This is a genomic window from Pseudomonas sp. S2_H10, from assembly GCF_054668285.1.
Map to the genome: position 1 here is coordinate 5,176,936 of NZ_CP162754.1, position 54,085 is coordinate 5,231,020.

59 protein-coding genes, 1 tRNA gene and 1 riboswitch (1 of these 61 cut by a window edge) are annotated in these 54,085 nt (G+C 61.4%); of the genes, 29 read left to right on the forward strand and 31 right to left on the reverse strand.

Annotated features, from left to right (window positions below):
• Positions 1–740 carry the start of a beta-glucosidase BglX gene (bglX, locus tag AB4O16_RS23175; RefSeq protein WP_460155899.1) on the reverse strand. The gene continues 1,552 nt to the left of window position 1, outside the view, so the window shows 740 of its 2,292 coding nt (coding positions 1–740); its start codon is at positions 738–740; the stop codon falls past the left edge of the window.
• A gap of 262 nt (positions 741–1,002) precedes the next feature.
• On the opposite strand from bglX, the gene AB4O16_RS23180 reads away from it, so the two are divergent.
• From AB4O16_RS23180 to AB4O16_RS23200, 5 genes are all read left to right on the forward strand, one after another.
• Positions 1,003–1,608 (forward strand): LemA family protein, encoded by a 606-nt coding sequence (locus AB4O16_RS23180; protein WP_460155900.1) that lies wholly within the window; start codon positions 1,003–1,005, stop codon positions 1,606–1,608.
• A 37-nt stretch (positions 1,609–1,645) separates the two neighbouring features.
• Positions 1,646–2,401, forward strand: a complete 756-nt coding sequence (locus AB4O16_RS23185; RefSeq protein WP_460155901.1) for a TPM domain-containing protein — start codon at positions 1,646–1,648, stop codon at positions 2,399–2,401.
• Between the two features lie 28 nt (positions 2,402–2,429).
• Positions 2,430–3,047 (forward strand): TPM domain-containing protein, encoded by a 618-nt coding sequence (locus AB4O16_RS23190; protein WP_160389091.1) that lies wholly within the window; start codon positions 2,430–2,432, stop codon positions 3,045–3,047.
• Between the two features lie 130 nt (positions 3,048–3,177).
• Positions 3,178–3,480 carry a helix-turn-helix domain-containing protein gene (locus AB4O16_RS23195; RefSeq protein WP_160389092.1) on the forward strand — a complete coding sequence of 101 codons (303 nt, stop codon included), beginning with the start codon at positions 3,178–3,180 and terminating at the stop codon, positions 3,478–3,480.
• Positions 3,467–3,823, forward strand: coding sequence for a putative holin (locus tag AB4O16_RS23200; protein WP_160389093.1), 357 nt, complete (start codon positions 3,467–3,469; stop codon positions 3,821–3,823). Before AB4O16_RS23195 ends, AB4O16_RS23200 begins: the two co-directional genes overlap by 14 nt.
• Positions 3,824–3,846: 23 nt before the next feature.
• Here AB4O16_RS23200 and AB4O16_RS23205 read toward each other — a convergent pair whose 3' ends face one another.
• The gene (locus AB4O16_RS23205; protein ID WP_460155902.1) at positions 3,847–4,269 is read right to left on the reverse strand and encodes a helix-turn-helix domain-containing protein; all 423 of its coding nucleotides are present in this window, start codon (positions 4,267–4,269) and stop codon (positions 3,847–3,849) included.
• 288 nt (positions 4,270–4,557) lie between these two features.
• On the opposite strand from AB4O16_RS23205, the gene AB4O16_RS23210 reads away from it, so the two are divergent.
• The 3 genes from AB4O16_RS23210 to AB4O16_RS23220 all read left to right on the forward strand — a co-directional run bounded on the left by AB4O16_RS23210 (position 4,558) and on the right by AB4O16_RS23220 (position 6,548).
• Positions 4,558–4,836: an Ogr/Delta-like zinc finger protein gene (locus AB4O16_RS23210; RefSeq protein ID WP_460155903.1), complete on the forward strand. Its 279-nt coding sequence runs from the start codon at positions 4,558–4,560 to the stop codon at positions 4,834–4,836.
• Between the two features lie 2 nt (positions 4,837–4,838).
• The gene (locus AB4O16_RS23215) at positions 4,839–5,201 is read left to right on the forward strand and encodes a hypothetical protein (protein ID WP_160389096.1); all 363 of its coding nucleotides are present in this window, start codon (positions 4,839–4,841) and stop codon (positions 5,199–5,201) included.
• Positions 5,202–5,333: 132 nt separating this feature from the next.
• A complete protein-coding gene (locus AB4O16_RS23220; protein WP_460155904.1) occupies positions 5,334–6,548 on the forward strand; it encodes a class I SAM-dependent methyltransferase in 1,215 nt (404 codons plus the stop codon).
• Between the two features lie 75 nt (positions 6,549–6,623).
• On the opposite strand, the gene AB4O16_RS23225 is transcribed toward AB4O16_RS23220, so the two are convergent.
• Positions 6,624–7,514, reverse strand: coding sequence for a DMT family transporter (locus AB4O16_RS23225; RefSeq protein WP_460155905.1), 891 nt, complete (start codon positions 7,512–7,514; stop codon positions 6,624–6,626).
• Positions 7,515–7,746: 232 nt separating this feature from the next.
• Here AB4O16_RS23225 and AB4O16_RS23230 point away from each other — a divergent pair, with 232 nt between their 5' ends.
• The 3 genes from AB4O16_RS23230 to AB4O16_RS23240 all read left to right on the forward strand — a co-directional run bounded on the left by AB4O16_RS23230 (position 7,747) and on the right by AB4O16_RS23240 (position 9,158).
• Positions 7,747–8,328, forward strand: a complete 582-nt coding sequence (locus AB4O16_RS23230) for a DJ-1/PfpI family protein (protein WP_160389099.1) — start codon at positions 7,747–7,749, stop codon at positions 8,326–8,328.
• 14 nt (positions 8,329–8,342) lie between these two features.
• A complete protein-coding gene (locus AB4O16_RS23235) occupies positions 8,343–8,648 on the forward strand; it encodes a ribbon-helix-helix domain-containing protein (protein WP_008051823.1) in 306 nt (101 codons plus the stop codon).
• Between the two features lie 165 nt (positions 8,649–8,813).
• On the forward strand, positions 8,814–9,158 hold the full coding sequence (locus tag AB4O16_RS23240; protein ID WP_160389100.1) for a YegP family protein: 345 nt from the start codon (positions 8,814–8,816) through the stop codon (positions 9,156–9,158).
• Positions 9,159–9,288: 130 nt separating this feature from the next.
• On the opposite strand, the gene AB4O16_RS23245 is transcribed toward AB4O16_RS23240, so the two are convergent.
• Both AB4O16_RS23245 and AB4O16_RS23250 read right to left on the reverse strand, forming a co-directional pair.
• Positions 9,289–10,176, reverse strand: a complete 888-nt coding sequence (locus AB4O16_RS23245; RefSeq protein ID WP_460155906.1) for a dihydrodipicolinate synthase family protein — start codon at positions 10,174–10,176, stop codon at positions 9,289–9,291.
• A 26-nt stretch (positions 10,177–10,202) separates the two neighbouring features.
• Positions 10,203–10,985 (reverse strand): aldolase, encoded by a 783-nt coding sequence (locus AB4O16_RS23250; RefSeq protein ID WP_460155907.1) that lies wholly within the window; start codon positions 10,983–10,985, stop codon positions 10,203–10,205.
• Positions 10,986–11,138: 153 nt separating this feature from the next.
• Here AB4O16_RS23250 and AB4O16_RS23255 point away from each other — a divergent pair, with 153 nt between their 5' ends.
• The gene (locus AB4O16_RS23255; protein WP_460155908.1) at positions 11,139–11,681 is read left to right on the forward strand and encodes a helix-turn-helix domain-containing protein; all 543 of its coding nucleotides are present in this window, start codon (positions 11,139–11,141) and stop codon (positions 11,679–11,681) included.
• Between the two features lie 113 nt (positions 11,682–11,794).
• On the opposite strand, the gene AB4O16_RS23260 is transcribed toward AB4O16_RS23255, so the two are convergent.
• Entirely contained in the window at positions 11,795–12,814 is a 1,020-nt protein-coding gene (locus AB4O16_RS23260; protein ID WP_460155909.1) for a DUF4917 family protein, read from the reverse strand.
• A gap of 131 nt (positions 12,815–12,945) precedes the next feature.
• Between AB4O16_RS23260 and AB4O16_RS23265 the strand changes: the two genes are divergently transcribed.
• The 4 genes from AB4O16_RS23265 to AB4O16_RS23280 all read left to right on the forward strand — a co-directional run bounded on the left by AB4O16_RS23265 (position 12,946) and on the right by AB4O16_RS23280 (position 17,740).
• Entirely contained in the window at positions 12,946–13,854 is a 909-nt protein-coding gene (locus AB4O16_RS23265; protein WP_160389172.1) for a LysR family transcriptional regulator, read from the forward strand.
• A 251-nt stretch (positions 13,855–14,105) separates the two neighbouring features.
• Complete coding sequence (locus AB4O16_RS23270; protein WP_460155910.1) at positions 14,106–15,299, forward strand: CaiB/BaiF CoA transferase family protein; 1,194 nt, start codon at positions 14,106–14,108, stop codon at positions 15,297–15,299.
• Positions 15,296–16,222, forward strand: a complete 927-nt coding sequence (locus AB4O16_RS23275; protein ID WP_460155911.1) for a hydroxymethylglutaryl-CoA lyase — start codon at positions 15,296–15,298, stop codon at positions 16,220–16,222. The genes AB4O16_RS23270 and AB4O16_RS23275 overlap by 4 nt, the downstream gene beginning before the upstream one ends.
• 186 nt (positions 16,223–16,408) lie before the next feature.
• Positions 16,409–17,740 carry an MFS transporter gene (locus AB4O16_RS23280; RefSeq protein ID WP_160389107.1) on the forward strand — a complete coding sequence of 444 codons (1,332 nt, stop codon included), beginning with the start codon at positions 16,409–16,411 and terminating at the stop codon, positions 17,738–17,740.
• Between the two features lie 140 nt (positions 17,741–17,880).
• On the opposite strand, the gene AB4O16_RS23285 is transcribed toward AB4O16_RS23280, so the two are convergent.
• Positions 17,881–18,369 (reverse strand): DMT family transporter, encoded by a 489-nt coding sequence (locus tag AB4O16_RS23285; RefSeq protein WP_460155912.1) that lies wholly within the window; start codon positions 18,367–18,369, stop codon positions 17,881–17,883.
• Positions 18,370–18,446: 77 nt separating this feature from the next.
• On the opposite strand from AB4O16_RS23285, the gene AB4O16_RS23290 reads away from it, so the two are divergent.
• The 5 genes from AB4O16_RS23290 (at position 18,447) to AB4O16_RS23310 (ending at position 22,360) form a co-directional block, all read left to right on the forward strand.
• Positions 18,447–19,355 (forward strand): LysR family transcriptional regulator, encoded by a 909-nt coding sequence (locus tag AB4O16_RS23290; RefSeq protein ID WP_160389109.1) that lies wholly within the window; start codon positions 18,447–18,449, stop codon positions 19,353–19,355.
• Positions 19,356–19,442: 87 nt separating this feature from the next.
• Positions 19,443–20,081, forward strand: a complete 639-nt coding sequence (locus tag AB4O16_RS23295) for a LysE family translocator (protein ID WP_160389110.1) — start codon at positions 19,443–19,445, stop codon at positions 20,079–20,081.
• Positions 20,082–20,160: 79 nt separating this feature from the next.
• The gene (locus tag AB4O16_RS23300; RefSeq protein WP_460155913.1) at positions 20,161–21,507 is read left to right on the forward strand and encodes a sensor domain-containing protein; all 1,347 of its coding nucleotides are present in this window, start codon (positions 20,161–20,163) and stop codon (positions 21,505–21,507) included.
• 117 nt (positions 21,508–21,624) lie between these two features.
• Entirely contained in the window at positions 21,625–21,783 is a 159-nt protein-coding gene (locus AB4O16_RS23305) for a KGG domain-containing protein (RefSeq protein WP_111280024.1), read from the forward strand.
• A 73-nt stretch (positions 21,784–21,856) separates the two neighbouring features.
• Positions 21,857–22,360 (forward strand): DUF4142 domain-containing protein, encoded by a 504-nt coding sequence (locus AB4O16_RS23310; RefSeq protein WP_160389112.1) that lies wholly within the window; start codon positions 21,857–21,859, stop codon positions 22,358–22,360.
• Between the two features lie 3 nt (positions 22,361–22,363).
• On the opposite strand, the gene AB4O16_RS23315 is transcribed toward AB4O16_RS23310, so the two are convergent.
• Positions 22,364–22,774 carry a low affinity iron permease family protein gene (locus tag AB4O16_RS23315; protein ID WP_160389113.1) on the reverse strand — a complete coding sequence of 137 codons (411 nt, stop codon included), beginning with the start codon at positions 22,772–22,774 and terminating at the stop codon, positions 22,364–22,366.
• Positions 22,775–22,928: 154 nt separating this feature from the next.
• On the opposite strand from AB4O16_RS23315, the gene tam reads away from it, so the two are divergent.
• The gene (gene tam, locus AB4O16_RS23320; RefSeq protein WP_460155914.1) at positions 22,929–23,699 is read left to right on the forward strand and encodes a trans-aconitate 2-methyltransferase; all 771 of its coding nucleotides are present in this window, start codon (positions 22,929–22,931) and stop codon (positions 23,697–23,699) included.
• A gap of 446 nt (positions 23,700–24,145) precedes the next feature.
• Here tam and AB4O16_RS23325 read toward each other — a convergent pair whose 3' ends face one another.
• From AB4O16_RS23325 to AB4O16_RS23395, 15 genes are all read right to left on the reverse strand, one after another.
• On the reverse strand, positions 24,146–24,415 hold the full coding sequence (locus tag AB4O16_RS23325; protein ID WP_160389115.1) for a short-chain dehydrogenase: 270 nt from the start codon (positions 24,413–24,415) through the stop codon (positions 24,146–24,148).
• Positions 24,416–24,625: 210 nt separating this feature from the next.
• On the reverse strand, positions 24,626–24,985 hold the full coding sequence (locus AB4O16_RS23330; protein WP_160389116.1) for a helix-turn-helix domain-containing protein: 360 nt from the start codon (positions 24,983–24,985) through the stop codon (positions 24,626–24,628).
• A complete protein-coding gene (locus tag AB4O16_RS23335) occupies positions 24,985–25,287 on the reverse strand; it encodes a type II toxin-antitoxin system HigB family toxin (protein ID WP_160389117.1) in 303 nt (100 codons plus the stop codon). Before AB4O16_RS23335 ends, AB4O16_RS23330 begins: the two co-directional genes overlap by 1 nt.
• A gap of 253 nt (positions 25,288–25,540) precedes the next feature.
• A tRNA-Gly gene (locus AB4O16_RS23340) sits at positions 25,541–25,614 on the reverse strand.
• A gap of 181 nt (positions 25,615–25,795) precedes the next feature.
• A complete protein-coding gene (locus AB4O16_RS23345; protein WP_160389118.1) occupies positions 25,796–26,680 on the reverse strand; it encodes an alpha/beta fold hydrolase in 885 nt (294 codons plus the stop codon).
• Positions 26,681–26,992: 312 nt separating this feature from the next.
• Positions 26,993–27,685, reverse strand: a complete 693-nt coding sequence (locus AB4O16_RS23350; protein ID WP_160389119.1) for a pseudouridine synthase — start codon at positions 27,683–27,685, stop codon at positions 26,993–26,995.
• 34 nt (positions 27,686–27,719) lie between these two features.
• Positions 27,720–27,938: a cysteine-rich CWC family protein gene (locus tag AB4O16_RS23355; RefSeq protein WP_460155915.1), complete on the reverse strand. Its 219-nt coding sequence runs from the start codon at positions 27,936–27,938 to the stop codon at positions 27,720–27,722.
• Positions 27,925–29,418, reverse strand: coding sequence for a sensor domain-containing diguanylate cyclase (locus AB4O16_RS23360; RefSeq protein ID WP_160389120.1), 1,494 nt, complete (start codon positions 29,416–29,418; stop codon positions 27,925–27,927). Before AB4O16_RS23360 ends, AB4O16_RS23355 begins: the two co-directional genes overlap by 14 nt.
• Before the next feature lie 220 nt (positions 29,419–29,638).
• Complete coding sequence (gene atzF, locus AB4O16_RS23365; RefSeq protein WP_460155916.1) at positions 29,639–31,417, reverse strand: allophanate hydrolase; 1,779 nt, start codon at positions 31,415–31,417, stop codon at positions 29,639–29,641.
• Between the two features lie 25 nt (positions 31,418–31,442).
• Entirely contained in the window at positions 31,443–35,075 is a 3,633-nt protein-coding gene (uca, locus tag AB4O16_RS23370; RefSeq protein ID WP_460155917.1) for an urea carboxylase, read from the reverse strand.
• Positions 35,076–35,356: 281 nt separating this feature from the next.
• Positions 35,357–35,998: an urea amidolyase associated protein UAAP2 gene (locus AB4O16_RS23375; RefSeq protein ID WP_460155918.1), complete on the reverse strand. Its 642-nt coding sequence runs from the start codon at positions 35,996–35,998 to the stop codon at positions 35,357–35,359.
• A gap of 11 nt (positions 35,999–36,009) precedes the next feature.
• Complete coding sequence (locus AB4O16_RS23380; RefSeq protein ID WP_160389124.1) at positions 36,010–36,735, reverse strand: urea amidolyase associated protein UAAP1; 726 nt, start codon at positions 36,733–36,735, stop codon at positions 36,010–36,012.
• Between the two features lie 13 nt (positions 36,736–36,748).
• On the reverse strand, positions 36,749–37,537 hold the full coding sequence (locus AB4O16_RS23385; protein ID WP_460155919.1) for an ABC transporter ATP-binding protein: 789 nt from the start codon (positions 37,535–37,537) through the stop codon (positions 36,749–36,751).
• On the reverse strand, positions 37,534–38,349 hold the full coding sequence (locus AB4O16_RS23390) for an ABC transporter permease (protein ID WP_460155920.1): 816 nt from the start codon (positions 38,347–38,349) through the stop codon (positions 37,534–37,536). Before AB4O16_RS23390 ends, AB4O16_RS23385 begins: the two co-directional genes overlap by 4 nt.
• A gap of 15 nt (positions 38,350–38,364) precedes the next feature.
• Positions 38,365–39,432 (reverse strand): putative urea ABC transporter substrate-binding protein, encoded by a 1,068-nt coding sequence (locus AB4O16_RS23395; RefSeq protein ID WP_460155921.1) that lies wholly within the window; start codon positions 39,430–39,432, stop codon positions 38,365–38,367.
• A 60-nt stretch (positions 39,433–39,492) separates the two neighbouring features.
• Positions 39,493–39,593: riboswitch (guanidine-I (ykkC/yxkD leader) on the reverse strand.
• Between the two features lie 283 nt (positions 39,594–39,876).
• Here AB4O16_RS23395 and AB4O16_RS23400 point away from each other — a divergent pair.
• The gene (locus AB4O16_RS23400; RefSeq protein WP_460155922.1) at positions 39,877–40,152 is read left to right on the forward strand and encodes a hypothetical protein; all 276 of its coding nucleotides are present in this window, start codon (positions 39,877–39,879) and stop codon (positions 40,150–40,152) included.
• A 167-nt stretch (positions 40,153–40,319) separates the two neighbouring features.
• Complete coding sequence (locus AB4O16_RS23405) at positions 40,320–40,775, forward strand: hypothetical protein (protein ID WP_460155923.1); 456 nt, start codon at positions 40,320–40,322, stop codon at positions 40,773–40,775.
• Positions 40,776–40,832: 57 nt separating this feature from the next.
• Here the strand turns inward: AB4O16_RS23405 and AB4O16_RS23410 are convergent, their stop codons facing one another.
• Positions 40,833–41,945, reverse strand: coding sequence for an enoyl-CoA hydratase/isomerase family protein (locus AB4O16_RS23410; protein WP_160389130.1), 1,113 nt, complete (start codon positions 41,943–41,945; stop codon positions 40,833–40,835).
• A 132-nt stretch (positions 41,946–42,077) separates the two neighbouring features.
• Here AB4O16_RS23410 and ung point away from each other — a divergent pair, with 132 nt between their 5' ends.
• Positions 42,078–42,770, forward strand: coding sequence for a uracil-DNA glycosylase (ung, locus tag AB4O16_RS23415; protein WP_103394563.1), 693 nt, complete (start codon positions 42,078–42,080; stop codon positions 42,768–42,770).
• Between the two features lie 131 nt (positions 42,771–42,901).
• Here ung and AB4O16_RS23420 read toward each other — a convergent pair whose 3' ends face one another.
• Genes AB4O16_RS23420 through AB4O16_RS23435 form a run of 4 tightly spaced genes read right to left on the reverse strand, consistent with a single transcriptional unit; the run spans position 42,902 to position 46,945 of the window.
• Positions 42,902–43,942: an AbrB family transcriptional regulator gene (locus tag AB4O16_RS23420; RefSeq protein WP_160389131.1), complete on the reverse strand. Its 1,041-nt coding sequence runs from the start codon at positions 43,940–43,942 to the stop codon at positions 42,902–42,904.
• On the reverse strand, positions 43,935–45,449 hold the full coding sequence (locus AB4O16_RS23425; RefSeq protein ID WP_075947502.1) for a tripartite tricarboxylate transporter permease: 1,515 nt from the start codon (positions 45,447–45,449) through the stop codon (positions 43,935–43,937). Before AB4O16_RS23425 ends, AB4O16_RS23420 begins: the two co-directional genes overlap by 8 nt.
• Before the next feature lies 1 nt (position 45,450).
• Complete coding sequence (locus tag AB4O16_RS23430; protein ID WP_150757380.1) at positions 45,451–45,909, reverse strand: tripartite tricarboxylate transporter TctB family protein; 459 nt, start codon at positions 45,907–45,909, stop codon at positions 45,451–45,453.
• A gap of 58 nt (positions 45,910–45,967) precedes the next feature.
• Positions 45,968–46,945, reverse strand: coding sequence for a Bug family tripartite tricarboxylate transporter substrate binding protein (locus tag AB4O16_RS23435; protein ID WP_150727537.1), 978 nt, complete (start codon positions 46,943–46,945; stop codon positions 45,968–45,970).
• 442 nt (positions 46,946–47,387) lie between these two features.
• Here AB4O16_RS23435 and AB4O16_RS23440 point away from each other — a divergent pair, with 442 nt between their 5' ends.
• Both AB4O16_RS23440 and AB4O16_RS23445 read left to right on the forward strand, forming a co-directional pair.
• Positions 47,388–48,059, forward strand: coding sequence for a response regulator (locus tag AB4O16_RS23440; protein ID WP_150717781.1), 672 nt, complete (start codon positions 47,388–47,390; stop codon positions 48,057–48,059).
• Positions 48,052–49,440 (forward strand): sensor histidine kinase N-terminal domain-containing protein, encoded by a 1,389-nt coding sequence (locus AB4O16_RS23445; RefSeq protein ID WP_460155924.1) that lies wholly within the window; start codon positions 48,052–48,054, stop codon positions 49,438–49,440. The genes AB4O16_RS23440 and AB4O16_RS23445 overlap by 8 nt, the downstream gene beginning before the upstream one ends.
• 44 nt (positions 49,441–49,484) lie before the next feature.
• Here the strand turns inward: AB4O16_RS23445 and AB4O16_RS23450 are convergent, their stop codons facing one another.
• A complete protein-coding gene (locus AB4O16_RS23450; protein ID WP_460155925.1) occupies positions 49,485–50,306 on the reverse strand; it encodes an HDOD domain-containing protein in 822 nt (273 codons plus the stop codon).
• 34 nt (positions 50,307–50,340) lie between these two features.
• Positions 50,341–51,282, reverse strand: coding sequence for a CAF17-like 4Fe-4S cluster assembly/insertion protein YgfZ (gene ygfZ, locus AB4O16_RS23455; protein ID WP_460155926.1), 942 nt, complete (start codon positions 51,280–51,282; stop codon positions 50,341–50,343).
• A 149-nt stretch (positions 51,283–51,431) separates the two neighbouring features.
• Here ygfZ and AB4O16_RS23460 point away from each other — a divergent pair, with 149 nt between their 5' ends.
• Entirely contained in the window at positions 51,432–51,686 is a 255-nt protein-coding gene (locus AB4O16_RS23460) for an FAD assembly factor SdhE (protein ID WP_150717785.1), read from the forward strand.
• The gene (locus AB4O16_RS23465) at positions 51,670–52,122 is read left to right on the forward strand and encodes a protein YgfX (protein ID WP_460155927.1); all 453 of its coding nucleotides are present in this window, start codon (positions 51,670–51,672) and stop codon (positions 52,120–52,122) included. Before AB4O16_RS23460 ends, AB4O16_RS23465 begins: the two co-directional genes overlap by 17 nt.
• On the opposite strand, the gene nadB is transcribed toward AB4O16_RS23465, so the two are convergent.
• Entirely contained in the window at positions 52,091–53,707 is a 1,617-nt protein-coding gene (gene nadB, locus AB4O16_RS23470; protein WP_460155928.1) for an L-aspartate oxidase, read from the reverse strand. The genes AB4O16_RS23465 and nadB overlap by 32 nt on opposite strands.
• Positions 53,708–54,085 lie beyond the last annotated feature (378 nt).

Sequence of the window (54,085 nt, forward strand, 5' to 3'; positions counted from 1 at the left end):
ATCACGCCGCCCGCGCCGGCCTCGATCGCCGCGTGGTAGGGCGGCAGGTAATCCTGGTACATCTTGACCGGGCTCATGTCGACCACGTTGTAGTCGCGGCCACCCTCGACCGCGCCGTACAGGGCGAAGTGCTTGACGCTGGCCATGATGCTGTCGGCCGCGTTGGCGCCCGTGCCCTGGAACGCCTTGACCATCACACCGGCAATGCGCGACACCAGGTAGGTGTCTTCGCCGAAGCCTTCGGAGGTGCGGCCCCAGCGTGGGTCGCGGGAGATATCGACCATCGGCGCGAAGGTGATGTCGAGGCTGTCGGCCGCGGCTTCCTTGGCGGCGATGCGCCCGGACAGGCCGATGGCGTCCATGTCCCAGCTCGAGGCCAGGGCCAGCGGAATCGGGAAAATGGTGCGGTGGCCGTGGATCACGTCGTAGGCGAAGAACATCGGGATCTTCAGGCGGCTGCGCATGGCCGCGTCCTGCATCGGCCGGTTTTCCGGGCGGGTGATCGAGTTGAACGTACCGCCGATGTTGCCCGCGGCGATTTCCTTGCGGATCATTTCGCGAGGCATTTCCGGGCCGATGCTGATCAGGCGCAACTGGCCGATCTTTTCATCGAGGGTCATTTGCTTCATCAGGTTGCTGACGAAGGCGTCCTTGTTCTCCAGGGGTGCGGGCGTCGTGGCGGCCAATACGTTATGACTGGCCAGGCTGACGAACAGGCCCAGCAAACACAGCTTCTTCATGAATAGTTTTCTCAAGGGCCCAAACGGCGATGTACACGCCGGCCAGCCAAAATTTAGGGAGCGTCTATTGTTGTTCGGGTGCCGGCTCAAAAAACCAGAGCCAAAAACGACAGCCAGAGGGCGGATGCGTTTTTGCGCAGGGCCTCTTTTTAGCCCATCGGCCCGTTGCAATCCAGAGGCGCGGGCGATTATGCCCCAAGAGCCGGCCCAGAAGGTTTCACGGTCGGTTTTTTCATGAAATGCACAAGGGAGCATCATCCTGATGAATGTAAGTCCAACCTACCGTTCGCGCCTGCAGGTCGCCACGCTGCTGATGCTGGCCACGTTGCTGACCGCTTGCGGCATCAACAACATCCCGACCCTCGACGAACAGGCCAAGGCCGCCTGGGGCCAGGTGCAGAACCAGTATCAGCGGCGCGCCGACCTGATTCCCAACCTGGTGGAAACCGTCAAGGGCTACGCCAAGCATGAAGAACAGACCCTGACGGCGGTCATCGAGGCCCGGGCCAAGGCCACGTCGATCCAGGTGGATGCCTCGACCCTCGACAACCCGGAAAAACTCAAGCAGTACCAACAGGCCCAGGACCAGCTCAGCGGCGCCTTGAGCCGTTTGATGGTGGTGTCCGAGCGGTATCCGGACCTGAAGGCCAACCAGAACTTCCTCGCCTTGCAGTCGCAACTGGAAGGCACCGAGAACCGGATCAGCGTGGCCCGGCGTGATTTCATCCTCGCGGTGCAGAAATACAACACCGAGATCCGCACGTTCCCCGGTCGCCTGTGGCACACCGTGATGTACAGCGATCTGCCGGTGCGCGAGACCTTCGAAGCCACACCGGGGTCGGAAAAGGCCCCCGAGGTCAAATTCTGAAAAGCGCTGATCGGCGTCACTACGCAAGAGGTTGCCAATGCGCGTGTTGAAAGCGGGCCTGATGCTGTTGCTGTGGGCGGTAGTGATCACCGCCCGGGCCGAACTGAGTTTTCCGGCGCTGACCGGGCGCGTGGTCGATGGCGCGCAGTTGATCGAGCCTGCGGTGCGCGAGCAGCTCAATCAGCAGCTTCAGGCCCATGAACAGGCCACCGGCGAGCAGCTTGTGGTGGTGACGTTGCCGGACTTGCAGGGCACCGACATCGCCGACTTCGGTTACCAGCTCGGCCGCCACTGGGGCATCGGGCAGAAGGACAAGAACAACGGCGCCTTGCTGATCATCGCCCGGGACGAGCGCCGACTGCGTATCGAAGTCGGTTACGGCCTGGAGGATCGCCTGACCGATGCCCAGAGTTCGGTGATCATCAACCAGGTCATCACCCCGGCGTTCAAGACCGGCAACTTCAGCAAAGGCATCAGCGACGGTGTGGCGGCAATGCTGGTGGTGCTGGGTGGCAACCCCTTGGACGAACCCTCCACGGCGTACGAATCCAGAGGCGATCCGGGGGACGATTTCATCGCGCGCCATCCCGGGGTGTTCGTGTTTTTGGTGATGCTGTTCATCCTGACTGTTTTTGTGTGTCAGATGCTCGGTATCCTTCCCGCCGGCCGGGGCGGCTCCGGTGGATCCGGGGGCGGTTTTGGCGGTGGTGGTTTTGGCGGCGGCGGTGGAGGCGGGGGCTTCAGCGGCGGCGGGGGCAGTTTCGGCGGGGGCGGTTCGTCCGGCGGCTGGTGATAATAATAATGAGCAGGCGATTCACGACATGGCATTACTGACTGAACACGAACAACGCAAAGTGGCCGAGGCAATCGCCCGGGTCGAGCGCGACACCGACGCAGAACTGGTGACCGTGCTCGCGGCCCGCGCCGACGACTATGCGTACATCCCGTTGCTGTGGGCCAGCCTGCTGGCGCTGCTGGTGCCGGGCATCGTGCATTACCTCACCGGCTGGCTGACCATGCACAGCCTGCTGATGGTGCAATGGGCCCTCTTCATCGTGCTGTGCCTGGTGTTCCGCCTGCCGAAAGTCACCACCCATCTGGTCCCGCGCTCGGTGCGCCACTGGCGCGCCTCGAACCTGGCGCGCCGGCAGTTCCTGGAGCAGAACCTGCACCACACCGAAGGCAGCACCGGCGTGCTGATCTTTGTATCCGAGGCCGAGCGTTATGTGGAAATCCTCGTGGATGAAGGGATTTCCAGCCGCCTGGACAACAAGAACTGGGACGCCATCGTCGCCACGTTCACCCGGCAAGTGAAGCAGGGGCAGACGCTGCAAGGGTTTGTCAGCTGCGTCGAAGCCTGTGGCGAGCTGCTCAAGGTGCATGTGCCGGTGACCCATGTGCGCAACGAATTGCCGAACAGGCTGGTGGTGCTCGGCTAAGTCTTGTCTTGGTGTTGTGTAGCGCTCGCCGCTACAACTCCCGTCAATTGTCCGGGTTTGGCCTTGTCGTCAGTATTTCTCTCTAACAGTGGACACCCAGTGACGGGTGTACTCGCGAAGAGGGATTCTTATGACAGCCCGACAATCAAATGACTCTTTGGCAGGGGCAGCTCGTGGTGGAGAGGGAAGTACGCCCAAGGCGAAACTGACGGCCAAGGAAACACAAATCCTGATGTGGTGTTTCAAGGGCAAGACTTCCTGGGAAATCGCCAGGATCGAGAATTGCACGGAATCCACCGTCAATTTTCACTTCGCCAATATTCGCCGAAAGTTCGATGTCAGCTCGCGCACCTGCGCATTGCTCAGGGCGATCGAGTCGGGTGCGATCGTCGTGGACTCGGTCGTAGCGCGAGGTGCCCATGAGCCTGACTGATTCGACCTACAACGGCATCAATGGGCTCATGTTGGGGATGGGGATTGCGACACTGCCAGTTATTAATGGTGAGGTACTGTTCGGTGCAATGCTCGGCGCCTGGCTGGTCACGACCACTCGCACCAACTTCAAGGCCTGGCAGCGCATCGGTTCCTGGCTGCTTTCTGCCGGTGTCGGATACCTCTTTACGCCTGTCGCGCATCCGCTGGCACCTTTTCTGACCGAGGGTGTAACGGCCTTTCTTTGCGCGCTGATCGTTATTCCCATCAGCATCAAACTCATGCAATGGATCGATGGTGCCGCTATCGGCGAGATCATCCGACACCTGAGAGGGCGAAGATGATGGACCGTGCAAAGGGGGGCATATCAGGTTTCTTTAGCCGCTTTAAGCGTTGCCAGAATAGCGGCCATTTCGCAAAGCCTTAGTTCCATATCACGTAGTCGATGCTTTTCCTCGAGTGCGTTTTGTATGGCGCAGCGATCATCTTCGCCGAGCAAACGCCAGAGCGCGAGAATGGCATTTTCCCGTGGGCTTTCCGGGCCTGCCTGCGAAGAGCTGGTAACTGTTTGTCTCAAAATTGGCCCTTCGCCCAACAACAGCCAGTCAAGGGAAACACCGCGTGCTTGGGCAATTTCTACGCATAATGAGTAAGGCGTGCTGTCGCGACCTTTCCAGCTACTCAGTGTCTGGGGGCTGATCTGTAGTGCGGTAGACAAAGAAGCATCGGTTTTAGTACCGGTAATTTGCTTCAGTCGAGCCAGAACAGCTTGTGATTTTTTGCTACGCAATTTGAGCCTCTTCCTTTTGACATATGCTTTTTGAGTGCCTAATTTATGCGTAATGAGTACTTTTTTTCTTGTAAGTAATCAATCATCAAAGATGAGTCAGAAGAATACGATGTCGAAACTTCCTAATAGTATCAAGGTGATTTCCTACGAGCATGGCTCGAACCCATTACAGATCTGCCCGATGCAATTCCTTATGCCTGGCAGGCACTGTTCGCAAGACCGGAACGCCGCGAAGAGTATTGCGTTTGATCAGGCTGATTGCCACCAAATGACCATAAGGAATCAAGCATGAGTACTTATAAAATGGTGTGCCCGCACTGCTTGAGCAGGATGCGCATCCGTACCAGCGAAGGCCGACATATTTTCCTGCGGGTGGCGTATCTGCAATGCACGTCGGAAGCGTGTGGGTGGTCCGTACGTGCCGAATTTGAAATGACCCATGAGCTTTCGCCCAGTGGCATGCCGAATCCGGCCGTACGCCTGCCTTGTGCCGGACCCGATTTGCGCCGTGCCGCCCGGCCTGTTGCAGAAAGTCCTGTGACGGCAGACGTGGCGCAAGAGGTGTGAACATGAAGGTCACCGATGAACACGCAGAGTTGAATGAGGAGCTGTTGGCTATTGCGCAGGCGTTTCTGGAGCGTCATGAAAGTGAAGGGGAGGCAGGTGATCAAGTGCTGTTTTGCCGAGCGGTGCGGCATCTGCAGAACATGGATGTGCCGATGTATCTGGCGGAAGGGCTGGTTAGCCGTGCCTATGGGGTACTCAAGTCATGCAACGACCGTCGGCGCCTGGACATCGCTGCAAGCTCCGAAACGGTCGCCGTGGTGACTGACCCTGCCAACGGCCTGACCTGGGCAGTACCGGTGGGGCTGATCGTCAAGCACATCATAAATTCGCCGAACAACCGCAGGCTTCGCCTGGTGGAGTCTTGAAGTTTCAAAGGCTGTGTCGGGGTCCTGGGCCGGTTGACCGGGACCTCCCACAAAATAACCCCGTGCCCAAAGTCCTCGTCCCCCTTAAAATAACGGCATTCTTCGATTTGCACCGCCTGAGGCCGTTTCTCCATGTCCGTCACCGCCACTCCTGCCAGCCTCGCGCCGGATCATCACGCCCAGTTCATCGACCTGCTGCAAACCAGCCTTGAGCACAATGCGTTCATCAAACTGGTGCTGGCCAAGTACGCGGGCGATGAAGCGGACCTGCAGCGCATCATCATCAAGCCGGTGACCGTCAAGGCGCAGCCTTGCCTGTCTTTCGTCTACCGCTACAAGACCCGCGATATCACCAAGAACCTGCCGCTGGCCGAAGGCGTGGCGAGCATTGCCGGGTTGCTGCCGGCGTCGTTCAAGAATGCGCATTTGTTGTCGTTGACCGATGAAGCCCAGCTCGAATACAGCAAAAAGGGCAAGTCATCGCTGTTCAAGAGCAAACCGCAGCAATTGCGCGAAGTGCCATCGGCCGAGCACAACCGTGAAAAAAACCGTTTTCTTGACCTGAGCCGGCCGTTTCTCGCCGACCTGGGCGTGACCAACAAGCAGCATGAACTGATCCCGGCGATGTCGCGCAAGTGGAAGCAGATCAACAAGTTCATCGAAGTGTTCAGCCATGCGTTGACCTCGTCACCCCTGGCGCTGGACAAGCCGGTGCGTGTGGCGGACTTCGGTTCGGGCAAGGGCTACCTGACCTTCGCCATCCACGATTACCTGCGCAACACCCTGAAGGCCGAAGGCGAGGTGACCGGCGTCGAGCTGCGTGAGGACATGGTCACCCTGTGCAACACCGCTGCCGCCAGGCTTGAACACCCCGGCCTGGTGTTCAAGTGCGGTGACGTGCGCAGCGTGGCGCCGAGTGAGCTGGACGTGATGATCGCCCTGCATGCCTGCGATATCGCGACCGACTATGCGATCCATACCGGCATCCGTTCCGGCGCTTCGATCATCATGTGCTCGCCGTGCTGCCACAAGCAGATCCGCCTGCAAATCCAGAGCCCGGCGCTGCTCAAGCCGATGCTGCAATACGGCTTGCACCTGGGCCAGCAGGCGGAGATGGTCACCGACAGTCTGCGCGCGCTGTTCCTTGAGGCTTGCGGCTACGAGACCAAGGTGTTCGAGTTCATCTCGCTGGACCACACCAACAAGAACAAGATGATCCTGGCGGTCAAGCGCGCCGAGCCGGTGGACCCGGCCCAGTTGCTGGCGAAGATTCAGGAACTGAAGGACTTCTATCACATCAGCGAGCATTGCCTGGAAACCCTGCTGCGCGCTGACGGTTACCTCTGACCTCCCTGTAGGAGCCGGCTTGCTGGCGATGGCGTCCTCAAAATCGCCATCGCCGGCAAGCCGGCTCCTACAGGGTCAGGCAGTGGCAGTTCGCGCCGGGCGCACTGTGGTTTTGCGCCCGAGCATCACAGTGACAATCACCCCGCCAGCAAACAGCCAGGTAATCGGCTCCACATGTTCTCCGAAGAACAACGCCGAAAAGGCGATGGTGAAGAAGATCTGCAGCAACTGGATCTGACTGACCCGGGCTATGCCGCCCATGGCCAGCCCGGCGTACCAGGCAAAGAAGCCGATGAACTGCGAAAACAGCGAGACATAACCGAAGGCCCACCAGGTCTTGGCGGAAATTTCGCCCTGATGTTGCAACGCCAGGTACACCACCGGGCCGATCAGCAACGGCGTCGACAGCACCAGCGCCCAGCAGATCACCTGCCAGCCGCCCATCTCCCTGGCCAACCGGCCTCCCTCGGCGTACCCCAGTCCACCCACGGCAATGGCGCCGAGCATCAGCAAGTCACCGGCCTGAATGCTGCCGGCGCCGCTGATCAGTGCATAACCGAGCACCAGCGCGCTACCCAGTGCGGCGCAGGCCCAGAAGGCTTTCGAAGGCCGTTCATGGGACAGCCATGCGGCGTACAGCGCCACGCACAGCGGCTGCAGACCGTTGACCAGCGCACCGTGAGACGCCGGCAAGGTTTGCATGGCCCAGGCCGACAACACCGGAAAACCGAGGATCACCCCGGCCATCACCAGCGTCAGGCCTTTTACCTGTTTCCAGGTTGGCCATTTTTCCCGGCGCCAGAGCAACAGCAACGCGGCCGGAACCGCCGCAAACAATGCCCGGCCCAGGCCGTTGAGCAGCGGGTGGAGTTCCTGCACGACGATCCGCGTGAAGGGCAGGGTGAGGCTGAAGATCACAACGCCGAGCAGGCCCAGGGCCATGCCGGTGTTTTCGCGCGAGGACATGATGGCAACCAGAATCGTGGGTGATGGGGGATGTCGTTATATAGCCATAAACCTGGTGAAAGCCGCTGTTACAGCTAGGTGCAGAGTTATCCGTACAGTTTGAGGCCGCCATCGCGGGCAAGCCACGCTCCCACAGGTCCTGTGTTCAGGTAGTAGCCGGTTGTTACCCGCCCGGCTGGATAAGGACTACCTTGAATACTCCTGCACGCCCACTTCCAGAGGAGTCCTCCCCATGGCTGCGAAAAAAATTCTGATGCTGGTCGGTGATTACGTCGAAGACTATGAAGTGATGGTGCCGTTCCAGGCGCTGCTGATGGTCGGCCACACGGTACACGCCGTTTGCCCGGACAAGACCGCCGGCCAGACCGTGCGCACGGCGATCCATGACTTTGAGGGTGACCAGACCTACAGTGAAAAACCCGGTCACCTGTTTGCCCTGAACTTCGATTTCGCCAAGGTCGACGCCGCCGATTATGACGCCGTGCTGATTCCGGGCGGCCGTGCGCCGGAGTATCTGCGCCTGAACGAAAAGGTCCTGGAGTTGGTGCGCGCATTCGACAAGGCCGGCAAACCGATCGCCGCCGTGTGCCATGGCGCGCAGTTGCTGGCGGCAGCGGGTGTTCTCGAAGGTCGTGAATGCAGCGCCTATCCGGCCTGCGCTCCGGAAGTGCGCCTGGCGGGCGGTACGTATATCGAAATCCCGGTGACGGACGGCCATGTTCAGGGCAATCTGGCCACGGCTCCGGCCTGGCCTGCGCACCCGAACTGGCTGGCCGGTTTCCTGGGTTTGCTGGGTACCAAAATCACGCTGTAACGAGGGATAGGTCCATGTGCGAGCTGTACGTCAAAGCCGACCCGATTCTGTACGAATCACGCTCGCGCTCACTGCGCATCTGCGGGGTGGTCACCACCCTGCGGCTGGAAAACCAGTTTTGGGACATCCTCAGCGAAATCGCCGAGGTTGATGGCATGACCACCAACCAGTTGATCGCCAAGCTGTATGAAGAGGTGATGGACTATCGCGGCGAGGTGGTCAATTTCGCTTCGTTCCTGCGGGTCAGTTGCACGCGGTACCTGAGTCAGCGGCGCACGTCGGCGCCGGAGTTGTCGGTGGTGCGGGCAGTGGTGAAGTAGCAGCGACCGCATCGCCCCTTTCGCGAGCAGGCTCGCTCCCACAGGTTCAATGTGATCCCTGTGGGAGCGAGCCTGCTCGCGAAGGGGCCAGAACAGGCGACAGAAGCCTGGAGCTGGTCTTTACTGTGAAGCGCATTACCTCTCAATCGCCAAGGAGAAAACAGCATGTCCGGATGGTATGAAGTGAGCAAAAGCAGCAATGGCCAGTTCAGGTTCGTCCTCAAGGCGGCCAACGCCGAGACCATTCTGACCAGCGAGCTGTACACCACCCACGCCGCCGCCGACAAAGGCATCGCCTCGGTCCAGGCCAACAGCCCGCTGGATGAGCGCTACGAGAAGAAAACCACCAAGGATGGCCATCCGTATTTCAACCTCAAGGCCGGTAACCACGAGATCATCGGCAGCAGCGAGGCCTATGCCTCTGCTGCCGCCATGGAGAAAGGCATCGCCAGCGTGAAGGCCAACGGCTCGACGACGGTGATCAAGGACAAGACCTTGCCGGTGCTTTGAGATCAACACACATCCCCTGTGGGAGCGAGCTTGCTCGCGATGAGGCCACCACATTCAACATCCATGTTGTCTGATAGGCTGCCATCGCGAGCAAGCTCGCTCCCACAGTGTTTTTATATACGGCTGGAGATCAGCGCAGGGCCATCAACAGATCTTGCAACTGAGCACAACCGGCCTCACTCAACGGGAACACCGGCAGCCGCGGATCTCCCGCCTCCAGACCCGTCGCCCGCAAACCCGCCTTGATCGTCGCCGGCAAACCACCCTTGAGGATGAAATCCAGCAGCGGCAACTGCCGATAGAACAGCTCGCGTGCCTTGAGCAAATCGTTGGCCAGCACGGCGTCATACAAATCCAGATTGAGCTGTGCGATCAGGTTCGGCGCCGCCGTGCACCAGCCTTTTGCGCCGGCGGCAAAAGCCTCCAGAGCCAGGGGATTGCAGCCGTTGTAGAACGGCACCCGGCCTTCGCCCAGGCGTTGCAACTGGTGCATGCGCTGGATGTCGCCGGTGCTCTCCTTGACCATGGTCACGTTTTCCACGGCGTTGAAAATGCGCAGGATCAGGTCCACCGACATGTCGGTACCGCTGGTGGCCGGGTTGTTGTAGAGCATGATCGGCACGCCGATGCTGTCGCCGATGGCGCGGTAATGGGCGAGGATTTCCGCTTCGCTGAGCTTCCAGTAGGACGCCGGCAGTACCATCACCACATCGGCACCCTGGGCTTCGGCGAAACGCGCGCGGCGTATCGCCTTGGCGGTGGTCAGGTCCGACACGCTGACGACGGTGGGCACGCGTTTGGCCACGTGCCTGATGCTGAATTCGCTGACCTGATCCCACTCCGCGTCGCTCAGGTAGGCCCCTTCGCCGGTGCTGCCCAGTGGTGCGATGGCGTGCACGCCGCCCTCGATCAGACGGTCGATGGAGCGCCCGAGGGCGTCCAGATCGATGCCTTCGCCATTGGCGGTAAAAGGCGTGATGGTGTAGCCGATGATGCCGTGAATGTTGGCGGTGGACATGGTGTCTCTCCGTTCTATCAATGGGTTCAGTTCAGGCAATCGGCGTGTTCGCGCAGGATCTGCCGGGTGTAGTAGTTGAAAGCGGCGGCGTGGCGTTTGGGCCGGGCAATCCAGTCATGGGCTTCACGGCCCAGCGCGGGGATGATCGGCTTGATGGTCCCGGCGCTCATCGCCAGCAGTTGCAGTTTCGCGGCGCGTTCGATCAGTTGCGCGATGACACAGGCTTCCTCGATGGAGCTGCCGGTGGACAATTGACCATGGTGCGAAAGCAGGATCGCCCGTTTGTCGCCCAGCGCCCCGGCAATCAGTTCGCCTTCTTCGTTGCCCACCGGCACACCCGGCCAGCCTTCGAGAAACGCGCAGTCGTCATAGAGCGGGCAGAGGTCCATGTGGGAAATCTGCAGCGGCACTTCCAGCATCGACAAGGCCGCAACGTGGGTCGGATGAGTGTGGATGATGCAGTTCACATCCGGGCGGGCGCGGTACACCCAGCTGTGAAAACGATTGGCCGGGTTGGGCATGCCGTGGCCTTCGAGCACCTCCAGGTCTTCGTTGACCAGCAGCAGGTTGCCCGCGCTGATTTCGTCGAAACCCAGGCCCAGTTGTTGAGTGTAGTAAGTGCCGGGTTGCGGACCGCGGGCGGTGATTTGCCCGGCAAGACCGGAGTCGTGGCCGTGCTCGAACAGGATGCGGCAGGTCAGGGCCAGCTTTTGCCGGGCGGTCCACGTATTATCCGCCAGGGTATTTTGCATTTGGCTCAGCGCGTGCTTGACCAGTTGCTCTTTGGGCAGTGCTAATGTCTTGGCCATATCGGTGTCCTTTGGGTGATTCAATGCACTTTGCCGCTCACCGGTTCCTCGCAAAGTCGTCGGTGAGTGCAAATGACACTAAAGAGGCTATATGACACTTTGTGTCATTGGCAAGGACAAATCGTTGCCTCCTTGATGGATTAACCGCTCTACATGTCTATCCGTTTGAAATTACTAAGAAAAAAACTTGGCGTGACCTTGGAAGCCTTGGCCGAACAATCCGGCATGACCAAGAGTTACCTGTCGAAAGTCGAGCGCGGACTGAACACTCCGTCGATTGCTGCCGCCCTGAAACTGGCCAAGGCGCTGAACGTGAAGGTCGAGGAATTGTTCAGCGAAGACAACGTCAGCCTCGACAGCTACAGCCTGGTGCGCAGCCACGAGCGCCAACCTTTGGGCGCCAGCGACAGCAATCCGGGTTACGCGGTGCTGGCCCATCAGGTCAGCGAACGCAGCCTGTTGCCGTTCATCATTTACCCGCCGGCCGAATTCACCGACAAGACCTTCAAGGAGCATCTGGGCGAGGAGTTTCTGTTCGTCCACGAAGGACGAGTGGAAGTGGACTTCATGAACGAGCGCGTGCTGCTCGAACGTGGCGATGCGTTGCACTTCAATGCACAGAAGCCGCATCGGATTCGTTCGGTGGGGGAGGTTCAGGCGCAGTTGCTGGTGGTGGTGCATAGCACCGAAGAATGAGTTGACCTTAAAAGCTTCGTCGGAACGCCGCCCGGAGCAGGCTCGCTCCCACATTGGAATGCATTACCCCTGTGGGAGCGAGCTTGCTCGCGATAGCGGTAGCCGCGTCGCCGCTAAACCTCGACCGGAACCGTGAGCTTCGTCCCACCCAACGCATGGCTCGTCGAATCAAAAAACCGCAGCTCGACCCCCGTCCCCTCAAACACTTTCGCGTAGTGCCGCTTCTGGTGCTGGATGAACGCCTTGCTGCGCGGGTAGATCGAGATCGCCACTACCTGCGGCTTCGCCAGGCGCAAGGCATGGATGATGTGGCTGTCCTGCTCGCCCAGCGCATGGCCGAAGATGCACAGCGCCTGGTCGTGACCGAGCAGTTGCTCGTAGCAGAACGACAGATAGTCCGAGCTGCGAATGGTCTTGAGCTTGTCCGCGCTCGGCCCTTCGTTGACGAACAGCGGCACGTCGTCGAGGGTCTTGATCGTGTTGTTGATGGCGAAATTGCCCAGCAGCGTGCCCTCGGTCGACATCAGCTTGCGCGCCGTGCCGTCCTGGTTGCGCACCAGGTGCAGACCACCGTGCAGGTACAGCAAGCGGGTCTTGTCGGAGGCCGTGGCGCTCAGGTCGAAAGCCGGTTCGGCACCCTGGAACAGATCGGTGATCGCCTCGGGCTGCTGTTGCACGGCCCAGTAATTGAGCAGGTCGTAATTGGTGGTGAACACCGTGCGATAGCGGGCCAGTTCCTGATTGATCGTCGCCAGCGTCGAAGGCACCACCAGCCGCCACGGGATATGCAGCGCATGCACGCTGTTGATCAGCGCTTCCTTGATCGCGTAGTAGCGATTGCGCGGCGCGGCGGAGCTGACGGCCAGGGCCTTGTTGACCCGGCTGGTGGTTTTCAGGGCGCTCAGTACCTGCTCGAAACTGCGCGTCTGCATCGCATCGAACACGCTCAGCTCGGACGGGCTCAGGGGTTTTTCTTCAACGGTGCGGGCGTTTTCGAACAGCGACTCGTAGCCGAAATCGTCCCACACCGCGCGGCTGGCGCCGTTGCCCACCAGCAAGCCACTGAACGAAGCGGTGTTGCGCAAGGCGTTCCAGTCTTCAAGTTGGGCGTCGACATCCTGGAAATCGGTCATTGCGGTCTTCGTCTCACGGCAAAAGGTCTGTGGGCGGCGACTTTATCACGACCGGGCGCTCGACCACGGTACGACGCGGGCGAACAACGTTATGCTGCGACTTCGTCCGCGCCGACTTCGCCGAGTACCCGATGCTGCAAAAAAGCCTGATCCGCCGTCTCGACCTGATCACTCTGCAACTGTTCGTCGCCGTCCATGAAGAAGGCACGCTGACCCGTGCCGCCTCGCGTGAAGCGATCGCCGTCTCGGCGGCGAGCAAGCGCCTGATGGAGCTGGAGGAGGCGCTGGGCATCAGCCTGTTTGTGCGCCAGGCCAAGGGCATGTCGCTGACGCCGGCCGGTGAAACCCTGCTGCATCATGCCCGGCAGATGTTGTTCAACGTCGAGAAAATGGGTCTTGAGCTGGGCGAGCACAGCCACGGTGTGCGCGGCTATGTGCGGATGCTCGCCAACCTGTCGGCGATCATTCAGTTTTTGCCCGAGGACCTGCGGGACTTTTCCGAGCGCCACCCACAGGTCAAGACCGACCTCGAAGAACGCCCCAGCGCCGGGGTGATCCAGGGCGTGCTCGACGGGGTGGCCGACCTCGGCATCTGTTCCATCGACAGTGACATCAAGGGCCTGCACAGCGTGCTGTACCGCCAGGACAAACTGGTGGTGCTGATGCCGCCCGATCATCCATTGGCGAACCGCTCGAGCGTGGCCTTCGCCGATACGCTGCAGAGCGATTACGTCGGGCTGCATGCCGCCAGTTCGATCAACATGCGTACCCATGCGGCGGCCCGCGAAGCCGGCAAGGTGCTGCGGGTGCGCATTCATGTGCCGGGGTTCGACGCCATGTGCCGCATGGTCCAGGCCAACATGGGCATCGGCGTCCTGCCGCAGCGGGCCTATGAGTTGTTTGGCCGGGCGCTGGGTTTGCACGCGGTGCCGTTGACGGACGAATGGTCGGACCGGGCGTTGATCCTGGTGGTGCGCGATGAGGCGTTATTGTCGCCGGTGAGCCGGATGTTGTTTGAGCATTTGCGGGGTTCAGCCTGATAGTTCTCGGCTGAATGGGCTGGCCTCATCGCGGGCAAGCCCGCTCCCACAATGGGTGATGTGAAGCACAAATTGTGCGAACACTGAAGATCCCTGTGGGAGCGGGCTTGCCCGCGATGACGGACTACAGATCGCGATGATCTCCCCGAGCGTTCGCATTTCGCGAACGCCCGTTGCCAACTGAAGGTTGGATTCCCGAGCCCCCGTCCTCTAGCCTTGGCACATATTCCAAGAACAAGAGGTACCCCGCGATGACTGCCCCCTTGAGTGCGATCAAAGTGATCGAGATCGGCACGCTGATCGCCGCGCCGTTTGCGGCGCGCATGCTGGCCGAGTTCGGCGCCGAGGTGATCAAGATCGAAGCCATGGGCCAGGGCGATCCCCTGCGCAAATGGCGCAAGCTGCACGAAGGCACCTCGCTGTGGTGGTACCTGCAATCACGCAACAAGAAGTCCCTGGCGCTGAACCTCAAGTCCCCTGAAGGCATCGAGCTGGTCAAGCAACTGGCGACCAGCGCCGATGTGCTGATCGAGAACCTGCGCCCCGGCGCCCTGGAGAAACTCGGCCTCGGTTGGGACGTGTTGCACGCGCTCAATCCCAACCTGACGCTGGTGCGGATCTCCGGTTACGGCCAGACCGGGCCGTACCGCGATCGTCCGGGTTTCGGTGCCATTGGCGAAGCCATGGGCGGCATCCGCTACACCACCGGCACCCCCGGTTCGCCACCGGCGCGGGTCGGCGTAAGCCTCGGCGATTCGCTGGCGTCGCTGCACGCGGTGATCGGTGCGCTGATGTCGCTGCTGCGGGTCAAGACCGGGCAGGGCGGTGGGCAAATCGTCGATGTGTCCCTGGCCGAAAGCGTGTTCAACGTCATGGAAAGCCTGGTGCCGGAATACGACATGCTCGGCCATGTGCGTGAACGCAGCGGTGGCGCCTTGCCGGGGATCGCGCCGTCCAACACCTATCTGACCGCCGACGGCGCCTACGTGGTGATTGCCGGCAACAGCGATCCGATCTACAAGCGCCTGATGCACACCATCGGCCGCGCCGATCTGGCCGAGGCCGCGGAATTCGCCCACAACGACGGGCGTGCCGCCAAAAGCAATGTGCTCGACGCCGCCATCACCCACTGGACCAGCAGTTTGCCCATCGACGATGTCCTGGCTGCGCTGGAGGCCGCCGAAGTCCCGGCCGGGCGCATCTACTCGGTGGCCGATATCGTCGCCGACCCGCACTATCAGGCGCGGGACATGCTGCTCAATGCCGAGTTGCCCGGTGGCGCCACGGTGAAGATGCCGGGCATCGTGCCGAAACTCTCCGAAACCCCCGGTGGTGTTAACTGGTCCGGCCCGGGATTAGGCCAGCACACCGACGGTATCCTTGCGCAACTGGGCCTTACCGTTGCCGACATCGAGCGCCTGAAAGTCGAAGGAGTGGTGCAATGATCAGCGATTATTCCGACAGCCTGATCGTGCAGGAAGTGTCCCCGCGCGACGGTCTGCAAATCGAGCCAACCTGGGTTGAAACCCACGACAAGATCGCCTTGATCGATCAACTGTCGCAGGCCGGATTCAGCCGCATCGAAGCCGGTTCGTTCGTGTCGCCCAAGGCCATTCCGGCGCTGCGCGACGGCGAGCTGGTGTTCAAGGGCATCAACCGGCAGCCGGGGGTGATCTACGTCGCGCTGATCCCCAACCTCAAAGGCGCGCAACGGGCAATGGCGTGCAGCGCCGATGAGCTGAACCTGGTGATGTCCGCCAGCCAGACCCACAACCTGGCGAACATGCGCATGCGTTGTGAGGATTCATTGGCCGCGTTCGGCGAGATCGTGCAGTTCGTCGGCGATAGCCCTGTACGGCTCAACGCCAGCATCGCCACCACCTTCGGCTGCCCGTTCGAGGGCAAGATCGATGAGGACCGCGTACTGCAAATCGTCGAGGCCTATCAGGAGCTCGGCATCCGGGGCATCACCCTGGCCGACACCACGGGCATGGCCAATCCGCGTCAGGTCGACCGACTGGTGCGCCGGGTGCTGCAACGGGTCTCCCCGACGGACCTGACCCTGCATTTCCACAACACTCGCGGCCTTGGCCTGAGCAACGTGCTGGCCGCCTACGAAGCCGGTGCCCGGCGCTTCGACGCGGCCCTCGGCGGCCTCGGCGGCTGCCCGTTTGCACCGGGGGCGTCGGGCAACATCTGCACCGAGGATCTGGTGAACCTGTGCGATGAAGTCGGGATTCACACCGGCATCGATTTGCCTCTATTGCTGAAACTGTCCCGAGGACTGCCGGCGCTGCTCGGTCACGAAGTACCGGGCCAACTGGCCAAGGCCGGACGCAACTGCGACCTGCACCCCGTGCCTTCCTGACCCAACTCAAAAACCTGTGGGAGCGAGCTTGCTCGCGATGGCGGCGGGTCAGTCGACATCGATGCTGGAGGTGACTCAGTCATCGCGAGCAAGCTCGCTCCCACAGTAAAAGTTTTCACATAGCCCCTCTGAACCAGACAACAAAAACAATCGGACACCCACGGGAAGTCCGCCTGGAGAACCGCAATGAGCCTGAATGCACTGGAGGCGAGCGCGAGCCCGTCCGTTAGCCACGACACCGAAAAAGCCCTGGTCAGCAAAGTCGCCTGGCGCCTGATGCCGCTGATCATGGTCTGCTACCTGTTCGCCTTTTTCGACCGCATCAACATCAGCTTCGCCAAGTTTCAGCTGCAGACCGACCTGAGCCTGAGCGACACCGCGTACGGCCTCGGCGCCGGGTTGTTCGTGGTCGGTTATGTGATTTTCGAAGTACCGAGCAACATGATGCTGTACAAGGTCGGCGCCCGGCGCTGGATCGCCCGGATCATGATGTCCTGGGGCCTGGCCACGGCGGCCATGGTGTTCGTCAACAGCGAATGGCAGTTCTACACCCTGCGTTTCGTGATCGGCGCGATGGAGGCGGGTTTCGCTCCGGGCGTGCTGTATTACCTGACCCTGTGGTTCCCGCAGCACTATCGCGGGCGCATCACCTCGATGCTGTTCCTGTCGTCGGCGTTCGCCGGCCTGGTGGGCGCGCCGTTCTCGGGCCTTGTGCTGCAACACCTCGACGGCTTCATGGACATGCGCGGCTGGCACTGGTTGTTCCTGCTCGGCGGTGTGCCCTGCATCGGCCTCGGCCTGCTGGTGTTGACCCTGCTCAAGGACCGCATCGAAGACGCCCATTGGCTGACGTCTTCAGAGAAGACCCTGCTGGCCAGCCGCATCGCCCAGCATGAACCGCACAAGAGCGGTGGTTCGCTGCTCGCCGCGTTGCGGATTCCGGGCTTCCTGACCCTCGGCCTGATCTACTTTCTGATTCAGGTGGCGTCCTACGGCCTGAATTTCTGGGCTCCGCAACTGATCCGCAGCGCCGGCACCGAGAGCCCGGTGATGATCGGCTTGCTGACCGCCATCCCGTACATCTGCGGTGCCATCAGCATGGTGGTGATCGGGCGCCTGTCCGATGCTTCCGGCGAGCGGCGCAAGTATGTCGCCGGCCTGGTAGCGGTCGGTGCGGTCGGGTTCTTCTGCGCGGGGATCTTCGCCAGCCACACGACCTTCCTGATCGTCGCGCTGGGCCTGCTGGGTGCCGGGATCATCGCCTCCATCCCGAGCTTCTGGACCCTGCCGCCGAAACTGCTGGCCGGTGCCGGCGCGGGTGCGGCGGGCGGGATTGCGGTGATCAACACCCTGGGCCAGTTCGGCGGCATCGTCAGCCCGGTGATGGTCGGCCGGATCAAGGACCTGACCGGCAGCACCACGCCGGCGCTGTATGTCATTGGTGTGTGTGCGCTGATTGCGGTGGCGCTGCTGCTGTGGGGGTTGCCGCAGAAGTTGCGCACACTCGACAAGGCTTGATTGCTGCTGCGTCAGATGAATAGCTTTCGCGAGCAGGCTCGCTCCCACAGGGGAATTTGTGTCGGTCACAGATCCAATGTGGGAGCGAGCCTGCTCGCGAAGACTGACTGATAGCCGACATCTGACTTTCGGTTTTCACCTCAACCCGCCGTCGCCAAACCCTTGGCCGGTGCATCAAAAAACTGAATCAACACCACCCCGGCCATCAACAGCACCACCCCGAACACCTTGGGCAACGTGACCTGCCGCTCCATCAAGCCAAACCAGCCGAAGTGATCCAGCAGCAACGACGCCACCACTTGCCCCGCCAGCGCCAATGCCATGAACCCCGCGGCACCCAGCTTGGGCAACAGCACCAATGCCAGGGAAATAAAGCACACGCCAAAAGCGCCACCCGCCCACATCCAGAGCGGCGCCTTGCTGATGAACGCCAGTGACGGCAGCGGCAATCGCATCGCAACGATGATCGGCAACAACACCACAACGCTCACCAGCAATGAGGCCAGCGTCGCCCATAACGGATGGCCCAATCCGCGCCCCAGATTGACGTTGATCGCACTCTGAAACGGCACCACCGCCCCGGCGATCATCGCCAGCCCTATCAGACCGGCCCACTGCAACGTACTCATGATCGATCTCCAACAGGTTTTGCTGGACTCTAGGGTATTCGTCGCGCAGATTTAAATTCCGTTTTGTTATCCAGAACATGCAGCAGATGAATGATCTTCGACGCATCGACCTCAACTTGCTGGTGATCCTCGACGCCTTGCTCGCCGAGCAACACGTGACCCGGGCTGCCGAGCGCCTGCACCTGAGCCAGCCAGCGGTCAGCCATGCGCTGGCGCGGTTGCGCGACCTGCTGGGCGACCCACTGCTGGTGCGCGCCGGTGCCGGCCTGGTACCGACTCCGCGAGCGCTGGAACTGGTGGCACCGCTGGCCGAAGCCCTGGCCCAGGTGCAAGCGCTGCTGGCGCCCAATGCCTTCGATCCCGCGACCACCCGGCGCACCTTTCGCCTGGCGATGTCCGACTACGGCGCAGCCATCGTCCTGCCGGGACTGATCCGAACCTTGCGCCGGGAAGCGCCGGGCATCGACCTGCAAATCAGCCATGGCAGCCGCGAAAGCATGCTCGAAGGGGTGCTCAACGGCGACATTGATGTCGCCGCCGGCGTGTTCCCGGAAATGCCCAACGAGTTGCGCAGCACGCCGCTGTTCGAGGAGCACTACGCCTGCCTGGTGGACCGCAACAGCCTGCCCGCCGACGGGGTGCTTGACCTGCCGACCTATCTGGCTCGGCCTCATGTGCTGCTGGAGATGCGCGGCAGCGGCACCCCGGAAATCGAGCGGGCGCTGACCGCCTTGCGCGAACGTCGCCGCGTCGCCGTCAGCCTGCCGCATTGGCGCGTGGCCCCGGAATTCATCAGCGGCACCGACCTGATCCTCACCGTCGCGTCCCGAAGCATGCGCGATATCGATCAGCAATCACTGATAGTCGTCCCACCGCCGTTTCACATTCCATCGTTCACTTTTGTGTTGGCGTGGCATAAACGGCGGGGTGGGGATCAGGCGTTGAACTGGCTGAATGAGCGGATCGTGCAGGGGACCCACCGTTGAAGAATTTCTGTCGCGATCAGGCAGTCGACAGCTGAAGACCTGATATAGACTGGCGACCATTCACCAGACAGTTCAAAAGGACTCCCAATGACCCCATCGTTGCTAATGGCCGTGCTTGCCTCGGGTTTTATCTACGGCATCACCCCGGGGCCGGGTGTGCTGGCGGTGTTCGGTATTGGCGCGGCCCATGGACGGCGGGCGGGGGCGGGGTTTCTGTGCGGGCATTTGCTCGGCGATGTGGTCTGGTGCAGCACCGCGCTGATCGCGATTGTCGGTGCGCGGGAGATCGGCAGTACCGCGTTCGATGTGCTCGGTGTGCTCAGCGGTCTGTACCTGTTCTGGCTCGGCTGGCGTGCGGTGCGCGCCCGTCGTAGCAACGGCGATGCACCGCAGGGCCCGGCGCGGCAACCGTTCTGGCATGGCATTGTGTTTGGCCTGACCAATCCCAAGGCTTATCCGGTGGCGGTGGCGACGTTCACGGCGCTGCTGTCGAGTCGCGCGGAACTGCTCAACTGGTCAATGCTGCCGGCACTGATCGGCCTGAGCTTCGTCGGCGGATTGCTCGCCTACGCTATCCTCATCGGCATCGTTGGGGCTCGGCGAGTGCGCAACGTGTACCAGCGTCATGAACTGGCAATCACCCGGTTGTGCGGGGTGATGTTCATCGGTTTTGCCATCAACGCGCTGGTCCATGCGTTGCCGGGGCTGATACCGAACAAGGCTTGAATGTGATGACAAGGAAGCAAGACCGAACGGGCAGGGATGATTGATGAGCGCAGCATTGTCGGGACACCCACGCTGAACCATGGAAAACCGTAATTCCGCGCCTTTGGCGAGCTACATCGATCTGTTGCTGGATGCCGTTTGTGCGGTGGACAAGCAGGGCCGCTTTGTCTTTGTCAGTGCGGCGTGCGAGCGCATTTTCGGCTATGGCGCCGATGAAATGATCGGTCGGCTGATGATCGATATGGTGCACCCGGGGGATCGTCAGCGCACCCTCGACGCCGCCCGGGAAATCATGGGCGGCGAGCCCAAGCTCAACTTCGAAAACCGCTACCTGCGCAAGGATGGCCGCGTGGTGCACATTCTCTGGTCGGCCCGCTGGTCCGAGGTCGACCAGTTGCGCATCGCCGTGGCGCGCGACATCACCGAGCGCAAGCAGGCCGAATCCCGGCAGGCCGCGTTGTATGCGATTTCTGAAGCGGCCCACGCGGCGGAGGATCTGCTGGCGTTGTTCAAGCGCATCCACATGATCATCGGTGAGTGGCTGCCGGCGCTGAATTTTTCCGTGGCGCTGTACGACGAACACTGCGCGCAGCTGAATTTCCCTTATCACGTCGATGACCATGAGCCACAGCCCGAACAACCCGGATCCATCACCGGGCGGCTGTGCGCCGAAGTGATCCGCACGGGGCAACCGATCCTGTTGACCCCGGACCATCGCACACCGACGGCCGGCTTCGAAGCGCTGATGACCGAGCAGAACGCACCGTGCTGGCTGGGTGTGCCGCTGAACTCGCAAAACGGCACCATCGGCGCATTGATCGTCAAAAGCGTTCCGGGCGGCGAGCGCTACACCGAGCAAGACAAGGAACTGCTGCAATACGTCTGCGCCCAGGTCGCGACGGCCATCGAGCGCAAGCAGTTGCACGCCCGCCTGCAACACATGGCCCAGTACGACCAACTGACCCAGTTGCCCAACCGGGAGCTGTTGCGCGACCGCCTCAAGGCATCACTGCAAGCGGCCCGGATGGACGGCGGGCGCATGGCGCTGCTGTACGTCGACCTCGACCGCTTCAAGCAAGTCAATGACACCCATGGCCACGCGGTCGGCGACATGCTGCTGCAAGCGGTGGCCAACCGGCTCAAGGGCTGTGTGCGAGAAACCGATACCGTGGCCCGGATAGGCGGCGATGAATTCGTGGTGTTGCTGCACAGCATTCATGCTGCAGACGATACCGACATCGTGGTCGGAAAAATCCGACAGGTCCTGGTCCAGCCCCTGCGTCTGGACGGGCACAACCTGAAAATCCAGCCGAGTATCGGCGTCGCCCGGTACCCCGATCACGGCATCGAAGAGAATCAGTTGTTCCGGCATGCCGACGAGGCGATGTATTGCGCCAAACGCGAGCATCACCTGCGGCTGGTCTGACAACCGGGCACCGTTCGTCGTGCTGTCCAAGCAATTTTCTAAACCTTTTGCAGCGCGCAAATTCTGATTCTATGTGGGCGCAAGCTCGCCGCGCTCATCACCAAGAGGAAGAGAATCATGCCTAATTCAAGAAACTCGAACTCGGGAAATTTCGCCAACGATCGAACCAAGGCCACTGAAGCCGGTCGCAAGGGTGGGAAAACCACCACCACGACTGTCGATAAAGAGCCTGCGAAACCCGATATGGGCCGCAAGCCCGGACAGAAATCCAAGTAATGGATGCAGGTGGTTTTGATTGAGAAGCGGGGGCGAAAGCTCCCGTTTGAATTTGAAAAAGGAGGGCGCGACCATGAAACGGATGGCCACCCGATTATGCAACATCAGTTTTGCCACGTTGTTGGGCCTGTTTGCCGGCAACGTCCTTGCCCAGTCCCCCGCCGAATTCATTGACGATGCTTCGGCCCAAGGCATGGCCGACATCGAGGCCAGTCGCCTGGCACACCAGAAATCCGAGTCCAAAGAGGTCAAGGATTACACCATCGTCGTCATCAACGACCGCACCACCGCGAACCAGCACCTGGCGAAAATCGCCAGACAACTGGATTTGCCGGTAGCGCCGCGTGAAGAGATTGTCGAAAAAGCCAAGACCCTGATGCCACAAGTCATGGATGGGGCGACCTTCGATGAGGCCTACGCGGCCAGTCAAGTGAAGACCACGCAGCAAGCCATCGATCAGTTGCAGCAGGTCGCTCAAACCACCGACGTGCCGCAGATCAAGGCGTTCGCCGAAGAAACCCTGCCAAAGCTGCAAAATCATCTGCAGATGGCCAAGGCCCTGCAAGCCAGAAGTTGATCATCAGCAGTTATTCAGGTTTTGCTGGCCTTTTTCCTGGACGACGGTGCCGTCCAGGTCAATGGTCAGGCCTTCGCCAAGGCTGCGGTAGTGCTTTCTCAGGTTCTCCAGCTCCTTGAGGTCCAGCGCTTCAAGCCCGAGCATCGCGTTCTGCGCCTCTTTCGTCACCCGCAGCAACTCATCGACCTTCAGATGCAGAATGTCCGTGTCGCGGTTTTGCGTGTTCTGGATCAGGAACACCATCAGGAACGTGATGATGGTGGTCGAGGTGTTGATGATCAGCTGCCACGTATCGTTGAAATGGAAAATCGGCCCGCTCAGCCCCCACAGAAAAATCAGGGTGATCGCCCCCAGGAACGTCTTGGGGCTACCGGTCCAGAGGGCGAGTTTCTGCGCGATTTTGGCGAATTTCATGACCGTGTTCCTTATTGGGAGGGCGCCTGAATTTGTGACAGCGACGGTGGGATGAAAATTCGATGTGATTGAAAGGGTGGTTTTCTGAAACCATTGATGGCGCTGGCCGCGGTATCGTAGCGACCCGAGGACAACACACCGACAGGAGAACGCAATGAGTTGGTCTGCCAAACAGTACGTCGCTTTTGAAGATGAACGCACCCGTCCCGCCCGTGACCTGCTGGCGGCCATCCCCGCCGGGGACGTGCGTTCGGCCATCGATATCGGTTGCGGCCCGGGGAACTCCACGCAGTTGCTGGTCGAGCGTTTTGCCGGCGCCACGGTGCGTGGCCTGGACAGTTCGAGCGACATGATCGACGCTGCGCGCAAGCGCTTGCCGCAGGTGCAGTTCGACATCGCCGGTATCGACACCTGGAACGACAACGGCCCGTTCGACGTGATATTCGCCAATGCGGTGTTGCAGTGGCTGCCTGATCACGGCGCATTGTTTCCGTCGTTGGTGAATAAACTGTCACAGGGCGGCAGTCTGGCGATTCAAATGCCGGACAATCTCAATGAGCCCTCGCACCGCTTGATGCGTGAAGTCGCTGCCGCTGGTCCATGGGCAAGTAAACTGGCAGGCGCTGCCGGGCAGCGGACCGAAATGGCCGATGCCAGTGCCTACTACTCGATCTTGAAAGCCTGCTGCACCCGCGTCGACGTATGGCGTACCACTTACCACCATCCGCTAGCGGGCGGTGCGTCTGGCGTGGTTGAGTGGTTCAAGGGCAGCGGTTTGCGGCCGTTTCTCGATCCGCTGGACGAGGCGGAACGGGCGCAGTATCTGAAGCAGTATCAGGCGGCTATCGAGCAGGCGTATCCGGCCTTGGCCGATGGTTCGGTGCTGCTGCCGTTCCCGCGACTGTTTATCGTCGCGACCCGCTGATGCGATCTCTTGTAGGAGCGAGCCTGCTCGCGATGGTCGTCAACGATAACGCGTGCAAACCGGATAAACGCGGCGCACTTGAGTCCATCGCCGGCAAGCCGGCTCCTACAGGTGGAGGCCACGCGGGCTCTTGTAGGAGCTGGCTTGCCAGCGAATGGTCGTCAACGATAACGCGTGTGATCCGGATAAACGCGGCGCACTTGAGTTCATCGCCGGCAAGCTGAACTGGTCAAGTAATCCCGGACACCGGTTACGGTGTTTATGCCGCTTTTTGCTCCATGGCTATTGGCAACCTTAGGCGAGGGAGCTTGCTCCCGTCGGACTGCGCAGCAGTCCCTGCTTTTAAGCCGAAGAGCGGGGGCTGCTTCGCAACCCAGCGGGAGCAAGCGCCCTCGCCACAATTGCCTGTGCTATTTCGTGATTGGCGCGTTTTTGCCGATATGGCTTCAGGACGGTTCTGCATCCATGCGGCGCGCGATCACATCCAGAACATCACATCCGTCACGCAGGGGCACACAGCACAGCAACGCAAAGTCGCTGAGCACAACGGTGTCAGAGCTCAGATCACCGCGCATCGCCAGGTTTTCAAGAAGCTGCGTCACGGCGCGAATCCTGTAGCTGGCCGTGCTGAGCAGGGAGTGCAGGGGTTGGGTGGTGTTGACGAAGAGGGAGGGGAGGTCGTCGGCGTTGCTGGTTAAAGCCATGTATTCATTCATGAGTGATCACCATGTTGGAGGAGAACGCACCACTCAATTGTCGCCAAACAATAGGGTGGTAGCTGTACGCGGGTTGGCGAACCGGACCATGGTAAAACCGGCAGACCCTAAGGTCTCCCACGCACAGCCACCGAAAAAGCAGCTGAGCATGATCAAAAGTGCTCCGAGATATCCTCGGAGAGGCTGAAATCTGGAGGGAGATCTACGCCATCAGGCAACACCCGCCAGCAAGCTTTCGTAAGGAATCCGCAACCCGTCGTGCAGGCGCTTGATCATCGACAGGCTCAACTTACGTTTGCGGTTCAGCACCTCAGATACCCTTCCGCTCGTACCAATGAAGGGTTCCAGATCGCGAGGGGTCAGGCCTTGCTGGTCCATGCGAAATTTAATTGCCTCAATCGGATCGGAGGGCGGCATCGGGTAATGCTCGTCTTCGTACTTTTCGATGAGCAGCGCCAGAATTTCCAGCTCATCGCCCTCAGGAGAACCCATTTCAGCTCCCCACAATTGTTCCACCCGTGCAAATGCAGCAGTCAGGTCTTCTTGATTGCGAATAGGTTTAATGTCCATCACACGGTCTCCGCGTTGATCTGATCGTACTGGGCGTGGGTGCCAACGAATCGTATGAAACTTAGCTGGCGCTGATAGTCGATTGCCATGATTACCCGGTATTTGTTGCCACCGATGTTGAATACAACCCTGCCGCCCTTAAGGATGCTAGCCGTTCTCAGCTCCGCTTTAACCTCTTGCGGCGTGCCATAAACGGCTTTTTCCATGTGCCGATACCATTCAACCAGTGGTGTTTCAGAGTCAGCATAAGCCGGGCTACTTTCCCAGAACTCCCGCAATGTTCCTTTTGCAATCACACGCACTGCACGTCCTCCCGTTTTGGGAGATATTAGTCTGAGTTTTGGAGAGTTGCAATCTCTGATGTCGTTGAGGAAATCCGTTATCGGGACAAGAAAAACGTTAACAAAAACCTGGATCTTGCGCTAAAACGCTAATTTTCAGGGCTTGAAGACGCTAACCCAAATCCCGCCCACAAAAAAACCGGCCATCAAGGCCGGTTTTTTCTGTCTCTGCATCCCCCGTCAAAACCACCCTGACGTGAGATCAAAATTCGATTGGAGCGGGTGAAGGGAATCGAACCCTCGTTATCAGCTTGGGAAGCTGGAGTAATGCCATTATACGACACCCGCTCAGAGCGCTGACTTTGTACCAGATACGGCCGGCGATTTGAAGTTTTTCTTTGCGTGGGGCGGGTTTAGCTCTGATGTAACTGAAAAACGGGCACGGCAAGACGGTCGATCGCGGGCAAGCCTCGCGCCTGCGGAATATGTTCAATCCGGCAGGGCGGGGCTTGCTCGCGATGATGCTGTTTCAGATGGACAATGCATGGTGGTCCTGGACGTAGTGGTAACGCGGTCGGCTTTCATGCGGTGCCGGTTTCAGGAAGCCCATCAGTGCATTGCGGCTGTCCCGGCAAGCGGCTTTGTGTTCCATGTCGAGAAAGTGCCCCGTGGCCTGCAAGGTAGTGAAGGTGGCGTGCTGCACGTGATTGGCGAACAGCCGGGCGCCTTCGGCGGCGGTGTATTCGTCCCATTCGCCGTTCATGAACAACACCGGTACGTTGATTTTCTGTGCGGCCTTGAAAAAGCACTGGCGATCGCTTTGCAGCAAGTCGTTGATGTGGAAGTGCATCTGCCCGTATTCATGCTCGGCCAGGGAACTGACGTGCCGATAATTGAAGCGTTTGAACAACGTTGGCAGGTGCTTGCCGATGGTGCTGTTCACCAGGTTGCCTACCCGGTCACCGTCCCGGCTGCCGAGGTAATCGACGCCGCGCTCGAGATAATCGAGCATGTGCGAGTTGATTTCCGGGGAGAACGAACTGATCACGGCTTTTTCGATGCGCCGTGGCCGTTGCGACAACGCGACCATGGTCGCCGCGCCACCCCAGGAAAACGACAGCACGTGTTCGGCGGCGAAGTGGTCGATCAGCTCCAGCAGGATCTGCCCTTCGATTTCCTTGGTGAGCATTTTTTCATGCAGGTTGTGGGCTTTTGACCGGCCCGCATAGGGCTGGTCGTAGCAGACGACGTTGAACTGCGGATGGAGGTTTTTCACGGTTTGTGCAAACGACGCAGTCGTGGCCATCGAGCCGTTGACCAGGATAATGGTCTTCTCTGCGGCGTCTGCGCGATAGAACTCCGTGTAGACCCGATACTGCCCCTGTATATCCAGCACAGCGATTTCTGGCCTCATGTCATAAGACTCCTGGCAAGCGGGTATGCGCGCAAATGAGATTGCACGAGCTTTGTGACAGGTAGGCATACGCCTGGAATTTGAGAGGCCCATGTCGATCCATTGCAGTCCGGTCGACGGGTATTGTTATTGGCGGGCAGTCTGCCGGATGAGGCCGGAACCCTTGGGCTCCTACCGGCAAAAAGTTTCTTAGAAGTATGGAGTGACTCGTCGGTCACATTTCGGCCGACGTCCTGATTCAAGCAGGGCTCAGGTCATCGCGCAAGTGCCTTTGGTAAATTGTTCGACAACTTCTGCTGAGCGGTCGGTGGCTTAGATCAATCCGATCTCATCATCGGTCAGCGGGCGGTATTCGCCCGGTTTCAACGCGTCGTCGAGCACCAGCGGTCCCATGCGTTCGCGGTGCAGGCGCATCACCTTGTTGTTGAAGTGGCCGAACATGCGCTTGACCTGGTGATAGCGGCCTTCGACGATGCTCAGGCGCGCGCATTTCGGCCCGAGCAGCTCTAGCCCGGCCGGTTGCGTGGTGAGGTCTTCGAAGGCGAAGTACAGGCCTTCGCTGAACTTGATCGCGTATTCAGGGCCGATGTCCTGCTCGGTTTCGACGTAATAGACCTTGGGCAGCTTGGTCTGCGGTTGGGTCAGGCGTCGCGACCAGCTGCCGTCGTTGGTGATCAACATCAGGCCGGTGGTGTTGAAGTCCAGGCGTCCGGCGATGTGCAGTTCGTCCTTGTTCGGCTCATGGATCAGATCGAGCACGGTCGGGTGCTGCGGGTCTTGCGTGGCGCTGACGCATCCGGCGGGCTTGTGCAGCATGAAATGGCGCAGGGGTTTGCCGGCTTGCAGCACCTCGTTGTCGACTTCGACGCGGCTGAATTCACGGACTTCGCTGTGCGGGTCGCTGACGATCTGTCCGTCAACCCTGACGCGTTTTTCCACCAGCAACAGGCGCACCTGCTTGCGGTTGAAGCACGGCAGGTTGCTGAGGAATCGGTCGACACGCATGACTTACGGATCTGTGAAGAAAGGGCCGCGCATCTTACTTGATCGATTCGGCCGCTGCTTGCAACTGCGCTTCGACCTCGGCGCAGCGCGGGCACAGGCAGGAGGCGTTGCGCAGATCCACCGGCAGCGCCTGGAGCACGGCCGGGTCGATGCTGACGCCGAAGCACCAGCAGGCGCGGTCGGCGGTTCGTGGGTCGGCCAGGGTGCAGTCGTTGGGCGCGCCGCAGGCGGGGCAGAGGTCAGGCGGGTTCATGGACGGAGTGAGACATTTCCACGCAGGTTCGGTTACGGCCACTTTGCTTGGCCCGGTACATCGCATGATCCGCCCGCGACAGCAGGCTGTGCAAGGTGTCATCGGGCTGCAGGGTGGTGAGGCCGATGCTGACGGTCACCTGCAAGGCCTGGCCGTTGTAGGCGTAGCGCTGCTGTTCGACGTGCTGGCGAATTTTCTCGGCGATCATCAGGCCCGTCTTGCCGTCGGTGTCCTTGAGCAGCACGATGAACTCTTCACCGCCCCAGCGGCAGACGATGTCGGAGTGCCGCAGGCAACTTTCCAGATCCCGGGCGAAACCGATCAGCACCTGGTCGCCGGCCAGATGGCCGTAGGTGTCGTTCAGCACCTTGAAGTGGTCGAGGTCCAGCAGCAGGGCGGTCAGCGGTTGTGGTTCGCGCTGGGCTTCGTGCATGGCCTGTGCAGCGAGCAGGTCGAAGCCGCGACGGTTGGGCAGTTCGGTCAGGCTGTCGAGGATGGCCTGGGTCTGGATCTTGTCCTGGAAGCGTTTGATCACCCGGTTGAGCAGCGCCAGCACGATCAGCGTGACCAACAGGCAGATCAGCAGGTTGAGATACAGCGACTGGCGGATTTCGCCCAGGGCGCTGTCTTCGCGTTTGTCGACGAACAGGTACCAGTTCAGCTCGGGGATAAACCGCACGTTGAGGAAATGTCCCTGGCCCTGCACGGAGTATTCGTAGCTGCCGCTGTGGGGTTTGGGCAGTTGGTTGATCAGCTCTTTCATGCTGTCGAGCTCACCGAGCTTCTGCCCGATGTGCGCGCCCTGCGGACCTCCTTCGGCGCCGGTGAGCACCAGGCGTCCGAAGTTGTCGACGAAATAAACGCTGCGCTGATAGCGCTGCTGGTACTTGTCGATCAGCTTGATCACGGCGTCGACGGTCAGGCCGACCCCGGCCGCGCCGATGAACCGGCTGTTGTAGTCGTAGACCTTGTAGTTGATGAAGAAGGTCAGGTTGTCCTTGTTGGCGAGGTCCGGGTCGACGTTGATCTCGTACGGATCCTGCATGTCGCGCACGCGGAAATACCAGGCGTCACGGGGTTCGGTGGCCTTGACCTGCTTGAGCACACCCTTGGCGTGGTAGTAGGTCAGGCTGGTGTTGGAGACGAAGAACGCGGTGTAGGCGCCGTAGTGGGTCATGACCTCGTTGAGGTAACGGGTCATCTGGTCGGAATCCTTTTCACCGTTGACCACCCAGTCGCGCATGAAGGTGTCGCGGGCCATCATCGAGGAAATCAGGATCGGCCTGACCAGGTCTTTCTGGATTTCCGAGTAGACCGTGTCCGACGTCAGCGGCAGTTCGGTGTTGACGATGTTGTCGCGGATCGAGGCCCGGGAGGCGTAGTAACTGAGAAAGGAGGTGGCGAGAAAGCCTGCGCCCAGCAATGCGACCAGCGTGAGCACCAACGAACGTTGAGAGTACAGCGGCGAGCGAAGCGGCATGGCAGTTCCATTGGCAGTCATCCGATGGTCGCATTCTAATGGCACTGCGGGGAAATAACTGCTCCATGTGCGCGGCGAATGGTCGTAAATTTTGCCTGGACCTTGTGGGAGCGAGCTTGCTCGCGATGACGGCGTGTCTGCCACTTCGAGGCTGAATGTCACACCGCTATCGCGAGCAAGCTCGCTCCCACAGGTTCAGTATTGCTCATGAGCCTGGTGTTTATGCCAGCGTATTGAGATACTCACGCCACCCGCCCAAATGACTGATATTCACCGCACCCTCCAGCCCATACGCCTCGCAGATAAACCCGCTCTCCCAGCGACCGTCCGCCAGTTGCACCTTGCCCAACCCCAGCGGTGCCGGTATCCCGGTGAGGAACGAGCCCAGTTCACGGCTGGGCAACTCCCAGACTTCCAGCGCAATCGCCACGCCGCCATCCTTGACGCGGACCATGCCCGGACGAAACGGCGGGCCGCCGGCCAGGGCGTAGAGTTGATAGTCCGGCGAGCTGAAGGTCGATTCCAGCAAGCGGGCGCCGCGCTGCTTGAGTTGCCAGTTCAGCGCCAAGCCGTCCAGATGCGCGCCGCAGACCACTAGCCGCGCCCGATCATGCCGTGCCACCGTCGCCGGTGCTGGCGCGGCGAGGTCTCGCTGACGCTGCAAGGCATCCGCCACGCTCAACAGATACTGATCGGTAAAGGCCCGGCCAAACAGCGTCACGCCCCATGGCAGGCCGTTGTCCATGAAGGCGCTGGGCACGGCGACGGCCGCGTAGTCGAGCAGGTTCATGAAGTTGGTGTAGTAGCCCAGTTCCGAATTGCGCAGCACCGGTTCGGCCTTGAGCTGCGCCAGCGTCACCGGGCGGCCGATGGTTGGCGTGATCACGCAATCGAGGCCTTCCAGCGCGTTGTCGCACAGGGCCTTGAGCGCTTGCAGGCGGTATTGGGCGCGGAAGGTTTGTACGCCGTCGACGGAAGGCGCCTTGGCCAATACGGCGCGAATCACCGGCAACACGGCCTCGGGGTTTTGCGCCAGCAACTCGCCGGCCACGCTGTAGCGCTCGGCCACCCACGGGCCTTCATAGAGCAAGCGTGCGGCCTCGAGAAACGGCGACAGATCCAGTTCCACCGCTTCGCCGCCCAATGCCTTGAGGCGGTCGACGGCATCACCGAACAACAGCGGGCCTTCAGGGCAGCCGAAGAATTGCAGGTCCTGTGCACGCGGTACGCCGAACCGGAACGGGCGCGGTGTACCGAACGCCGAGCCGTCGTTCCACAACGGGTTGCTGCGGCTGTATTCGTCCCGTGGGTCGAGGCGTGCGGTGAGCGCCAGCAGCTGACTGGCCTCCCGCGCCGTGGCGGTGAAGGTGGTGACGCAATCGAGCGTGCGACAGGCCGGTACCACGCCGGCGGTGGAAATCAGGCCCTTGCTGGCTTTCAGGCCGACCAGGTTGTTCAGCGCCGCCGGCACGCGTCCTGAACCGGCGGTGTCGGTGCCCGAGGAAAAACTCGCCACACCGAGCGCCACCGCCAGCGAAGAGCCGGCGCTGGAACCGCCTGACGGATACTCCGGCAACACGCTGTTGGGGCACGCGCCATAGGGTGAGCGGCTGCCGTTGAGGCCGGTGGCGAACTGGTCGAGGTTGGTCTTGCCCAGCGGAATCGCACCCAGGGCCAGCAGTTGTTCGACGATGGTCGCCGAACGCTGCGGCACGTAGGCAAAGGCCGGGCACGCGGCCGTGGTCGGGATGCCGGCCAGGTCGATGTTGTCCTTGATCGCGAACGGCACGCCGTACAGCGGCAGGCTGTCAATGTCGCGACCGTCGAGGGCGGCGAGGTAGGGTTCCAGCTCATCAAAGCTGAGCAAGTGGATGAACAGGTGATAGTCCGGGTTCAGCGCGGCGGCTTTGTCCCGCAGCTGTGGCAGCAGTTGCCGAGGCGTGAGGCTGCCGTCGCGGTAGGCGCTGCGCAGGGCGTCGAGTTGCAGATCGATGTTCATGGCGTGAGTCCTTTTCAAATTGGGTTCAGTCGAGTTCCAGCACCACGACGCGCTGTCCGGCACGCACCGGCGAACCGGGTTGCACGCGAATCTCGCGGACCACGCCGGCCATTGGCGCGAGCAGGGGGATTTCCATCTTCATCGACTCCAGGATCACCAGCACATCACCGGCCTCGACACGGCTGCCAGCCTCGACCTGGACCTGCCAGAGGTTACCGGCGATGTGGCTGTCGACGCTTTGTTGACCGCTGGCCAACGGTGCCTCTTCGCTCGCCTCCAGGGCCGGTTCTTCGCTGTCGAAATGCGCCTGGCCACTGGCGATCCAGCGCTCGCGTTCAGCGTTGAACGCCCCTTGTTGCTGCGCACGAAAAGCGCCGATGGATTCGGCTTCCCGGGCCAGGAACGCCTGGTAATCCGCCAGGTTCAACTGACTGTGTTCGATGTTCAGGTCGAAGCGCCCGAGGGGGAAATCCCGGCGGATGCGCAGCAGTTCATCGGCGCTGACCGGGTAGAAACGGATCTGGTCGAAAAAACGCAGCAACCACGGTTTGCCATCGAACGCGGCGACCTCGCGGTAGCGGTTCCACATCTGCAGCGTGCGCCCGACGAACTGATAACCGCCGGGGCCTTCCATGCCGTAGACGCACATGTAGGCGCCACCGATGCCCACCGAATTCTCGGCGGTCCAGGTGCGCGCCGGGTTGTACTTGGTGGTGACCAGGCGATGGCGCGGGTCGAGCGGGGTGGCGACCGGCGCGCCGAGGTAGACGTCGCCCAGCCCCATCACCAGGTAACTGGCGTCGAACACCGTGCGTTGCACTTCATCGAGGTTCGGCAGGTCGTTGATGCGACGGATGAACTCCAGGTTGCTCGGGCACCACGGCGCGTCCTTGCGCACGGTGGTCATGTATTTCTCGATGGCCAGCTGGCACGCCGGGTCGTCCCAGGACAGGGGCAGGTGGACGATGCGCGAGGGCACCTGCAGGTTCTTGGCGGTGCACACGGCGTCCCATTCGCCGGCGACGATGCCGAGCAGGTCGGACAGTGGCAGTTGCTCGGGTTGGTAGTGCACTTGCAGAGAGCGGATGCCCGGCGTCAGGTCGATCACGCCGTGCAGGTGTTTGCCTTCCAGCGCCTGCATGAGGGCGTGGGCGCGAAAGCGCAGGACGAGGTCGAGTTCCGGTGCGCCGATTTCCAGCAGCAGGTGGGTGTCGCCGGAGAGTCTCGCAACCAGTTTCGTGTCTCCCTGACCCAACTCCAAAACAACAGGCGACATAAGACCCTGTGGGAGCTGGCTTGCCAGCGATGAAGTTGATGCGGTGTCTGGTCGGGCCCCATCGCTGGCAAGCCAGCTCCCACAGGTACCCCAGTTGCAGGCGAGGTCGCGGGCGGTCTGGAGATTGACGGGCAGGAACTGGATTTTGTCCCCGGCCTTGAGCTGCCCCAGCTGCCAAAGATCCGCCTCGATCACCGTCACCGGGCACACGAATCCGCCGAGGCTTGGGCCATCCGGGCCGAGGATCACCGGCATGTCGCCGGTAAAATCCACCGCACCGATCGCATACGGATTGTCGTGGATGTTCGACGGATGCAGCCCGGCCTCGCCGCCGTCGGCGCGCACCCATTGCGGCTTCGGCCCGATCAGGCGTACGCCCGTGCGGCTGGAGTTGAAATGCACTTCCCACTGGGTGGCGAAGAAGGTGCCGATGTAGTTTTCCGTGAAGTATTCCGGCGCACCGTGGGGGCCGTAGATCACACGGATCTGCCGAAGCGCAGGGAGCTCGGTGAGCTGCTCTTGCGCCAGTCGTTGACCGGCGCTGCGGTCATTCAGCGCTGTCAGGTGCAACACGTCACCGGCGCGCAAGGCGCGGCCGCCGTGCCCACCAAACTGCCCCAGGGTGAAGGTGCTTTTGCTGCCCAGATAATCCGGAACCTGCAGGCCGCCCCGCAGGCACAGATAGCTGCGCGCGCCAGCGCCGGCAATGGTGCCGAGGCTCAAGGTGGCGCCTGCCGCAATCATCAGCGCAGTGTTCATCGGCACGGCTTCACCGTTGAGTAGTAATGGAATCACCGCTCCGGTCACCGCCACCACCGCGTCGCAATTGAAGCGCAGCAGTGGCCCGCTCATGGTGATTTCCAGCGCTGCCGCGCCTTCGTCATTGCCCAGCAGACGGTTGCCCAGGCGCAGCGCGCGACTGTCCATCGGCCCCGAGGGCGGCACGCCGACCGCCCAGTAACCGAGGCGCCCGGGATAGTCCTGGACGCTGGTCTGGGTGCCGGCACTGAGCACCTCGAACGTAGTGGCCTGATAGACCAGGCCTTCCAGGCAACGGGTCCATGGCTGGCCGCTGGCGAAGGGGGCGTCGAGCAGAATCTGGCGCAGGTAGTCGCGGTTGGTTTCCACGCCGTAGAGCAGGCTGTCACCCAGCGCCTGATGCAGATCGGCAGTGGCTTCTTCACGAGTCGGCGCCCAGCTGATGACCTTGGCGATCATCGGGTCGAAGTAGGGCGGGATCTCGCAGCCAGCCTCGACCCAGGTGTCGATGCGCAATTGCTTGCCATCGGCGGCGGGGAATTTCACCGCAGTGAGCAAACCGGGGCTCGGCTGGAAATCGCGACCCGGATCTTCGGCATACAACCGCGCCTGAATCGCATGACCCTGCGGTTTCAAGCCCTTCGCGAGATCGCTCAGCGGCGGCAGGTCATCGGCCGCCAGTTGCACCATCCAGCGCACCAGATCCACACCCCACACCTGTTCGGTGACGCCGTGCTCCACCTGCAAACGGGTATTCACCTCAAGGAAATAGAAGCGCCGGGCGTCGCTGTCGAACACGAACTCCACGGTGCCGGCACTGCGGTAGTTCACCGCTTTGGCCAGTTTGATCGCCGCGGCACACAGTTCATCGGCCATGCCGTCGGGCAGGTTCGGCGCCGGGGTTTCCTCGAGGACTTTCTGGTTGCGGCGCTGCACCGAGCAGTCGCGCACGCCGAGGGCGATCACCTCGCCGCGGCCGTCGCCGAACACCTGCACTTCCAGGTGCCGGGCGCGCTGGATGTACTTCTCGATGAACACCCCGGCGTCGCTGAAATTGTTCTGGCCCAGGCGTTTGACCGCTTCGAAGGATTCGCTCAACTCGGCCGCGCTGCGGCACACGCGCATGCCGATGCCGCCACCGCCGGCGGTGCTCTTGAGCATCACCGGGTAGCCGACCTGTTCACCGGCCAGCAGCGCGGCGTCGAGGCTGTCGAGCAGTTCGGTGCCTTCGAGCATCGGCACGCCGTGTTGTTTGGCCAGGGCGCGCGCGGTGTGCTTGAGGCCGAACACCCGCAGTTGCTCGGGCGTCGGGCCGATGAAGGCGATGTCGGCGGCCTCGCAGGCTTCGGCGAACGCGGCGTTTTCCGAGAGAAAGCCGTAGCCGGGATGGATCGCCGTGGCGCCGGTGGATTTGGCGATGGCGAGGATTTTATCGACCGCCAGGTACGTGCCGGCGGCTGCGCCCTCGCCGAGGCTGTGGGCCTCGTCGGCCTGCAGGATGTGCAGGCTGGCGGCATCGGCTTCGGAATACACGGCAACACCCTGCACTTGCAGGTCGCGCAGGGTGCGCAGGATGCGGCAGGCAATGGCGCCACGGTTGGCAATCAGGACTTTTTCGAACATGGCATAACCCCTGATGGGGATGCGGGCCGTCCCGCAGTTTTTCGATGAGCGCCGGGGTCGTCCCCGACGGCAGAATCAGTTCTCTTCAGATCGCCATCGAACCCTGTGGGAGCTGGCTTGCCAGCGATGAGGCCAGGACATTCAACATTGCGGTTGTCTGATACACCGCCATCGCGGGCAAGCCCGCTCCCACAGGGTTTAGTGGTGCTTGGACGGTTTGAGGCACTGGCCTGAACGGGCCTGGCACAAGGCAAACAACCAGCGGCGCAATCTCGGGAATTTCAGTTCCATACCAGCAGCTCCGCAGGGGTCGGGTTGTAGGCGTTGCACGGGTTGTTCAGTTGCGGGCAGTTGGAGATCAGCACGATCACGTCCATCTCGGCGCGCAGGTCGACGTACTTGCCCGGTGCCGAGATGCCGTCTTCGAAAGTCAGCCCGCCGTCTGCGGTGACCGGTACGTTCATGAAGAAGTTGATGTTCGGCCCGATGTCGCCTTTGCCCAGGCGGCCGTCGTGAACACAGGCGCGCAGGTAGTTGTCGCGGCAGCTGTGCATGTAGCGTTTTTCCAGGGCGTAGCGCACGGTGTTGCTCTCTTGCGCGCAGGCGCCGCCGAGGGTGTCGTGGCGCCCGCAGGTGTCGGCGACGATGGTCAGCATCGGCTTGCCGAGGTTGGAATACAGTACGCTGCCGGTGCTCAGGTACACGCTGTTCTGCCGGCGCAGGGTGCGCTGTACGTCGTAGCGCTCCTTGGGATTGGCGACGCTGTAGAACAGCGTATCGACGGCCTGATTGCCTTCCAGGTCGAGGATGCGCAGGGTCTGGCCGGCCCTGACCTCCATCAGCCAGGGTTCGCCGGCGGGGATGGTGGCGCGGTAGACCGCTGTTTCAGGCAACTGTGGTGCAGTGGCGATGGCGAGTGACATGGCAGCGATCCTCAGGCGAACAGACGGTCGGTGTTGATGAAGCCGCGCTCGTTTTCCGGGCGCGAGGTGCGGCAGTGTTCGGCGACGCTGGCGTCGGCGTTCATCCAGCTCAGCTTCAAGGGTTTTGGTGCGTACTCGGGCGCCGGGTCCATCGGGTGTTGCAGGGCGGTGAGCACCACCAGCGTGTCCATCGGTGCGTACAACTCGATGTAGTCACCGGCCCTTGAATTGCCTTCGACGAAGTGGAAGCGACCGGCGTCGTCGACGTTCACACGGCTGAACAGGTTGAGTGTCATCAGCAGGTCGGACAGACCCAGGCCCCACTTGCCCAGCTCCACCAACAGGTTGTCGGTACCGTTGCGGAAGAAGCCGTTGCGCAGTTCCTGGTAGCGGCCGGCGCCGTATTTTTCTGCCACCTCTTCAGCGCAGAGCACGCCGCCCAGGCTATCGCTCCAGCCGCAGGTGTCGGCGGTGATGGCGGCCAGCACGCGGCCCATGTCCGAGTACAGGCAGTGGCCGGTGGTGAGCTTGGCGGTGTGTTGGCACTTGAGGCTGTCGGGCAGGTTCAGGCGCTCGGTTTTTTCATTGGCGTTGAGCAGCGTCAGGCTGACGTTGGCGCCGCCGCGAATGTCGGTCAGGCGCAGCAGTTGGCCGCGCTTCAACACGAAGGAACGATGGCCGCCGCCGGGGAGCGTTTCTTCGGCGAAGGGCGGGAACAGTCGGGTCGAATCTGTCATTTGCAAAATTCCTCTAAGCGATACGAAGCGTGCCCGCCAGTTGCACCGGCAAGGCGTCGACGGCGGCACGGGTGGCGCGGCGGTCGCTGTTCAAAGGGATGTCGTAGGTGATGCGCGCGCCATAGGCGCCGGGGGCGTGCGGGTCGAGGCGGACCTTGTCGAACACCAGCAGCCGCGTGCCGAGGCTGAAGCCTTCGGACAGGTCATGGGTGACCATGAACACCGTCAATTGCGTCTCGCGCCACAGCTCCAGCAGCAAGGCGTGCATGTCTTTGCGGATGCCCGGATCGAGGGCGCCGAACGGTTCGTCGAGCAGCAACACCCGCGGCTTCATGATCAGCGCCTGGGCGATGGCCAGGCGTTGCTGCATGCCGCCGGAGAGCTGCGCCGGGTACTTGTCCAGCGAGTGACCGAGGCCGACCTTGTGCAAGAGCATCGAGGCTTGTTCGCGGGCGTCTTTTTTGGCTCTGCCGAACAGGCGCCCGAGCAAGGGCGAGCGCGGCAGTTCGAGGCCCAGGGCAACGTTGTCCAGCACACTCAGGTGCGGGAACACCGAGTAGCGCTGGAACACCACGCCACGGCTGGCATCCGGCTCACCGGCCAGGGGCTGGCCGTCGAGCAGGATCTCGCCGCGACTGGCGCGTTCCTGGCCGAGCAGCAGGCGCAGGAAGGTCGATTTGCCGCAACCGGATGCACCGACAAGCGTGCAGAACTCACCCTCGTTGACGTTCAGGTTCAGGCCTTCGAGCACCACCTGATCGGCGTATTGCTGCCAGACGTTTTTTACCGTGATGAAGCTCATGCCCGTGCTCCTTCGTACCAAGGGAAAGCACGCTGAGTCAGGCGTTTCAGGCCCCAATCCATCAGCCAGGCGAGCAGGGTGATCCACACCACGTACGGCAGGATCACGTCCATCGCCAGGTAGCGGCGCACCAGGAAGATCCGGTAGCCAAGGCCATCGGTGGACGCGATGGCTTCGGCGGCGATCAGGAACAGCCACGCCGAGCCCAGCATCAGCCGCAACGAGATCAGCAGGCGCGGAAGCAATTGCGGCAGCACCACCCGCAGCATCAGTGTCCAGGTGGACGCGCCGAGGGTCTGGGCCTTGATCAGCAGTTCCACGGGAATCTCCCGGGCGCGCTGTTCAAGATCCCGGGCCAGCGCCGGGGTGATGCCGATCACGATCAACATCACCTTCGATAACTCGCCCAAACCGAAAACGATGAACAGGATCGGCAGGATCGCCAGCGGCGGCACCATCGACAGCACCGTCAGCAAGGGCGACAACGGCGCGCCGAACAACGGCAGGGTGCCAGCGGCGATACCCAGGCAAAGCCCCGCCAGTGCGCTGATGCCTAGGCCGATGGCCAGGCGGCGCAGACTGGAGGCGCTGTCTTGCCAGAGCAGGTATTCGCCGGTGCGGCTGTCGGCGACAAAGGCGAGGCGTTTGACCGCGTCGCTCATCTGCACGGCGCTGGGCAGCAGCTTGTCGTTGGGGTTATCCGCCAGTCGCTCGGCCGAGCCCATCAAGTAGGCAAACAGCACCAGGGCGAACGGCAGGATCACCAGCAGCAGGCGACTCGGGCGATCCGGGTGACGGTTGATCAGGCGCATGGCCAAGTCCTCTTCTTACAACTTGGCGTCGGCGGCCATCTGCACGTAGCTCGGGTCGAAGCGCAGCTTGAGGTTGCCCTTGTCGCCGTTGGTCACGCCATTGGCGAAGGCCATGCCGACCGCGCTGGTGTCCTTGGCGCCTTCACCCAGCAAGCCATGCTGGAAGGAGAATTCGGCGACCTTGCGCATGGTTTCCGGCAGTTGCTTGCTGGTACTGAACGCCAGGGCTTCTTTCGGGGAGGCGAACAATTTGGTGGTGTCCAGTTGCGCCTGGAAACCTGCCAGGTCAGTGCCAGAGGCCTTGGCCATGTGTTCGAGTGCGGCTTGGCTGGCGGCGTTTTTCGCGTTCATCAACTCGACCACTTCGAACCAGGCGCCGGTCAGCGCTTTGCCCAGGGCCGGGTTGTCTTTGAGGGTGGCGCTGTTGACCACCATCATGTCCATGATCTCGCCGGGGATCTGGCTGGAGTTGAACACCTCGGTCACCGCAGGCTTGGCCTTGATGTCCGAGAGCATCGGGTTCCAGGTCGTGACGGCGTTGACCTGTTCGGTGTTGAAGGCAGCCGAGATATCGGCGTCGGAGGTGTTGACCACTTTCAGGTCTTTCTCGGTGAGGTCCACCGAATCCAGGGCCCGGGCCAGCAGGTAATGGGACACCGAGAGCTCCACCAGGTTGACGTCCATGCCCTTGAGGTCGGCAACTTTCCTGCCTTCGCCCTTGAGCACGATGCCGTCGTTGCCGTTGGAGAAATCGCTGACGATCAGCGCGGTGCTGTCGACGCCGCCGGCGGCCGGGATGGTCAGCGCGTCCATGTTGGTCATGGTGCAGCCATCGAACTGGCCGGCGGTGTATTGATTGATCGATTCGACATAGTCATTGAGCTGCACCACATCGATCTTGATGCCGTACTTCTTCGCCCATTTGTCGACGATGCCCTGGCTGCCGGCATATTCCCACGGCATCCAGCCGGCGTAAATGGTCCAGCACACGCTGAAGTGGTCTTTCTGGGCGGCCTGGGACGAGACGCTTACGAGGGCTGCGAAAGCAGCGGCTAGCAGGGCGGGTAAACGAAGCTGGGACATGGTGGTTCTCCAGTTGATCAGGGACGGACAGGAAGGCAGCGGCACCGCTAGCGGTGGCTTGTCTCCCGGGCTTTTGTCCCGCCGTGTAACCTCAACTGGAGGTCGCCAACTCTCGGACCAGCCACTCGCGATAGCGAGCCGGAACCCTAGTCGGCCATTTTCAAATTGTGGTGCCGCGAACCTGTGATGACTCCTGCACGGTTTTGTTAAAGCGAGAGGCGTGCCAAGTTGGTCCGAGCGCTCTAGCGTGGGCAACTGGGTGGTCAGCGGGATTGATCAGGAGGGCAGGCTGCCTTGTGATGGTGCGCAGGTGCACCGCATTGGAACGTATTCGCCACTGATCCGAAGGTGGGCGCGGCATAGCACTTGGTGCAGGTTTACCAGTCAAAACAGATGTCAGCCGGTCTGTGCCGACTGCTGTCACTGGTCTTTACGGAGGCCGCCATGTTACGTCGATTGTTGTTGGGTGCAGTGCTCGGTTTCGGGTTGTCTGGCTGCTACTACTACGACGGTCCTGCCGACGTCTACGGGGGATCTTATTACTACCCCGGTTACTACTCACCTTATTACTACGGTTACTACGGCCCACGTTATTACGGTGGTTATCGTTCCTATTACTACGGTGGGCATGGTTACTACCGTGGCCACGGGTATTACGGCGGTCACGGCGGCGGTCACAGCGGCGGTCACGGCGGTGGGCATCACGGTGGTCACCGTTGATCAGCGTTCGAATAGATGAAAAACCTTTCATCGGGTAGATGTTTCTACTTGTTTCGTGGACGCACCAGATTCCGAATTCGATGTCTGATCTTTCGACAGTCACCGAATATTTGACTGTCGCCTGCCAGCGTCGCTGGTGTGGCTCACCCGCGGTCCAGGAGGCCGCCATGCTCTGTCAAAAAAACCTGCGGCGAATTCTTCTGCTTGCTGTATTGAGCTTGTCACTGGGTGGATGCGTGCCTTATTACGATGAAGGAGGCAGTTACTACAGTTCCGAGGTCTATACCTCGCCGGCGCCCTCGTATTACGCAGGGGGCAGTTCCTATTATTCCAATGGTGGTGGCTACTACACGCCGCCGCCTCGGTATTACGCACCGCCAGCGCGGTATTACCAGCCGACTCCGCGCTATTACTCGCAGCCGAGGATCTATCAACCGTCCCCGCGCTATTACCAGTCGGCCCCTCGTCATTATCAGCCGTCGCGGGGCGACTACCGCGCGTATCAGAACCATGGCTGGGACGGCCGTAACCGCGGAGGCTGGAACAACGACTCTCGCGGTCAGGACGGACGCGGTAATCGTGGCAATCGCGGTGATCACAACGGACGGGGCAATCACCGCTGATCATTCAGTCAACATGCAAATCCAGGGGGAACGAGGCTGCTCGTTCCCCCTGTCTGTTTAGTACCCGGACAAATCCGCCAGCGGATGCCGACCTTCCCAAGCCTTGTGGAAATGCGCCTCTACCACCGCATCCGGTACGTTGTTGATGTCCGGCCAGTGCCAGTGCGGCTTCTGATCCTTGTCGATCAAACGGGCACGCACGCCTTCGCTGAACTCCGGATGACGACAGCAATTGAGGCTCAGGGTGTATTCCATCTGGAAGACTTCGGACAGCGACAGGTGCCGCGCCCGAATGATCTGTTCCCATACCAGACGAGCGGTCAGCGGCGCGCCTTCACTCATGGTCCTGGCCGCGCGGCCGAGCAACGGATCGCTGTGATCGCGCAGGGCACTGATGGCCTTCCAGGCGCAACGCACATCGCTGACATCCAGCAGCTCGTCGATCTGCCGACGACGTGGCAGCCACTGGGCTTCGGGCATCTGCGCCACGGCTTCCTGCTGCAAGGCCTTGAGCAGGCTGTTGAGCTGCATCGGTGTCTGTTCCTGCCAGTTCAATTGCAACAGGCCTTCGATCAAATCCGGCTGCTGCTCATCGAGCAGAAAACGATCGGCCAGGTCCAGGTCGATGGCATCGCGGCCGTTCATGTGCGCGCCGGTCAGGCCCAGGAACAACCCGAGCTTGCCCGGCAGGCGCGACAGGAACCAACTGGCGCCAACGTCCGGGTACAGGCCGATGCTGATCTCGGGCATGGCCAACCGGCTGCTCGGCGTGACGATGCGGATGCCCGCGCCTTGCAACAAGCCCATGCCACCGCCAAGCACATAACCGTGCCCCCAACAGATCAACGGTTTGGGGTAGGTGTGCAGTTTGAAGTCCAGGCGATATTCCGCCGCGAAAAACTGTGCAGCCAGGGGCGGCACTTCACCCGGATGGTCGCGACAGGCTTCCACCAGGCTGCGCACTTCGCCGCCGGCGCAAAAGGCCTTGGCGCCGTTGCCGCGCAACAGGACGCAGACGATTTGCGGGTCCTTGGCCCAGGCGTCCATGCGGTCGCGCAGGGCGTTGATCATCGGCAGGGACAGGGCGTTCAGGGTTTTTTCGGCATCCAGGCTGGCGACACCGATGCGTGCGCCGTCGGTGCCGGTGAGCTCTTCGAAGTGCAGATTCATCGTGACCTCGATCGGAAATTTGAAGGTTAAGTATGATCGCTGTGTGGGAAAGTGCCGGATCTGCGTCAGATCAATTGACAAGCGTGATGCGCTTTCCTAGGGTTCGCCCCATTGTTTTTGCCGGATGTAACCATGACTGCTGACGACCGTATCAAACTCGAACCGAGCTGGAAGGAGGCCTTGCGTGCCGAATTCGACCAGCCCTACATGACAGAGTTGCGAAACTTTCTGCAACAGGAACGGGCGGCCGGCAAGGAGATCTATCCGCCGGGGCCGATGATCTTCAACGCGCTCAATTCCACGCCGCTGGACAAGGTCAAAGTGGTGATCCTCGGCCAGGATCCTTATCACGGCCCGGGCCAGGCCCATGGCTTGTGCTTCTCGGTGCAACCCGGCGTGCCGGCGCCACCTTCGCTGGTGAACATCTACAAAGAGCTCAAGCGCGACCTGAACATCGACATTCCCAACCATGGCTACCTGCAGAGCTGGGCCGATCAGGGCGTGCTGATGCTCAACACCACCATGACCGTCGAGCGCGCCAACGCCAATGCACACAAGGACAAGGGCTGGCAGTTTTTCACCGATCGGGTCATTGAAGTGGTCAGCCAGCAGCAGCCGCACCTGGTGTTCATGCTGTGGGGCGCCCATGCGCAGAGCAAGCAGAAGCTGATCGATGCCACCAAACATCTGGTGTTGACCTCGGTGCACCCGTCACCGCTGTCGGCCTATCGCGGCTTCCTCGGATGCGGGCACTTCGGCCGGACCAACAAGTTTCTGGAACAGAATGGCGAGACGCCGATCGAGTGGCGGTTGCCGCCGGTTTGAGCGAGTGGACCGAGTCACGCCCATCGCGGGCAAGCCCGCTCCCACAGTGACTGGTGTCGTACACACATTTTGTGTGCAACTCAGAACCCTGTGGGAGCGGGCTTGCCCGCGATGGGCGCAAAGCGGTTTTTTCAGACTGAATCCGGATTCCGGTTCCAGTACTTGAACAACGGCTCCGCCAGAAACAACACGAACAACAGTCGCATCACCTGCATCGCCGTCACCAGCGGCACCGACAATTGCAGGGTCTCCGCTGTCAGGCTCATCTCGGCAATCCCGCCGGGCATCATGCCCAATGTCAGTGAACGCAGGTCCAGATGGGTCAGCGCACTCAAGCCCAATGCCGCCGCCGTGGCGATCAACATGGTCAGCACCGTACCGATCAGGGTGCGCCCCATGAACGATGGCGCACGCCGGAAAAACTGCCGATTGAAGTGACAGCCCAGACCGCTGCCGATCAACCATTGGCCGATCTGGCTGCCACCATTGGGCAAGCCGATGTGCAGGTCCCAGCCGATGCTGACTGCCGCACTGACCAGCAGCGGGCCGAACAGCCAGGGGTTGGGTTGACGCAGGCGTTCCCAGATCCAGGCGGCCAATGCGCCAGCAGGAAACAGCACCGCCAGCCAGCGCCAATCGATGCTGCCCGCGTGGGAAATCGGCGCGCCGTCACCCAGCAGATACTTGAAGGCCGCCGGCACGCAGAGCACCACCACCAACACCCGCAAACTCTGTCCCGCCGCGACACGGCTGAGCACCGCGCCATTACGCGCGCCGAGGTTGACCATCTCCCCGGAACCGCCCGGCATGCTGGAGAAAAAAGCGGTGGCGCGATCTTCACCGGTGCGGCGCATCAGCCACACGCCGACCACCGCCGACAGGCTGGTGACCAACGCACCGAAGAAGATCAGGCCGAAATGACTCAGCACCTGCTCCATCACCACTGGCGTGAAATGCAGGCCGATACCGATGCCGACGATCCACTGGCCGCACTTGCGGCCGCCAGGGATTTCGGCCAGTTGCCAGGGTGTCAGGCAACGCACGAGGATGATCGCCAGCAACGAGCCGACCATCCATGGCAAAGGCCAGCCGACCTGGCTGGCGAGGTAACCGCCCAGCAGGCCGACCAGCGGAGTTCCCCACCAGTTTTTGAAGGGGACCCGATCAGACATCGGCGATAGCGCGTTGCGCGGCCGAACGTTTGCGCCAGATGCGGATCAGCGGCATCAGCAGCATGATCGCCGTCAGGACCCAGCAACCGAAGGTGATCGGGCTCGACCAGAGGATTTCCAGCGCACCGTTGGAAATCGACAGAGCGCGGCGCAGGTTTTGTTCCATCAATCCTCCCAGGATGAAGCCCAGCAATACCGGTGACAGCGGGAAGTCCAGCTTGCGCAGGATATAACCGAAGATGCCGATGCCGATCATCAGGAACAGGTCGAACGTTGTCGCGTGCACCGCGTAGACACCAATCCCGGTAATGATCGCGATCACCGGCACCAGCGCCCAGTTCGGCACGGCGAGGATACGGGTAAAGATGCGGATCATCGGGATGTTGAGGATCACCAGCATCACGTTGGCGATGAACAACGAAGCGATCAGGCCCCAGACGATGTCCGGTTGCTGTTGGAACAGCAGTGGCCCCGGGGTGATGTTGTACAGCGACAGGGCGCCAATCATCACCGCCGTGGTACCCGAACCTGGAACGCCGAGGGTCAGCATTGGCACCAGCGCACCGCAGGCCGCGCCACCGATGGCGGTTTCCGGCGCCGCGAGGCCGCGCATGTCGCCCTGGCCGAAAGTACCCTTGGCACCCGCCATGCGTTTTTCGGTCATGTAGGCCACCGCACTGGCCAGGGTCGCACCGGCACCCGGCAACACGCCCATGATGAAACCCAGTACGCCGCAACGGATGTTCACCACGAACACCGAGGCCGCTTCCTTGAAGTTGAACATCATGCGGCCGGTGGCTTTCACCGCTTCCTGGCCGTGGTGGGTTTTTTCCAGCAGCAGGAGGATTTCGCTGATGGAGAACAGGCCCAGCACCAGCACGACGAACTGGATGCCGTCAGTCAGGTGGATGTTGTCCCCGGTGAAGCGATACACACCGCTGTTGGCGTCGATGCCGACGGTCGACAGGAACAGGCCGATCAGTGCCGCGATGAACGTCTTCAGCGGACGATCACCGGCCATGCCGCCGAGGCAGACAATCGCAAAGACCATCAGTACGAAATATTCCGCCGGGCCGAAGGCAATCGCCCATTTCGCCAGCAGCGGGGCGAACAGCACCATGCCGCAAGTGGCGATGAAGGCACCGATGAACGAGCTCCATGCCGACAGCGACAGCGCTACACCGGCCAGGCCTTTGCGGGCCATCGGGTAACCGTCGAGGGTGGTCATCACGGTGGACGCTTCGCCCGGAATGTTCAGCAGGATCGAGCTGATCCGGCCGCCGTATTCGCAACCCAGGTACACCGCCGCCAGCAGGATCAGTGCCGACTCCGGTGGCAGGCCGAGGGCGAATGCGATCGGGATCAACAGTGCCACGCCGTTGATCGGGCCCAGGCCCGGCAACAGGCCGACCACGGTGCCGATCAGGGTGCCGCACAACGCGGTCACCAGGTTGTACGGGCTCAGCGCGACGCCGAAACCCTGACCCAAATAGCCAAGAGTATCCATATCAGTTCTCCAGAACGTCGAGCACGCCAAGTGGCAGCGGCACGTCCATCAACTTGTCGAACAGCAGGTAGAGGCCGACGGCCATCAGGCTGATGATCACGATGCTGGGTACCCAGCGACCGCCATACAGACGCGCCATGGGCACGCCGATCAGGATGCTGGCGACGATGAAGCCCAGAGGCTCGAAAGTGCCGGCGAACACCAGCAACAGTGCGACGCAGATGCCGATTTTGGTCAGGGTTTCGCGGTCCAGTGGCGGCTCGTCATCGCTGTGTTTGATTGGCGCGGGGCGAAACACCATGTACAGCAGGGCCGAACCCATCAGGCCGAGCATCAGCAATGGAAAGGCCCGAGGCCCCACCGGTTCGTAGGAAAAAGCCGCTTGATACGGCCACGCCATCAGTGCCAGGCCGAGACAGACCAGCAACAGCACCGAAGCAAAAATGCGTTGTAAGAGCATGAGGAACTCCTGTGCCGCGACTCCGCCAAACGGAGTCGCGGCCGCTAGACAGAGACGATCACTGGATCAGGCCGAACTCTTTGGCCAGCACTTTGTAGTCCGCAACCTGCTTCTTCACGTAGGTATCCAGTTCCGGGCCGGTCATGGCGAACGGGAACAGTTCACGCTGATCGCGCAGCTTGGCGAACTCGGGCGAGGCCAACAGTTTGTCGAAGGAGTCTTTCCACCAGGCGTAGTCTTCATCGCTGACTTTCGGCCCGAGGTAGAAGCCGCGCACCACCGGCCAGACGATGTCATAGCCTTGTTCGCGAGCGGTCGGAATGTCCTTCATTTCCGGCTCGTCCAGGCGCTTGTCGGAGAACACCGCCAGCAGGCGCATGTCGCCGCTCTGGATGTGCGGCATGGAGTCGGAGATGTCGGTGCTGCCGACCTGGATATGACCGCCGAGCAGGGCGGTGGCGATCTCGCCGCCACCTTCTAGGGCCACGTAGCGCAGGTCACGCGGGTTGATCCCGGCGGCCTTGGCGATCAGCGCGGTCTGCATCCAGTCCTGGCTGCCGACGGTACCGCCGGAACCGATCACCACTTTGCTCGGATCTTTCTTCAGCGCCTGAACGAGGTCGTCGAGGGTCTTGTAGGGCGAATCGCTCTTCACGGCGATGGCGCCGTAGCTGGTGCCGACGGCAGCGAGCCAGCGCACGTTGGTTTCATCGAAACGGCCGAACTTGCCCTGGGCCAGGTTCAGCAGCGAACCACTGGACCAGGCCACCAACGTACCGGCATCGGCCGGACGCTGGGCGACCACCGCGTTGTACGCCACCGCGCCGACGCCGCCGGGCATGTAGGTCACGCGCATCGGTTTGGTCAGCAGCTTTTCGTTGACCAGCGCGCTTTGCGCCAGTTTGCAGGTCAGGTCGAAACCACCGCCGGGCGAGGCCGGGGCGATGCATTCCGGGCGTTTTGGCTCGGCCATGAGTTGGCCGGCGAACAGCACACAGCTGGCGGCGAGGGCGAAACGGCGCATTGAACGGCTCATTTTTGTCTCCATTGGAGTTTTTGTTTTTCGGGATGATTCAGGTGCGACGATTTCGCACGGTGCTGGCGCGTTCGAATCCGTACGGACTGAACGACGAGCAGCCGGCTTCGGCGCTGGCAAGCGTAAACATCGGGGAGCGAGAGAAAGGGCGGGGCGGGCAAGCCTGAAGCTGTATGGACAGCATGGTGCGATACCTCGTTTATTGTTCTTATTGGCGAAAACGCTTCGAGGCGTTTTTCGGTAGTTACATGTCAAGGCACGTTTTCAAACTACGATTCGATGGTCGGCAGTCGAAACCATCCGTGGGCCGACTCTAACGTCCCAACCTTTCGCTAACCTTTCAGCGGGCTTTCACGGTTTTTCGGGCTTCACAGCGGCGATTGCGGCTGTAAACTCCGCGCCAAAGAATGGCGTCGGCCATCCCTGAACGAGGTAAAGATCCATGCGTGTCCTGCTCGTCGAAGACCATCTGCAACTCGCCGAAAGTGTTGCCCAGGCACTCAAGAGCACCGGTTTGACCGTGGACGTGTTGCACGATGGCGTGGCCGCCGACCTGGCGCTGGGCAGCGAGGACTACGCCATGGCGATCCTCGACGTCGGCTTGCCGCGCATGGATGGTTTCGAAGTGCTGGCGCGCCTGCGGGCGCGGGGCAAGAACCTGCCGGTGTTGATGCTGACCGCGCGCAGCGACGTCAAGGATCGGGTTCACGGCCTGAACCTCGGCGCCGACGATTACCTGGCCAAGCCGTTCGAACTGACCGAGCTCGAAGCGCGGGTCAAAGCCTTGCTACGCCGCAGTGTGCTGGGCGGTGAACGCATCCAGCGTTGCGGTGTGCTGGCCTATGACCTGGAAACCCGGCGCTTCACCCTTGGTGAAGAATTGCTGACCCTGACTTCCCGCGAGCAAGCGGTACTCGAAGCCCTGATCGCACGTCCCGGTCGGGTGATGAGCAAGGAGCAACTGGCGTCGCAAGTGTTCGGTCTCGATGAAGAGGCCAGCCCCGATGCCATCGAGATCTACGTGCACCGCCTGCGCAAGAAGCTCGATGGCCAGCCGGTCGCCATCGTGACCTTCCGTGGCCTCGGTTACTTGCTGGAAAGCCGCGATGCATAAGCCCAGCAGCCTGCGCTGGCGGTTGCTGTGGAACCTGGCGCTGCTGTTGGTGGTGTTGATGCTGGCCAGTGGTTTGAGCGCCTACTGGAACGGCCGCGAAGCTGCCGATACGGCCTATGACCGGACCTTGCTGGCCTCGGCGCGGACCATCGCCGCCGGCGTTTCCCAGCGTGACGGCACCTTGAGTGCCGACGTGCCCTACGTGGCCCTCGATACCTTTGCCTACGACAGTGCCGGGCGGATTTTCTACCTGGTCAACGACATCAATCAGAAGCTGATTTCCGGGTACGAAAACCTGCCCGCGCCGCCGCCGGGAACGCCGCGCACCGATGACTATCCGGCGCTGGCGCGTTTCTACAACGCGCAGTACCGCGGGCAGAACGTGCGCGTGGTGAGCCTGCTCAAGCCGGTGAGCGAACCGAACATGAACGGTATGGCGGAAATTCGCGTGGCGGAAACCGATGAAGCGCGGGTCAGCATGGCCCGCAGCCTGGCGGCCGACACCTTGCTGCGCCTGGGCATGCTGGCCATCGGTGCGTTGATGCTGGTGTGGTTTGCGGTGAGCGCCGCATTGCGCCCGCTGGAGCGCTTGCGCACGGCGGTGGAGGAGCGCCAGCCGGACGATCTGCGCCCCTTGCCGTTGGTGGAAGTGCAGCGCGAGTTGTGGCCGCTGGTGCGCGCACTGAATCACTTTACCGAACGTTTGCGTGGCCAGTTCGAGAAACAGGCGCAGTTCATCGCCGATGCCGCCCACGAGTTGCGCACGCCACTGGCGGCGCTCAAGGCGCGACTGGAACTGGGCATGCGTTCTGCCGAGCCCGAGACCTGGCGCAGCACACTGGAGACCGCCGCCCAGGGCACCGATCGCTTGACCCATCTGGCCAATCAGTTGCTGTCCCTGGCGCGGGTCGAAAACGGTGCCCGGGCGATAGCCGAGGGCGGCGCGCAATTACTCGACCTGAGTCAGTTGGCGCGGGAGCTGGGCATGGCCATGGCACCACTGGCCCATAAACGCGGGATCGCGCTGGCGCTGGAAGCCGATGAACCTGTCTGGTTGCGGGGCGAGCCGACGCTGTTGAACGAGCTGTTGAGCAATCTGGTGGATAACGCCCTGGCTCACACGCCACCGGGCGGCAACGTGATTTTGCGCGTCGCGGCGCCCGCCGTGCTGGAAGTCGAAGATGATGGCCCTGGTATTCCACTTGAGGAACGCGATCGGGTGTTCGAGCGCTTTTACCGACGCAATCAGCAAGTGGCCGGTTCCGGGTTGGGGTTGGCGATTGTCGGTGAAATCTGCCGCGCGCATCTGGCACAGATCAGCCTGCATGATGGTGAGCACGCGGGGTTGAAGGTGCGGGTGAGTTTTGTGGCGGGGGATTGAATATTCCCATTGTGGCGAGGGGGCTTGCCCTCTTGCCACAATGATCAGTAAAACATCGTGCGTGTTTCTTCGAGGTCGGCGCACATCGCCTCGTCGTCCAGGTCGATCCCCAAAGCCCTGAAGGCGGGTACGCTCAAGGGGTCGATCCGGCCGATCGGGTGGTCGGTGTCCTTGTAGCAATACAGGCTGGCCACTTGCACCAGATCGGCATAATCGACCTGCGTCGTCTGGCGGTTGAAGTTCAGACAGACCCGCGGCACTTGCACCAGCATGTCGGGAAACTCCCAGACCCTGAGCAATTTTTCGCCGATCAGCGGATGAATCTGGTCGATCACATGGTTGAGGCTGACCGGGTCGGACAGCAGCTCATAGTGATCTTCGGCGTAGGTCAGGATCGGCAGCACGCCGATCTGATGCACCAGCCCGCCAAGGGCTGCCTGGTCGGGCTTGAGCCGGGTGTGATTGCGGCACAGGGCATAGCTGACGCCGGCGATTTCCAGGCTTTTGCGCCAGACTTCGCGCATCTTCTGTTCCACCACGTCGGAGCGGGCGTGGAAAATCTGCTCCATCACCAGGCCGATCGCCAGGTTGCAGCTGTAGTTGATGCCCAGGCGCGTGATCGCGGTATGCAGGTCGGTCACTTCCTGAGTCGCGCGCAACAGCGGGCTGTTGACCACTTTGATCAGACGCGCCGACAGCGCGGTATCACGACCGATCACTTTGCTCAGGGTACTGACGCTGACTTCCGGGTTTTCCGCGGCCTTGCGAATTTGCAGGGCCACTTCCGGCAATGTTGGCAGAACCAGGTCATCGTTATTGATGGCCTCAACCAAATCCTGTTGGACCTTTTCCGCCAGCTTGCTCATTTAATCTCTCTGGGTGTCGCGCCAAGTGCTGCCGTTATTGCTGGATTTCGCGATCGCGGTCCAGTTCATAAGGCAGGTCGAGCAGCTGCAGGGACGGCCCTTCGAGCGCGCCCAGGTGGATGTCGCCACCCTCTGCTGCTTCGGCTTGCAACACCGCCAGAAGCTCAATCTCTTGCCCGGTGCGGGCAGCCAGCACCACCTCGCCGATGGCGCTGCCGTGGGTCGGGGAAAACAGCGCGGTACCCGGCTCCGGCAGCTCGTCGGCGGCCAGTTGCAGGCGATACAGGCGGCGCTTGAGTTTGCCCAGGTACTGCATCCGCGCGACGATTTCCTGCCCGGTGTAGCAACCTTTCTTGAAGCTCACGCCGCCGATTGCCTGCAAGTTGAGCATCTGCGGGATGAACAATTCACGGGTGCCGGCCATGACCTGGCCGATCCCGGCGCGAACCTGGCCCAGCAGCCATTGATTCAGGTCACCTTCGCCCAGCGCAGCCGCCAGCTTGCCTTTGACCGCATCGGCTTGAGCGGTGGCAACCCACAACTCGGCGCGTTGCGGCGAGACGCGGATGGCGATCAGCCCGTCGTTACGCACGACGCTGTCGGTTTCTGCCGGCAGGTCCAGGCCGAGGCTGACCAGAGCAGCGTCGCCATGATCAACACCGAAACGCACCCAGGCGGCACTTTCGTCGGTCAGTTTCGACTTGGAAAACACCGCGTACTTTTTCAGGTCCGCCAGTTGTGGTTCGAGCAGTTCGGTGGCCATGGCCAGGAGTACGCCGTCACCCTCGAGCAGGATGCGGAAACTCGACTGCATCCGGCCTTTTTGCGTGCAGCGCGCACCAAGGCTGGCCCGGGAATCGCTCAGGTAGTTGAGATTGCAGGTCAGTTGGCCTTGCAGGAATTTGCTGGCGTCCGCGCCGCGGACCGCGAGAACGCCTTCATGAGAAAGCGTGCAGAAAAAAGCAGAATCGGCCATGGGTCATCGCAGGGTAAAGAGTCTGGCTGACATCATAAGGGGGCGCCTTCGAAATGGGTAGTTCACAAAGGATCGCCGGTGCCCGACCAAAGCCGACTGTTCGACCGGGCGCGGGCCTGTATACTTGCGGCCTATTTGAGGAGCGCTCCATGGTCGAAGATGTTGAACTGAACCGCCTCTTTTGGCACAGCCGCCGTGGCATGCTTGAACTTGACGTGTTGCTGGTGCCGTTCACGAAAGAGGTTTACGCAACGCTCAACGAGGTGGATCGCGCGTTGTACGTCCGACTGCTGACGTGTGAGGATCAGGACATGTTCGGCTGGTTCATGGAACGCAGCGAATCGGAAGATCCCGAGCTGCAACGCATGGTCCGCATCATCCTGGACCGTGTCCAGCCCAAGTAACGGCTTCGAATGCCGCTGGCATGCCTCACGGCAGCTGCTGGCGGCGTATCTCCTGGCCCAGCTGTTCGCGCTGGGTTCGTTGTTCTTGCTGTCTATTCCTGTCTGGGCCGGTTTGCTCTGCGTTGCCCTGTGCGTGGCTCACGGAATCTGGCTGTTGCCCCGGCAGATTTTGCTGACGCACCCGCAGGCATTTTGCGGCCTGCGACGCGATGCCGATGGCTGGCAGTTGTGGAGTCGGGCCAAGGGTTGGCAGCCCGTGCAACTAAGGCCGGACAGCCTGGCACTGCCTTTGATGGTGGTCTTGCGTTTTCGTCTGCGCGGCGAGCGTCGGATCAGGGCCATTTGCGTGCCCCGGGATGCGCAGGCGGCGGATGTACACCGACGCCTGCGGGTCCGGCTCAAGTTCAGCCGACGTAGGTGGGCGGCACCAGAATAGTGTCCAGCGCGACCGGCAACAGGTCCGGGTAGTCGAGGGTGTAATGCAGGCCACGGCTTTCCTTGCGCTCCATGGCTGACAGAATCATCAGCTCGGCCACTTGGGCCAGGTTGCGCAGCTCGATCAAATCGCGGCTGACCTTGTAGTTGCTGTAGAACTCGTCGATTTCATCCAGCAGCAGTTGGACGCGGTGTTGTGCCCGTTGCAGGCGTTTGTTGGTGCGCACGATGCCGACGTAGTCCCACATGAACCGCCGCAGCTCATCCCAGTTGTGCGCAATGATCACGTCTTCATCGGAATCGGTGACCTGGCTCGCATCCCAGGCGGGAAGGGGGGCGGGCATCGGAATTCGTGGCAGCTGTTCGAGAATGTCCGCGGCCGCCGAGCGGGCGTAGACGAAGCATTCGAGCAGCGAGTTGCTGGCCATGCGGTTGGCGCCGTGCAGGCCGGTGAAGCTGGTTTCACCGATGGCGTACAGGCCTGGCACATCGGTGCGGCCCTGTTGATCGACCATCACGCCGCCGCAGGTGTAGTGCGCCGCCGGAACCACCGGAATCGGTTGTTTGGTGATGTCGATGGAAAATTCCAGGCAGCGTTCGTACACCGTCGGGAAGTGCATCTTGATGAAGGCTTCGGGTTTGTGGCTGATGTCCAGATAGACGCAGTCGATGCCCAGGCGCTTCATTTCATGGTCGATGGCCCGGGCGACGATGTCCCGGGGCGCGAGCTCTGCCCGTGGATCGAAGCGCGGCATGAAGCGCTCGCCATTGGGCAGCTTTAGGTGGGCACCTTCGCCGCGCAGCGCTTCGGTGACCAGGAAGCTCTTGGCTTGCGGGTGATACAGGCAAGTGGGGTGGAACTGGTTGAACTCCAGGTTCGCCACCCGGCAGCCCGAACGCCAGGCCATGGCAATGCCATCACCGCAGGCGCCGTCCGGGTTACTGGTGTAGAGATAAACCTTGGCCGCACCACCGGAGGCGAGGATCACAAAACGCGCGCCGTAGGTGTCGACTTCGCCGGTGCCGCGATTGAGCACATAAGCGCCGAGGCAGCGATCGCCTTCGAGTCCCAGGCGTTTTTCCGTGATCAGGTCAACCGCCACCCGCTGTTCCAGCAGTTCGATGTTCGGGCGTTTCCTGGCCTGGTCGAGCAGGGTGGTGAAAATGGCAGCGCCCGTGGCATCGGCGGCGTGGATGATGCGCCGGTGGCTGTGGCCGCCCTCGCGGGTCAGATGGAATTCGAATCCGCCATCTTCGTTGTTCGAGTGTTCATCGCGGGTAAAGGGCACGCCCTGGTCGATCAGCCATTGAATCGCTTCCTTGCTGTGCTCGACGGTAAAGCGCACGGCGTCCTCATGGCACAGGCCGCCGCCGGCATTGAGGGTGTCATCGACATGGGATTCAACGGTATCGGTGTCATCCAGCACGGCGGCGACACCGCCCTGGGCCCAGAAAGTCGAGCCATTGGCGAGGTTGCCCTTGCTCAGAACGGCAATGCGCAAATGACCGGGCAAGGTCAGCGCAAGGCTCAAGCCGGCAGCACCGCTGCCAATTACCAGAACATCGTGTTGAAACTGTTGGCTCATTTCAGGATTCCGCTCAAAGCGACCCGGGTCGGGGGTGGCGCAGCTGGCTGGCGAGTCAGGTCAGCCGCACAGCCCACTAGTATATAGAGGGGGGAGCGGCACAATACCCGAGCCAGCATGGCATTGTGAAACTACTGTGACGCAAAATACCGGACGCTTCGTCGGATGTTTTTCTGCCCGTTTGGCGCGAGAATGTCTGTATCGCCGATTTAACAGTGTTTTTCACCTCACGGTTGCACAATGTCGGTTCTGCGTAGCTATAAATATTTGGAACTTTTGCCAAAGGGCCAAGATCAATAGACCAATGCCTGAAACAAGGGACAGTGTCGGCTTCAGTGCGGGATTGCAGTTTGATCCTTGCCGAAGAATCCGATGACA

What these genes read in the sequence shown, in the direction of transcription:
- AB4O16_RS23240 (WP_160389100.1), top strand. Translation starts at nt 8,814, where the DNA reads ATGTCCGGATGGTATGAAGTGAGCAAAAGCAGCAATGGCCAGTTCAGG.
- AB4O16_RS23445 (WP_460155924.1), top strand. Translation starts at nt 48,052, where the DNA reads ATGCATAAGCCCAGCAGCCTGCGCTGGCGGTTGCTGTGGAACCTGGCG.
- AB4O16_RS23280 (WP_160389107.1), top strand. Translation starts at nt 16,409, where the DNA reads ATGAGCCTGAATGCACTGGAGGCGAGCGCGAGCCCGTCCGTTAGCCAC.
- AB4O16_RS23405 (WP_460155923.1), top strand. Translation starts at nt 40,320, where the DNA reads ATGCTCTGTCAAAAAAACCTGCGGCGAATTCTTCTGCTTGCTGTATTG.
- AB4O16_RS23350 (WP_160389119.1), bottom strand. Translation starts at nt 27,685, where the DNA reads ATGCGTGTCGACCGATTCCTCAGCAACCTGCCGTGCTTCAACCGCAAG.
- AB4O16_RS23210 (WP_460155903.1), top strand. Translation starts at nt 4,558, where the DNA reads ATGAGTACTTATAAAATGGTGTGCCCGCACTGCTTGAGCAGGATGCGC.
- AB4O16_RS23285 (WP_460155912.1), bottom strand. Translation starts at nt 18,369, where the DNA reads ATGAGTACGTTGCAGTGGGCCGGTCTGATAGGGCTGGCGATGATCGCC.
- AB4O16_RS23265 (WP_160389172.1), top strand. Translation starts at nt 12,946, where the DNA reads ATGCTGCAAAAAAGCCTGATCCGCCGTCTCGACCTGATCACTCTGCAA.
- AB4O16_RS23270 (WP_460155910.1), top strand. Translation starts at nt 14,106, where the DNA reads ATGACTGCCCCCTTGAGTGCGATCAAAGTGATCGAGATCGGCACGCTG.
- AB4O16_RS23200 (WP_160389093.1), top strand. Translation starts at nt 3,467, where the DNA reads ATGAGCCTGACTGATTCGACCTACAACGGCATCAATGGGCTCATGTTG.
- uca (WP_460155917.1), bottom strand. Translation starts at nt 35,075, where the DNA reads ATGTTCGAAAAAGTCCTGATTGCCAACCGTGGCGCCATTGCCTGCCGC.
- AB4O16_RS23275 (WP_460155911.1), top strand. Translation starts at nt 15,296, where the DNA reads ATGATCAGCGATTATTCCGACAGCCTGATCGTGCAGGAAGTGTCCCCG.
- AB4O16_RS23225 (WP_460155905.1), bottom strand. Translation starts at nt 7,514, where the DNA reads ATGTCCTCGCGCGAAAACACCGGCATGGCCCTGGGCCTGCTCGGCGTT.
- AB4O16_RS23460 (WP_150717785.1), top strand. Translation starts at nt 51,432, where the DNA reads ATGGTCGAAGATGTTGAACTGAACCGCCTCTTTTGGCACAGCCGCCGT.
- AB4O16_RS23330 (WP_160389116.1), bottom strand. Translation starts at nt 24,985, where the DNA reads ATGGACATTAAACCTATTCGCAATCAAGAAGACCTGACTGCTGCATTT.
- ygfZ (WP_460155926.1), bottom strand. Translation starts at nt 51,282, where the DNA reads ATGGCCGATTCTGCTTTTTTCTGCACGCTTTCTCATGAAGGCGTTCTC.
- AB4O16_RS23375 (WP_460155918.1), bottom strand. Translation starts at nt 35,998, where the DNA reads ATGTCACTCGCCATCGCCACTGCACCACAGTTGCCTGAAACAGCGGTC.
- AB4O16_RS23295 (WP_160389110.1), top strand. Translation starts at nt 19,443, where the DNA reads ATGACCCCATCGTTGCTAATGGCCGTGCTTGCCTCGGGTTTTATCTAC.
- nadB (WP_460155928.1), bottom strand. Translation starts at nt 53,707, where the DNA reads ATGAGCCAACAGTTTCAACACGATGTTCTGGTAATTGGCAGCGGTGCT.
- AB4O16_RS23380 (WP_160389124.1), bottom strand. Translation starts at nt 36,735, where the DNA reads ATGACAGATTCGACCCGACTGTTCCCGCCCTTCGCCGAAGAAACGCTC.
- AB4O16_RS23435 (WP_150727537.1), bottom strand. Translation starts at nt 46,945, where the DNA reads ATGAGCCGTTCAATGCGCCGTTTCGCCCTCGCCGCCAGCTGTGTGCTG.
- AB4O16_RS23255 (WP_460155908.1), top strand. Translation starts at nt 11,139, where the DNA reads ATGTCTATCCGTTTGAAATTACTAAGAAAAAAACTTGGCGTGACCTTG.
- AB4O16_RS23310 (WP_160389112.1), top strand. Translation starts at nt 21,857, where the DNA reads ATGAAACGGATGGCCACCCGATTATGCAACATCAGTTTTGCCACGTTG.
- AB4O16_RS23180 (WP_460155900.1), top strand. Translation starts at nt 1,003, where the DNA reads ATGAATGTAAGTCCAACCTACCGTTCGCGCCTGCAGGTCGCCACGCTG.
- atzF (WP_460155916.1), bottom strand. Translation starts at nt 31,417, where the DNA reads ATGAACATCGATCTGCAACTCGACGCCCTGCGCAGCGCCTACCGCGAC.
- AB4O16_RS23215 (WP_160389096.1), top strand. Translation starts at nt 4,839, where the DNA reads ATGAAGGTCACCGATGAACACGCAGAGTTGAATGAGGAGCTGTTGGCT.
- AB4O16_RS23440 (WP_150717781.1), top strand. Translation starts at nt 47,388, where the DNA reads ATGCGTGTCCTGCTCGTCGAAGACCATCTGCAACTCGCCGAAAGTGTT.
- AB4O16_RS23315 (WP_160389113.1), bottom strand. Translation starts at nt 22,774, where the DNA reads ATGAAATTCGCCAAAATCGCGCAGAAACTCGCCCTCTGGACCGGTAGC.
- AB4O16_RS23430 (WP_150757380.1), bottom strand. Translation starts at nt 45,909, where the DNA reads ATGCTCTTACAACGCATTTTTGCTTCGGTGCTGTTGCTGGTCTGTCTC.
- AB4O16_RS23355 (WP_460155915.1), bottom strand. Translation starts at nt 27,938, where the DNA reads ATGAACCCGCCTGACCTCTGCCCCGCCTGCGGCGCGCCCAACGACTGC.
- AB4O16_RS23235 (WP_008051823.1), top strand. Translation starts at nt 8,343, where the DNA reads ATGTGCGAGCTGTACGTCAAAGCCGACCCGATTCTGTACGAATCACGC.
- AB4O16_RS23230 (WP_160389099.1), top strand. Translation starts at nt 7,747, where the DNA reads ATGGCTGCGAAAAAAATTCTGATGCTGGTCGGTGATTACGTCGAAGAC.
- AB4O16_RS23385 (WP_460155919.1), bottom strand. Translation starts at nt 37,537, where the DNA reads ATGAGCTTCATCACGGTAAAAAACGTCTGGCAGCAATACGCCGATCAG.
- AB4O16_RS23260 (WP_460155909.1), bottom strand. Translation starts at nt 12,814, where the DNA reads ATGACCGATTTCCAGGATGTCGACGCCCAACTTGAAGACTGGAACGCC.
- ung (WP_103394563.1), top strand. Translation starts at nt 42,078, where the DNA reads ATGACTGCTGACGACCGTATCAAACTCGAACCGAGCTGGAAGGAGGCC.
- AB4O16_RS23360 (WP_160389120.1), bottom strand. Translation starts at nt 29,418, where the DNA reads ATGCCGCTTCGCTCGCCGCTGTACTCTCAACGTTCGTTGGTGCTCACG.
- AB4O16_RS23390 (WP_460155920.1), bottom strand. Translation starts at nt 38,349, where the DNA reads ATGCGCCTGATCAACCGTCACCCGGATCGCCCGAGTCGCCTGCTGCTG.
- AB4O16_RS23425 (WP_075947502.1), bottom strand. Translation starts at nt 45,449, where the DNA reads ATGGATACTCTTGGCTATTTGGGTCAGGGTTTCGGCGTCGCGCTGAGC.
- AB4O16_RS23250 (WP_460155907.1), bottom strand. Translation starts at nt 10,985, where the DNA reads ATGGCCAAGACATTAGCACTGCCCAAAGAGCAACTGGTCAAGCACGCG.
- AB4O16_RS23245 (WP_460155906.1), bottom strand. Translation starts at nt 10,176, where the DNA reads ATGTCCACCGCCAACATTCACGGCATCATCGGCTACACCATCACGCCT.
- AB4O16_RS23185 (WP_460155901.1), top strand. Translation starts at nt 1,646, where the DNA reads ATGCGCGTGTTGAAAGCGGGCCTGATGCTGTTGCTGTGGGCGGTAGTG.
- AB4O16_RS23450 (WP_460155925.1), bottom strand. Translation starts at nt 50,306, where the DNA reads ATGAGCAAGCTGGCGGAAAAGGTCCAACAGGATTTGGTTGAGGCCATC.
- AB4O16_RS23190 (WP_160389091.1), top strand. Translation starts at nt 2,430, where the DNA reads ATGGCATTACTGACTGAACACGAACAACGCAAAGTGGCCGAGGCAATC.
- AB4O16_RS23305 (WP_111280024.1), top strand. Translation starts at nt 21,625, where the DNA reads ATGCCTAATTCAAGAAACTCGAACTCGGGAAATTTCGCCAACGATCGA.
- AB4O16_RS23395 (WP_460155921.1), bottom strand. Translation starts at nt 39,432, where the DNA reads ATGTCCCAGCTTCGTTTACCCGCCCTGCTAGCCGCTGCTTTCGCAGCC.
- AB4O16_RS23400 (WP_460155922.1), top strand. Translation starts at nt 39,877, where the DNA reads ATGTTACGTCGATTGTTGTTGGGTGCAGTGCTCGGTTTCGGGTTGTCT.
- AB4O16_RS23300 (WP_460155913.1), top strand. Translation starts at nt 20,161, where the DNA reads ATGGAAAACCGTAATTCCGCGCCTTTGGCGAGCTACATCGATCTGTTG.
- AB4O16_RS23220 (WP_460155904.1), top strand. Translation starts at nt 5,334, where the DNA reads ATGTCCGTCACCGCCACTCCTGCCAGCCTCGCGCCGGATCATCACGCC.
- tam (WP_460155914.1), top strand. Translation starts at nt 22,929, where the DNA reads ATGAGTTGGTCTGCCAAACAGTACGTCGCTTTTGAAGATGAACGCACC.
- AB4O16_RS23420 (WP_160389131.1), bottom strand. Translation starts at nt 43,942, where the DNA reads ATGTCTGATCGGGTCCCCTTCAAAAACTGGTGGGGAACTCCGCTGGTC.
- AB4O16_RS23290 (WP_160389109.1), top strand. Translation starts at nt 18,447, where the DNA reads ATGCAGCAGATGAATGATCTTCGACGCATCGACCTCAACTTGCTGGTG.
- AB4O16_RS23325 (WP_160389115.1), bottom strand. Translation starts at nt 24,415, where the DNA reads ATGAATGAATACATGGCTTTAACCAGCAACGCCGACGACCTCCCCTCC.
- AB4O16_RS23345 (WP_160389118.1), bottom strand. Translation starts at nt 26,680, where the DNA reads ATGAGGCCAGAAATCGCTGTGCTGGATATACAGGGGCAGTATCGGGTC.
- AB4O16_RS23195 (WP_160389092.1), top strand. Translation starts at nt 3,178, where the DNA reads ATGACAGCCCGACAATCAAATGACTCTTTGGCAGGGGCAGCTCGTGGT.
- AB4O16_RS23410 (WP_160389130.1), bottom strand. Translation starts at nt 41,945, where the DNA reads ATGAATCTGCACTTCGAAGAGCTCACCGGCACCGACGGCGCACGCATC.